Source organism: Chitinophaga sp. RAB17, from assembly GCF_052114225.1.
In the GTDB taxonomy this organism is placed as follows: domain Bacteria; phylum Bacteroidota; class Bacteroidia; order Chitinophagales; family Chitinophagaceae; genus Chitinophaga.
Genome location: NZ_JBFREI010000013.1, coordinates 1 through 57,671 on the forward strand (window position 1 = coordinate 1; position 57,671 = coordinate 57,671).

The following is a 57,671-nucleotide window of genomic DNA, read 5'->3' on the forward strand; positions in this document are numbered from 1 at the left end:
CCTGCCCGGGTACATCCAGCGAAACATTTGTTTCCTGGAAAGTGGTATCCGGATCTATCATTAGCGTGACCGTTTCGCTACCCGCCACCTGGCGTGATATAAAATCAATACGCGTTGCGATCACTTTTACTTCCAGGGCAGCAATACCTGTATACCCGTCGATGGTTTGTGCGGGAATATTTAATACTCCGTTACTCAAAAGCCGGGGAGCCACCGCAAAAAAACGATCTACGCCAGTATGCTGATTGAATCGGAAGCCTGTTATGGCGGCATGATGATCGCCGGCAGCAATGAGTAGCCTGTTGAGCCGATTGATGTGGCCGCCATCACAATGGATATCCAGGTGGGGGTAAAAAGCATGCCGTATAAAAGCGCCTTTTCTGCTGGCGATACCAAAGCGCCGGGATGCGCGGCGGCTAGCAGCCGTTTGCTGCACGCTTTGAGGCATGGAGCGCAGGAAGTAGTTGCCATTGCGCTTATACCCTATGAGAGGACCGAGTTTTCCCGTAAAGGGAATGACAGACATTTGTTTTGCCATGGGAGATTATTTTGATTACTATAAATATAACATAATTCGGGGAACGTATTTGCGGGATAGATGGAAGATTAACTAATGCTAGTGTATTGAGTATTAGATAATATTCAAAGCCAGTGTAGTGGGAATTTGAGAATGACAAACGTGGGTGTATTGGCATTTGGAGCATATTGAAAAAGATATTCCTCCCGTTTTCAACCTGATCCAAAAATAGCTTGTCTTGCTCAGGATTAGATGATTATCCTGATTCCTAATAAGTCATAAAAAAAATTGGCGAAGACAAAACAGATAAATCTGTTTCCATCTTCGCCAATTATATTAAAAAACCTGGGTAATCATCTTCATCAGTATCATCCTGAGTAAGACCGATTACGCTTATTTTACTTCTTCGAATTCAGCATCTGTTACACCATCGTTAGCAGCGTTAGGTTGACCCTGTTGCTGACCGCCGTTAGGCTGTTGAGCGCCTTCCGGTTGACCTTGAGAAGCTTTATACAGCTCTTCAGAAGCAGCAGTCCACGCAGCTTCCAGTTCAGCAGTAGCTGTATCCAGCTGTGCACCGTCCTGTGATTTGTGGGCTTCTTTCAACTTATTCAGTGCGTTTTCGATGGTTTCTTTCTTATCAGCGGGCAGTTTATCACCGTATTCCTTGATCTGTTTTTCAGTCTGGAATATCAGGCTATCCGCTTTATTCAGCTTTTCGATCTGCTCACGTTGTTCTTTATCTGCAGATTCGTTGGCTTTGGCTTCGGCTTTCATCTTTTCGATTTCTTCCTTGTTCAAGCCACTACCTGCTTCGATTTTGATGTTCTGTGTTTTGCCAGTGCCTTTATCTTTTGCAGTTACGTGCAGGATACCGTTAGCATCAATATCGAAAGTTACTTCGATCTGAGGAACGCCACGCGGAGCCGGAGGAATATCACCTAAGATAAAACGGCCCAGTGTTCTGTTCTGGCTGGCCATTGGTCTTTCACCCTGCAATACATGGATTTCCACGCTAGGCTGGCTATCTGCTGCGGTAGAGAAAGTTTCAGATTTCTTGGTAGGAATGGTGGTATTGGATTCGATCAGTTTGGTCATTACACCGCCCATTGTTTCGATACCCAGTGACAGTGGCGTAACGTCCAGTAACAGTACGTCTTTCACTTCACCTGTCAGTACACCACCCTGAATAGCAGCACCTACAGCTACTACTTCATCCGGGTTTACACCTTTATTAGGTTTTTTACCGAAGAATTTTTCAACTACTTCCTGGATTTTAGGAATACGGGTAGAACCACCTACCAATATTATTTCATCAATTTCAGAAGTATTCATACCGGCATCTTTCAGTGCTTTGCGGCAAGGCTCCAGTGTTCTTTCCACCAGGCTATCGCTCAGCTGCTCAAATTTAGCGCGGGTTAATTTTTTCACTAAGTGTTTAGGAACGCCATCCACTGCAGTGATATAAGGAAGATTGATTTCAGTTTCCTGAGAAGAAGACAATTCGATCTTTGCTTTCTCAGCAGCTTCTTTCAAACGCTGCCATGACATTGGATCTTTGTGCAAATCTACTGCTTCGTCTTTTTTAAATTCATCAGCCAGCCAGTCCATGATCACTTTATCGAAGTCATCACCACCCAGGTGGGTATCACCATTGGTAGATTTTACTTCAAATACGCCATCACCTAATTCCAGGATGGAGATATCAAAGGTACCACCACCAAGGTCAAATACAGCGATTTTGCTATCAATGTGCTTTTTATCCATACCATAAGCCAGTGCAGCGGCAGTAGGCTCATTGATAATACGACGAACCGTCAGACCGGCAATTTCACCGGCTTCTTTGGTCGCCTGACGCTGTGCATCATTAAAGTAAGCAGGCACGGTGATCACCGCTTCTGTTACTTCCTGACCCAAATAATCTTCAGCGGTTTTCTTCATTTTCTGCAGGATCATCGCTGAAATCTCCTGCGGCGTATATAATCTGCCGTCAATATCGATACGTGTGGTGTTGTTATCACCTTTTACCACTTTATATGTAACGTGACTCACTTCACTGGCAACTTCGTCAAAATGACGGCCCATAAAACGCTTCACTGACATAATAGTGTTTACGGGGTTGGTTATAGCCTGACGCTTTGCAGGGTCACCTACTTTCCTTTCTCCGTTCTTCAAAAAAGCCACTACAGATGGGGTTGTTCTCCTGCCCTCATCATTGGCAATCACTACCGGTTCGTTACCTTCCATTACGGCAACGCATGAATTGGTAGTTCCTAAGTCAATGCCTATTATTTTTCCCATAGTATTAAAGATTATCCTTTAGTTGTAAGTATGTTTTCGTGTTTGTCGTTGGTTTGTCAATGATTATGCCAAGCAAAAAAATATGAAATTATGTCAGTCAGGTACCCTATATTTGATGATAGTATTTAGTTATTAGCATGTCAGCTATTCCCGAAGACGTTAATTACTAAATAGCCCAAAACACAAAATTGTTCATAGCCTCGCCTTCCTTTAAGCTATTTCATTCCTGTCCTACCGGTTTTTATTAGTAAAAAAATTGTATAACCTAACCGTTATTCTTATGAACAAATCCATTCTATGGAGGGTTGCGTGCCTGTTGTTAGCAACCACCCCGATGATGAGCCATGCTCAGGATCACCCATCCGCCACTTCTGCCGTTAGTGCTACTCCATCTGTACGATTATTCCGTGGCCCCGGTGATTACAAAGTCTGGTCCATTGGCATCAATGGCGGCGTATTGGCACCTGTAGTTCCTACTGGTGGCAGTAATGACTTCACTAAATGGAAGGGATCTGCCGGTTATGGCGGTTATGTAAAATACCAGATACTTCACTTCCTGGCCCTAAGGGCTGATTATGTAGGTGGTAAGTTACAGGCCGACAATAGTAAAAACCTTGGGAATGGCGCCACTCCGGTAAGCCCCTACAAATCTTTTGAAACCAAACTCCCCTGGTCTGCCACGTTAAATGCTGTTTTTAATATTACTACTGTCAACTGGTTATTCAGGCAAAACTTCGTTTCGCTGTACGCTTCTGTGGGCGGCGGTTTAGCAGGATACAAGCCTACATTGGAAACCAATAGCGGGACAAAAAGAGACTATAATAATGACAAGGCCATCAAGGAGTTAATCATTCCGGTAGGCGCTGGCCTTAAATTTAAATTGTCTGAAGTTATCAACCTCGACCTGGGCTATACGATGTACTATACGGATGGAGATAACCTCGATGGCTACTACCATGGGCCCAACAAGGATAAATACTCCTATGGCTACGCCGGGCTGGAATTCGCACTGGGTAAGAAAGGAAAGAAACAACTGCAATGGCATAACCCTGCCAGCGCCATGTACGATGAGCTGGAGGCACAAAAAGCCACCCTCGCCGCCTCTCTGGACGCTGCGAATCAAAACAATGCCAGGTTGACGGCTGATGTGGATAAACTGACAAAAGACAGTGATGGTGATGGCGTTTCTGACTTCTTCGATAAATGCCCGGGCACTCCAGCCAATACCAAGGTAGATGGCTCCGGTTGCCCGCTGCCAGTACCGGTAATAGAAAAGAAAGAAGAAAAAATAGTGATTACTGAAGAAGATACCCGCATTGTAAAAGAAGCGATCCGCAACCTGGAATTCGATTTTGCCAAAGCCAGCATCAAGCCGCATTCCTATCCTGCTCTGGATAGAGTGGCGGACCTGCTGAAACGCAAAAACCTGAACCTGAAACTGAGCGGACATACCGACAATGTAGGTAGTAAAGACCGAAACCTTGCCCTGTCAAGAGAAAGAGCAGAATCCGTGAAAGCTTACATGGTAGAAAAAGGCGTCAATGCTTCTAAAATTGAAGCCGTAGGCTATGGCATGTCACAGCCTATTGCCAGCAATAAAACCGCTGCAGGCCGACAAAAGAACAGAAGAGTCGAGTTTACCATATTCTAGGAATAATTACGAATTAAGAATTACGAATTAAGAATTAAGAATTACGGATTACGGATTTGCGGGAGATAGCAGTGGATGCCCTCCACTATGCTCTTCCCACAAATCCGTAATTCGTAATTTGTAATTCGTAATTTCATTTTATGGAACCAATAACAATCAGAACGATAGTGGCATCAGACGATCCGGTGATGGCCAACATAGTAAAAACCACCCTGACAGAATTCGGTATGAACAAGGCTGGTACTGCGTTTTCAGATCCTACCACCGACCACTTATCTGTACTCTTCAGTATTCCCCGCGCCATTTATTACGTAGCAGAAATAGAAGGCCGCATTATTGGAGGCGCCGGTATTCATCCGCTGGATGGCGGAGAAGCACATGTATGTGAATTACAAAAAATGTATCTGCTTCCGGAATCCCGCGGTAAGGGCCTCGCAGGCAGGCTTATTACCTTGTGCCTCGACTATGCTAAACAAAATGGCTATACGCAGTGCTACCTCGAAACCAGCCCCGAATTAGCCCGTGCAAGAAAAGTTTATGAACAATTCGGTTTCAGGTACCTGACAGGACCAATGGGTAATACCGGCCATTTTGGCTGTGACAGTTGGATGTTGAAGGATTTGTAGTTTTCTACAGGGAGAGGTGTGGCTGCTACTGTATAAAAACGGCATACTTCTTGCAAACTGGGCCGTACATAAAAGAACATATCATGAAAAAACTTATTCTGTCTGGCGTACTAGCCATCGGAACTATGCTGGCAGTACAAGCGCAAAATGTAAAATTTGGTATTAAAGGGGGTTTGAATATTTCCAAACTTACTGCTTTTGATGAATCTAAAACCCTGGCAGGTTTTAATGCAGGGGGTTTCATCAACATTGGACTGAATAAAAGCTGGGCCATACAACCTGAGGTAGTATATTCTGCCCAGGGAACAAAACTGAATTCCAGTGTATTTTTTGGATTGGGTCATATCCCAAGCACTGTTAAGCTGAACTATGTGAATGTGCCAGTGATGGTTCAATACACGATTGCAGAAGCATTTTATGTAGAAGCGGGTCCGCAGCTGGGCATCCTGGCCAGTGCAAAGTACAGAGTCAACGACAACACCACAGATGTTAAAGACAACATGAAATCTATCGATTTCGGACTGGGTTTTGGTTGCGGTTATACATTTGATATGGGACTGGGTGTGAATGCCCGGTACAATTTTGGCCTGACCAATGTATATGATTCTGACAATTTCAATCACAAAAACTCAGTAGCACAGATCGGCCTGTCCTACAAATTCTAAGTATAAGGCATCAAGCGAAAAGCAAAAAGCTATTGTGTAGCAGATATCAGCAGATATTCTACACAATAGCTTTTTGCTTTATGCCTTATGCTTTCTGCTTATTTACTATCTTTGCCCCTCGCATTAATCATTTTCAGCATGAGTGTTGTACAAACCATCAGAACGGCCGCCGTGGCCGCCATTAAATCACTTTACGATCAGCCGTTAGTTGAAGCAGACATTTCAATCAATACGACCAAACCTGAATTCGAAGGTGAGTATACCATTGTAGTTTTCTCTTTCACAAAATTCAGCCGACAAAAACCGGAAGAAACAGCGCAACGCATCGGCGAATACCTGACGGCTCATAACCCGGAACTGGTTTCCCGCTTCAACGTGGTAAAGGGCTTTCTGAACCTGAGCATCAATGATGCCTACTGGACTAAATTTCTGCATACAAATTATAGTAACGCAAACATCGGAATACAGCCTGCCAATGGTAAAAAGATTATGGTGGAGTATTCATCTCCCAATACCAACAAACCTTTGCACCTGGGGCACCTGCGTAATAATTTCCTGGGCTTTTCCATTGCTGAAATTATGAAAGCAAATGGCTTTGAAGTGATCAAAGCCAACCTGGTAAATGACCGCGGTATTCACATCTGCAAATCCATGCTGGCATGGCAACTCTTTGCACACGGTGATACCCCTAAATCCAGCGGTATCAAGGGTGATCACCTGGTAGGCGACTACTACGTGAAATTTGAATCTGTGGTAAAAGAACAGGCCGAACCAATTATCGACCGGGTACTGGAAAACGACTTTGCCGATTTTGAAGGTGCCGAAGTGGAAAAACTGGAGAAACTCGTTACTGCACTGCACAAGCCGGAAGTAAAAGAAGATAAGGAAAAAACGGCCAAGATTATGGACGACATCAAAGAGATGTCGCGTAATAAGACGGAGATCATGCAGCAGGCCAAAATTATGCTGCAGCAATGGGAAGCCGGCAACCCGGAAGTAAGGGAACTGTGGGCCACCATGAACAGCTGGGTATATGAAGGCTTTGCAGAAACCTACAACCGGCTGGGCATTAATTTCGACAAGATGTACTATGAGAGTGAAACCTACCTGTTAGGTAAAAACCTCGTAGCAGAAGGACTGGAGAAAGGCGTTTTATTCAGAAAAGAAGACAATTCTGTATGGATAGATCTCACCGCCGATGGACTTGATCAGAAACTGCTGCTCCGTGGAGATGGCACCTCTGTATATATGACACAGGACCTGGGTACCGCCCGTTTGAAATACGAGGATTACCATATGGACCAGAGTGTGATTGTAGTAGCAGATGAACAGAACTACCATTTCAAAGTACTGCAACTGATCCTGGAAAAGCTGGGCGAGCCCTCTGCTCCGGGTCTCCTGCACCTCAGCTATGGCATGGTGGAATTACCACATGGTCGTATGAAAAGCAGGGAAGGTACCGTAGTGGATGCTGATGATATGATCAATGAAATGCTGCAGACAGCGGAAGAAGATGCCAAAAATCTGGGTAAAAAGCTGGAGACTTTTTCTGAAGAAGAACTACGTGAACTGTACGATACTGTAGGGACGGGTGGTCTAAAATTCTTCCTGCTACGCGTAGATCCTAAAAAGAAAATGATCTTTGATCCTAAAGAATCTATTGACCGGCATGGATTCACCGCCACGTTCATCCAATATGCACATGCGCGTATTAAATCCATTATCAGGGAAGCAGGTCCGGTAGCGGATCTGGCTACGTTCAATTACACCGGTGAATTGTTACCGCTGGAAAAAGCACTGATTATACTGAACGAACAATTCCCGGGCGTACTGGCAGAAGCTTATCGTGAGCTGAGTCCGTCTGTTATTGCCAATTATATTTTCTCCATTGCACAGTTATTCAATACTTTCTATGGCGAAAAAGTTGATGGGGTACCTACCTATTCTATTGTAAGAGCGGCGACAGAAGAAAAGAAAAAACTGCGTCTGCAAATTATCATGCTCACTGCCAACATCATTCAGCAGGGGATGAAATTAATGGGGATCCGGGTACCTGAACGGATGTAAAATGCATTTTTATATAATAGAAAAAGGAAGGCGATTTGCCTTCCTTTTCTTTTTTAAATAAACACTGTAAGCCTTACGAATCACAGCGTTAGCAGCTTGCGGCCGTTGTGACCGAAACTGCCGAAGAAAATACCACAGTAAGCAGCAACGAAAAAAGGAGCTTGCCTATCCTTTATGCGCTGTTTAAAATCCTTCTACACTGTGGCAAATAATTTTATCAGTAGTCATTTCTTTTTCTCCTATCAAGATAGCTTTATCACACAGGGCTTCCCCTTTCTCCTGCTCACCTGCACCCATATACGATTTTCCGAGCATAAACATAGCAAAAGCATTGTTAGGTTGCAAGTGCAACACTTTTTTCCATTGTACAATTGCCCGTTTAAAAAGCTGCTTGTTGTACAGGTTGTGCGCCTGCTGTTGATAACTGGCTGCTATTACCTGCGTATCCTTAACAACGTGTAGGCCTGGCAGATAGTTTACCGCTACCTGTTGTTTCTTATTAAAGTAACCGGCTGCCGGTTCACTATAGATGGCAGTAAATAGTATAATGGTACATATACTGATTATGAGCTGGCAGGGTTTCATGAATCACGGCACTTAAAGGGGTGCCGGGCAAATATAGAGTATATATAATTTATATGCAATAAATTGTATATACTATTTTCTACCCGTTAAGTTCATCGCCACTGAAAGACAGTGGTAACAGGTCATTTGCGCGGTTAATAACATATATTTTACCACTCAGGCCTCCCAGGATAAGCCGGATAGGGGCATCCTGTTTCGCTTCGTATTCAGATATCGCCTGCCGGCACATACCACAGGGTGAAATGGGATGCGAACTATCCCCATTGATATTATGATAGCTGATAGCAATGGTATCAATATCAATATTGGGATATACAGAAGCTGCAGAAGCCAGCGCTACTCTTTCCGCACATAAACCAATCGGGAAGGAGGCATTTTCCTGGTTGGAACCAGCGACTATTTCACCATTGGCCAGTCTGATGACGGCTCCCACCTGGAAATGTGAATAAGGTGCGTAGGCATATGCTGTTACTTCACGGGCTTCCTTGAGCAACCATGCATCCGCATCATCGAGACCAGTAATCTCATCGTAAACCAGGTATTCAATATGCAGCGATTGTTTTTCCATATCAGCGTTTTTGGGTAGTACTTACGGCCGTGGGCTTGTCGGGGGTAAGACAACTACGGACCGGCGATATGCCGGTCCGTAATTTACTTTAAATTATATTTAGGTGCAATTACTTACTTAATATTTCTGAAGATACGGCTCCAGCGGATACCACCTTCTCCATAACTCATCCAGATCAGCCACGCCTTACCTACTACGTGATCTTCCGGTACAAAGCCCCAGAAACGGGAATCCAGGGAGTTATTGCGATTATCACCCATCATCCAGTAATAGTTCATTTTGAAAGTATAGGAATCAGCAGGTTGACCATTGATGATGAATTTACCATCTTTTCTTTCCAGTGTATTGCCTTCGTATACACGTATAATACGATCGTATAAGGCAATATTGCTTTCTTCCAGTTTAACGGTAGCTCCTTTTTTGGGCACATACATAGGACCGAAGTTTTCATCTGTCCATTTGAAATGCGCAGTATCATGCGGGAAAACGCTGTTGTAATTAAAGTCCGCGAAATTAGATTCCTCGTAGATCGTCACGCTTTTAACGATCGGGAATTGTTTCAGCGCAGTAACGTTTGCCGGTGTGAGGTTATACAGAAATTTGTTGCCATCAATCTGGTAGAAGTCCGGCGGTGTGGTAGCAATGCCTAATTCTTCCAGCCTGCTGGAATTCAGCTGATCACCGGTGGTTTCTACAATGTATTTATGCTGACTACCTGCAGGAACAGGAGCTGCCTTACCATTGATATATACAGCGCTATGAATGATCTGTAAGGTATCGCCGGCTTGTGCCATACAACGCTTAATATAATTCTCGCGCTTATCCACCGGGCGTTGAATAATCTGGAATGAGTTCTGTACTGCCTGCCAGCCATTTGCCCTTACCATGTTATAATAACTGGGATCGGGTGAATCTATGGCCACGGTATCGCCTTCCGGGAAGTTAAACACCACTACATCATAGCGTTTAATGTCGGAAAAGCCGGGTAAACGTCTGTATTTCCATTTTACCGCTTCAGAATAAGCTTTGGCAGATTTAGTGAAGGGCAGTGTATGGTGCACAAAAGGCACTGCCAGGGGAGTCATGGGGATACGTGGTCCGTAACTGATCTTGCTTACAAACAGAAAATCGTTCACAAGTAAGGTCTTTTCCATAGAGGGGGTCGGGATCGTATAGGCCTCAAAAATAAAGGTGCGGATAAGCGTGGCTGCTATGATAGCGAAGATACCAGCGTCTAACCATTCTCTAACCGCAGATTTCTTTTTCTTTGGCTGACTGTCTTTGTTTTTTTTCCAAAATGCCAGGTTCATTCAGTTACGCTTATTAGATGCTTAAAAAGGCAAATATAATATTCTGTTGTTAGCCAGTAGCTATTACTTTACAAAAGTTTTCTTAAAAATACATTAAAAGATAGTTTATTATAATTTTCGCCCATATGGTGCCACGACAAATGAATTGCCTAAATTTGGCTTTTTACTATACCTGCGTTGAATACATTTACCATTAAGGATATTGAAAACTTTACCGGTATAAAGGCACACACGATAAGGATCTGGGAACAACGTTATCCGCTTTTTCAGGCCAGGAGAAAGGACACTAATCATAGAACATATGATAGCGAGGATCTGAAAACGTTATTGCGCATAGCCTATTTATACCATCACGGGATAAAGATCTCGCGCATAGCTGCTTTGTCGGTAACGGAACAAAACAAATTGTCACTTGAAATTGCGGTGGAAGGAAAATCCACCCTGCTACCTGTAAATGACCTGATTGCTGCCACTCTCGACTATGACCATCAACAGTTTGAGCGCATTTTTTATAACCAGGTATTACACCTGGGCTTTGAACAATGCATTACCCAGGTGGTGTATCCTTTTCTTGAAAGGATAGGCGTATTATGGTTAACAGGGAATGTAATACCCGCACAGGAACACTTTTCCTCCAACATTATCAGAACCAAAATAATGACAGCGATTGACGGGCTGCCCATGAATCCTGCTGCTACAGAGCATTTTCTCTTGTTTTTACCGGAAGGGGAATTTCATGAGATTCCGCTGTTATATGCACAATACCTGCTGAAAAAACAGGGTAAGCTAGTGACCAGCTTCGGCGCCAATGTGCCGCTGGACGATTTACATGCTTTCCTGGCTGTAAAGAAAGTAACGCATATTTATACCCATTTACTCACCAATCTCTCTTCCTCTACCATCAATGAGCTGACGACAAAGCTCAGTCAGCAATATCCGGATATAAAGTTGTTAGTGGCTGGTCCGCAGACGAAGTTGCTGACAGGCCCATTACCTGCGAATGTACTACTAGCGGAAAGCCTGGAAAAGTTGTTGTCTTTTAGTAATTAGTTATAGTACGCCTGCCAATATCTCATTGATTTCACGGGCGCGGTTCAGCACCATAAAGTGGCCGCCATCGGGGATCAGGTGGGTTGGTTTCAGGTATTTAACGGGGAAGGGCAGGTCTCTGGCTCCATGAATATGTACCAGTCCTTCGGGTATCTGTTCATTTTCCCAATGCAGGATAGCATTTACAGCCCAGCGCATATAGGTATAATCCCGCTTCGCGAGATATTCATTGACCAGTGTCCGCTCTGCTTCGGTTTCTATATTGAGAAATTTTCTGACGATGACATTCCTGCGCTGGTAAAGGATCTGATCGGGTAGTTTGTGCAGGCCGAGTCGTTTTACCCAGTTGTAATAAGGTGGTTTTTCCGAGCTGAGTTTAATGCTGGAAAGCAGGATATTCTTTTCTACGGGGATATGCCGGGCTATCTCCAGACTCATTATACCACCAAAGGATACGCCCATCAGCGAAACAGGCCCATCAACCGTAATGCCTTCTGCCATACGGGCGGCATACTGGCTGATGGGTTCATCCTGCAGGGGAGCGATCCACTGCAGGTGATGCACCTGGTAGTTACCGGGGAAACGCAGGTTATTAAAAATGCGTTCATCCGCCCCAAGTCCACTGATCAGATACAGGTGTTTTTGCATATAGCTGATTAAGAACTTACTTTTTTCTTATCGCGGGCAGGTACTACAAAATCATCCACATCATCTACAGTAATGGTTTTACCTGATAGGATGATCAACCTTTCCACCACGTTTCGGAGTTCGCGGATATTACCGGTCCAGTTGTGATTTTGCAGGGCTTTCATCGCTTCTTTATCTATTGCTTTACGGGAAATACCATATTCACTGCAAACGCTGTCCAGGAAACTATCTACCAGTAAAGGAATATCATCTTTCCGGTCGTTCAGGGACGGTACGTGAATCAGAATTACGCTTAAACGGTGATACAAATCCAGGCGAAAATTTTTGCCTTCCACTTCCTGCAGCAGGTCTTTATTGGTAGCTGCCACTACACGAACATCCACACTGATCTCTTTATCGCCACCTACCCGGGTGATTTTCCCTTCCTGTAAAGCGCGCAATACTTTTGCCTGAGCACTGAGACTCATATCCCCTATTTCATCGAGGAAAAGGGTACCGCCGCTGGCCTGTTCAAATTTGCCAATGCGTTGTTTCACCGCGGAAGTAAAGGAACCCTTTTCGTGACCAAATAATTCACTTTCTATTAATTCACTTGGGATAGCAGCACAGTTTACTTCTACCATAGGGCCGGCGGCGCGGTTGCTGCGTTCATGCAACCAACGGGCTACCAGCTCCTTACCTACCCCGTTTTCGCCGGTCACCAATACCCGGGCGTCTGTAGGTGCAACTTTTTCTATGGTTTCCCTGATCTTCAGGAGCGGGCTTGACTGGCCTATCATTTCCGGCACCTTATTTACCTTGCGGCGCAGGGTTTTGGTTTCGGTGACCAGGTTGGTTTTATCCATGGCATTACGCAAGGTAATGAGCAGCCGATTCAGATCCGGTGGCTTGGAAATATAGTCGTAGGCGCCTTTTTTCACGGCATCTACGGCAGTATCAATGTTGCCGTGACCAGAGACCATGATAATAGGAATGTCGCCGTTCACTTCCCGTGCTTTCTCGAGAAATTCCAGTCCATCCATTTTAGGCATTTTGATGTCGCACAAAACGGCATCATATGGCTTTGCCTGGAACATTTTAAATCCTTCCATGCCGTCTGCGGCCTCATCTACCTTATACCCTTCATAACTTAAAATTTCCGTGAGCGTTTTACGAATACTTTTTTCGTCGTCTATTATTAGAATGTTAGCCATAATCGAGTTTGATTTTGTATTACCAGCAATTAGCTGCCATTTATACAACGGGCAAAAATAAAGATTAATCAGTTAAAATTGCAGTATATCTAATATCATTTAACATGTCGGAAACAATTGAGATCGTGTCCTATAATTCCCTTTGGCCGGAAGAGTACCGGGAGATCGCCCTGCAGCTGAAAAATGCACTGGGGGAATATGCGCTGGCCATTGATCATATTGGTTCTACCAGTGTACCGGGTTTACCGGCGAAAGATGTGATTGATGTACAGGTAACCGTTGCCTCGCTGGACTTGCCATTGCAGCCGGCACTGGAACAACTTGGATATACGAGAAAAGCGCACCTGACAGATCACCGGCCACCAGGCAGGGATGATCTGGCAGACATAGAACTACAAAAAGATTATTATTTCAGGAATAACAGGAGCATCCATCTGCATGTGCGGGTTGCCGGCCGGTTTAATCAGCAGTATGCCTTGCTGTGCCGGGATTATCTGCGTACGCATCCACATGCTGCCCAGGCCTATGCGGTGGTGAAACAACAGCTCTCCAAATATTTTCCGCATAATGCAGAAGCGTATTACGATATCAAGGATCCGGTGTTTGATCTGATTATGGAAGGGGCCTATGAGTGGAGGAAGCTGTTAGCCATTAGCTGTTAGCTTTTAGTTTTTAGCGAATGGGGGTAGCGAATGGATGTAGCGAATGGGGGTAGCGGGTGGATGTGGCGGGTGAATTTTAGGGATTAATGTTGATAGATAGCGATATAGCTGTTAGTGTAATGCAGCGAAGTTGACTACCTTATGCTAACAGCTGGGAGCTAAAAGCTAAAAGCACTTGAAATTCAGCAAACAGTCTACTACCTTTACAGGATTTATGCGTAATTTCATCATATATAAAGTGCCAATACCTGTAATATCCATCCGCATATGAATGATTTTTTGGAAGAGTTGAAGCGGCGGCACCAACTGGCAGCGGCGAATGCCTATCCGGCTACCGGTGCAGTAGATGATTTCGTCAGCAATCTGGTCAACTGGCTTTTTCCGGAGCACACAGGTCAGGTAATGGCTGATCCGGTGGTACTGGAGCAATACAGCCATCAGCTGGAAGCACAGTTACAGCAGTTACTGCAATCTATGGTGCATCAGTTGCCCACAGATGCAGTGGCGTTGAGTAGGGCTTTTATGAGTAAAGTCCCGGTTATTTATGACGAACTGACCAAAGATGCAGGCGCCATTTACCAGGGTGACCCGGCTGCATCCTGTATATATGAAGTGATCCGGGCTTATCCGGGTTTTTATGCCATTGCTTTTTATCGCATTGCGCATGCCCTGTACAACCTGAAAATACCGGTGTTACCGCGTATGATTACGGAGCTGGCACATTCCCGCACCGGTGTGGATATTCATCCGGGAGCAGTGATTGCCCCCTGGTGTTGTATAGATCACGGAACCGGTATCGTTATCGGCGAAACAACTGTCATAGGGCCACATGTAAAGCTGTACCAGGGAGTTACCCTGGGAGCGCTGAGCATAGAAAAGAGCATGGCGCGCAGCAAAAGGCATCCTACTATTGAAGAACATGTAGTGATCTATGCCGGCGCCACTATACTGGGTGGAGATACTATAATAGGTCATCACAGCGTGATTGGTGGTAATGTGTGGCTCATTAAAAGTGTAGAACCATTTTCCAGGATCTATTATAAAGCAGAACACAAATTTTCAGACACAAATCAGGATTAATACAATACAATGGCTTCCATCATAGATCTCATCGGCAATACGCCGATGGTAGAATTAAAAAATATTTCGGTGAATCCGGCGGTAAAAATATTTGCCAAACTGGAAGGCAACAACCCCGCGGGCAGCGTGAAAGACAGGGCTGCTTATGGTATGATCAAAGGGGCACTGGACAGGGGTGATATTAAACCAGGTATGAAACTGATTGAAGCTACCAGTGGTAATACCGGTATTGCATTGGCCATGATTGCCAGCCTGTTTGGACTGGAGATTGAATTGGTAATGCCATCGGATGCCACCAGGGAACGTGTACTCACTATGGAAGTATACGGCGCCAAAGTAACACTTACGCCAAAGGAGTTATCGATGGAAGGCTCTATAGACTATGCCAACGACAAGGTAGCCCAGGGTGGTTATTTTATGCTGAACCAATTTGCCAATCCTGACAACTACGGTATGCACTACAAGACTACCGGACCTGAAATATGGAAGGATACGGCAGGAGCCATCACTCATTTCGTGAGCGCTATGGGTACTACCGGTACAATTATGGGCGTATCGCGTTATTTAAAGGAACAAAATCCGGAGATACAGATAGTAGGTTGCCAGCCTACAGATGGTTCCAAAATTCCTGGCATCCGCAAGTGGCCGGAGGCATATCTTCCTAAAATATTTGAAAGACCAAGAGTAGACCGCATCATGGATATTTCAGAAGAAGAAGCCAGGATCATGACCAAAAGACTGGCAAAAGAAGAAGCTGTTTTCTGTGGTATGAGCAGTGGAGGTGCTGTAGCAGCAGCAGTACGGGTATCTCAGGAACTGCGTAGTGGTGTTATCGTTAGTATCATCTGCGATCGCGGGGACCGATATCTATCAAGTGATTTGTTTGCTTAGCTGTTAGCCTTTAGCTGCCAGCTATTAGATTTTTGCGGTTAAATTATCAGCAGTTATCCATCATTACTATATAAAGAGAAAGGAGCGAAGATGACCTTCGCTCCTTTCTCTTTATAATCTTCGCTCTTATCTAAAAGCTAACTGCTAACAGCTAACAGCTATTTCTTCATATACATTACTTCTTTCACCAGTTTCACGGTACGCTCAACATCAGGCAGGTACTGTTTAACCAGGTTAGGCGCATAGTGCATAGGAGCATCCTGTGCAGTAATACGACGGATAGGTGCATCCAGGTAGTCGAAACCTTCTTTCTGGATACGGTAAGTGATTTCAGAAGAGATACTCGCAAAAGGCCATTGTTCTTCTACGATTACCAGGCGGTTGGTTTTCTTTACAGATTCCAGGATAGTGAACCAATCCAGCGGACGAATTGTACGCAAATCGATTACTTCTGCTTCGATACCTTCTTTTGCCAGTTCTTCTGCTGCACCCAGCGCTACTTTCATCATTTTGTTGAAAGAAACGATGGTTACATCTTTACCTGCACGTTTAATATCTGCTTTACCAATCGGGATGATGTATTCTTCTTCAGGAACTTCACCCATATCACCGTACATTAACTCACTTTCCATGAAAACAACCGGATCGTCATCGCGGATAGCCGCTTTAAGCAAACCTTTTGCATCATAAGGGTTAGAAACGGATATTACTTTCAGCCCCGGGATATTGGCATAGTAGCTTTCGAAAGCAGTAGAGTGCTGAGCGCCGAGCTGTCCTGCAGAACCGTTAGGTCCACGGAAAACGATCGGGCAGCCCACTTGTCCACCACTCATCGCGAGCATTTTGGAAGCGGTATTGAGGATCTGATCCAACGCCAGTACAGCGAAGTTCCAGGTCATGAATTCAAGAACCGGACGCAGGCCGTTCTGAGCAGCACCTACGCCAATGGCAGTAAATCCGAGTTCTGCGATCGGCGTGTCAATTACGCGTTTTGGACCAAATTCATCCAGCATTCCCTGGCTCACTTTATAAGCACCATTGTATTCGGCTACTTCCTCCCCCATAAGGAATACCCGTTCATCACGGCGAAATTCCTCCTGCAGGGCTTCTCTTAAGGCTTGTCTGAAAGCTATCTGACGCATGCTATTCTTAATTGAAAGTTTAATTGCCTTTATCGAAAGGCAGGGCAAAAATATTGTTTGTTAGCGAAAAAGCAAAGTAAACGCCCGATTAATAATTATTATGCCCCTGACATACACATTGTTGGTAGTTAATTAAAATAATTATATATATTTATATTTTATAACATTATTGAAGCCTGCCAACAATTGCCCACTGTCATGATTACCATCACTATCCTGACCTTATGCTTTTTAGCTGCCCTTTCCTGTAAAATCAAAAAGGCTCATTCTCCTGTCCTCCAGGTACTCTTATGGTATCTCCACCTGTTTTTTGGTTGCTTTGCCGGACTATGTCTGCTCCTGATGCTGAATAATTATGGTTTTAAAGGCACCCAGACGGAAAGAATTTTCTTCACCCTCTACGCGGGAACCGGCATGCTGCTATATGGTTTAACGAAACCAGACAATGATGCCAGGTACGCCTACCTGCTATGCTTCTTTGGTTTTCCTTTTGTGCTGCTACTCGGATTACTCATTCCTCCACTGCGTACCATTACCCTGGTAGCTGCCATTACCTTCCTTTCTGACAGTGAGTTTCAGCGCTACAATATTGATGATGATTATGCCCTGCAAACAAAAACCACCAACATCTTATCCACCTACCCGGCATACAGCCTGGTAGAAGACAAATATTTATTTTTTGAGAAGATTACACCTGATGTAGTGACGCCCAGGACGACCCTGCATTCCCTGAAGATGTTGAAACGCGGACAAGATAGTGTGTGGATCAGGTTGAACAACCGGGATACCGTGATTGCGCTTGGCAATTAGCCGTTAGCTGTTAGCCATTAGCTTTTAGCTGTTAGCAAAATGCAGCGGAGAACATAATATATGTTTACCTCCGCTGCATTTTGCTAACAGCTAAAAGCTAATGGCTAACAGCTAAAAAACTATACTTTTTCAATAATAATCGCACTTGCTCCACCGCCGCCATTGCAGATACCAGCTACGCCGTAACGGGCATTCTGCTGATGCAGGATGGAATTGAGAGTTACCACGATACGTGCACCGCTGCAACCAATAGGATGTCCCAAGGCTACTGCGCCGCCCCATACATTTACTTTATCCAGTGGCAGCCCCAGGTCTTTTGCATTGGCGATAGGCACGCAGGAAAACGCTTCATTTACTTCTGCATAATCCATATCTCCTATCTGCAAACCGGCTTTGGCCAGGGCATTGTTGATGGCTTTTACCGGCGTAGTCGTAAACCATTCCGGTGCCTGGGAAGCATCTGCAAAACTGATGATTTTAGCCAGTGGCTTCAATCCCAGTGCTTTCAGTTTTTCACCGCTTACCAGCACCACTGCTGCTGCACCATCATTGATATTGGAAGCATTTGCGGCAGTGATGGTACCATCTTTCTGAAAACTTGGCTTCAGGGTAGGCACTTTTTCAAAAATGACTTTTTTATAGTCCTCATCCTCTGCCACCGTAACTACCTGTTTACCAGGTACCTGCACCGGTACTACTTCTTCCTTAAAATAACCTTTTTCCCATGCAGCTGCTGAACGCTTGTAGCTTTCAATAGCGTAAGCGTCCTGGTCTTCCCGGGTAATGTGGTATTCCGTAGCACACAGTTCTGCTGCGTTGCCCATATGGAAATCCTTATAAGGATCCCAGAGACCATCACGGATAATACCGTCTATAATGTTTCCATGTCCCAGTTTATATCCTGTACGGGCTTTATCCAGGTAATAAGGAGCTGCGCTCATGTTTTCCATACCACCGGCTACCACTACTTCATTATCACCCAGCATAATGCTTTGCGCGGCCAGCATAATTGCTTTCATGCCGGAGGCACATACTTTGTTAACGGTGGTACAGGGTACACTATTGGGAACTCCCGCCGCCAGACTGGCCTGGTTCGCAGGAGCCTGACCCAGGTTGGCACTGAGTACATTGCCCATATACACTTCATTCACTTCCGTGGCTGCAATACCTGCTCTTTCCAATACTGCTTTGATAACGGTAGCGCCGAGCTGTGTAGCCGGAACGCCTGACAACGCACCATTGAATGAACCTATTGGTGTGCGGGCGGTAGCTACTATAAATACTTCTTTCATCTGATAAATAAGATTGATTTGGCTAATTGATAATCTACCAAATATAAGGAAAGATAGGTGAACAATAATGGCGCAGAAGCCCGGATCTTCTGCGCCATCAGTTGCACTTTTCCAGCCTTCACCAATTTCCCGTATGTTTGCAGTTGCGTGATATCACAAAACTCCATACAACAGATCCTCAGCCGCATAGACATTGTGGAAATAGTGGGCTCCTTCGTTAAACTTAAAAAAAGGGGCGCCAACTACCTGGGTTTGTGCCCGTTTCACAACGAAAAATCCCCGTCTTTCACCGTTTCTCCCGGCAAAGAGATTTATAAGTGTTTTGGTTGCGGCGCCAGTGGTAATTCCATCAGCTTTATCATGGAGCACGAAAAGTACTCCTATGTAGAAGCGCTAAGGTGGCTGGCACAACGTTACCAGGTAGAGCTGGAAGAAACAGAGGTAAGTCCTGAGCTGAAACAGCATCAGCTCATGGCGGATAGTTTGTTTATCATCAACAACTACGCCCGGGAGTATTTTACAGATGTCCTTTTCAACAAAGAAGAAGGGCAGAATGTTGGCCTCAGTTACTTCGAAGAACGAGGATTTACGGAAGAAACGATCAAAAAGTTCCAGCTGGGCTACTGTCTGAATACCTTTGACTCCTTTGCAAAATCAGCATTGGATAAGGGGTATAACCTGGAATACCTGCAAAAAACGGGACTGGTAGCCATCCGTAATGATCAGCCGGCAGATAATTACCGCGGGCGTGTGATTTTCCCTATTCACAACCAATCCGGTAAGATACTGGGATTTGGTGCACGTATCCTGGTGAAATCAGACCGGGCACCCAAGTACATCAACTCTCCCGAAAATGAGATCTATGTAAAAAGCAGGGTACTTTATGGTACCTACTTTGCGCGACATGCCATTGACAAGCTCAATGAATGTTTGCTGGTAGAGGGATATACAGATGTGGTTTCCCTGCACCAGGCTGGTGTGGAAAACGTGGTAGCATCCAGCGGTACTTCGCTTACGCAGGATCAGCTCCGGCTGATAAAGAAATATACCAATAACCTCACTATCCTCTATGACGGGGACAGTGCTGGTGTGAAGGCTGCACTTCGTGGGCTGGATATGGCCATAGAAGAAGGCCTGAACGTAAAGCTGGTATTGCTGCCTGACAAAGAAGATCCGGATAGTTATGTGCAGAAGATAGGTGCAGAAGCGTTCCGCGAATTTATCAAAGATAATAAGCAGGACTTCGTACTGTTTAAGCTGCAGCTGAGCATGCAGGAAGCAGGTACCGACAGCAATAAAAAATCACAGCTGGTAAATGAAATTGCCGAAACCATTTCCAAAATTGATAAGGCAGAAGATTTTACCCGGCAGCAGGATTATATCCGGCAATGCAGCCAGTTATTACATATTGATGAACAGGGGCTGATTCAGCTGGTCAATAAATTTATCCGTGACAGGCTTGTCAAACGTGAGCAGGCACACGCCCGTAATACCCCTGCTCCCGATGATGATGGACTCAGCGAAGAGGCCATTGCTGCTATGGAAGCTGCCGAAACAGGCATTTCTGTAGAATCGCTGATCAACGGACACGAAAAACAGGAGAAAGAGCTGGTAAAAATCTTACTCCGCTTTGGTGATAAACCATTTAGTGAAGAAGAAAATAGTACGGTGGCGGATTATGTCTTCCATCTCCCCTACGACTTTGAAGCACTGGCAGAAAGCGAAGTGGTAAAAAGAATCTTAAGAGAATATAAAGTGCTGTATGATACCGGTAATCTGCAGGATAAGAAATGGTTCCTGTATCACGAAGACCAGGTTTTGTCCAAACAAATTGCCAATATCCTGGAAGATAAAGAAGCGGATCTCAGCATGAACTGGAAAGACCGCTTTGAAATTGATACCGTGTATGGGGATAATGCTTATCTGAAAGATACGATCTCTACTACCAACTATCTTATTCTCCGTAAGATCAAAAAGCTGATCTACGAAAACCAGGAAGAAGCAAAGAAGGCCACGGACATGGATCAGATCATGAGTTGCCTGGAAATGCAGAAACACCTGAACTCCCTGGAAAAAGAGCTCACTAATGGTATGGGCACCGTTATTTTCAAATAACCGTTTAGGTTAGTATAAAAAATAACCCACGGCATAGATAGCGCCGTGGGTTATTCTTTTATACTGTTATTTTAGATCCGTTCCCATACCTGGAACGAAAATGCGTACTGATTTTTTTCATCTGCTTCATGACGCTCATCACTGACCAGTTCGAACTCTCCCCCATCTATCTGCGGGAAGAAAGCATCGCCGGGAACAACGGCGTATACGCGGGTAAGGTAAATACGTTCAATTAACGGCCATGCCTGTTCGAAGATCTGGGATCCGCCGGTAATAAACAGCTCCTCTCCTTCAAATGTTCTGGCTTTTGCAATACCCTCTTCAATAGAACTTACTACATAGGCTCCTTCCGGCTGATAATCCGGCTGCCGGGTAATCACAATATTGGGTCTGCCTGGCAGGGCTTTACCCAGGGATTCAAATGTTTTGCGTCCCATCACAATGGGTTTGCCCAATGTAGTGGCTTTAAAATATTTAAGATCCGTTGGTAAGCGCCAGGGCAGCATATTATTGATACCAATAACATTGTTATCCGAAGCAGCTACAATGATGGATATACGCATATAAAGAAGGTTATATAGCTACCGGAGCTTTAATGGCTGGATGGAACTGATAATTTACCAGTTCAAAATCTTCATACTTAAAAGAAAAAATATCTTTTACTTCCGGGTTGATCTTCATTGCCGGGAGCGGGAAAGGTTGTCTGCTTAATTGCAGGTTGGCCTGTTCCATGTGGTTGCTATAAAGATGCACATCACCAAAAGTATGTATAAAATCTCCGGCGTCCAGGTTGCAGACCTGTGCCATCATCATGGTTAACAGTGCATAGGAGGCGATGTTGAAAGGTACACCGAGGAATACATCAGCGCTGCGCTGATACAGCTGACAGCTCAGTTTACCGCGGGTTTCTCCTTTTGCCGGATCTGCCGGGGTAACATAAAACTGGAACAGGCAATGACAGGGGCTGAGTGCCATTTCTGACAGTTCACCTACATTCCATGCGTTCACGATGATGCGGCGGGAGTCCGGATTGTTTTTAATAGTGTTTACAGCCTCTGTAATCTGGTCGATTACTTTTCCACTACGGGTTTCCCAGCTACGCCATTGCTTGCCGTATACCGGTCCCAAATCGCCATTTTTATCGGCCCATTCGTCCCAGATACTGACACCATGTTCTTTCAGCCAACCGGTGTTGGTATCACCTTTCAGAAACCACAATAATTCGTATATAATAGATTTAAGATGCAGTTTTTTGGTGGTGACCACCGGAAATCCTTCCTGTAAATTAAAGCGCATCTGGTAGCCAAAGCAGCTGGTAGTACCGGTTCCGGTGCGATCTGTTTTAACGGCGCCTTCCCTGATAATATGTTGTAATAAAGATAGATACTGATCCATAAGGGCGCAATTTACGAAGTTTACAATCGAAAAAATATAACATAATTAAGTCAAACAAAAAAAACCGAAATACCTGTAAAATTTCGTAATCTGCTATAATAATTCAACATTACAACAAGATCGGCTTAATGAGAACTCCCTCCCCCGGAAGATGTACTGAAAAACCTGTGTTAGCCATTCCGGTAGGGTAATTACAGAGGAAAATAGTTTTAAATAATACAACCAAAATCAAGAACAGTTTTAGTCCTTTAATCATCAAAATTACTATCAAACTATATGATAAAATAACCTCTTTTACCACATCACCATTTATCTAAACCAAACAAGCTATGCTTCTACCAAAATCCAGCTTGCTGGTACTGCTATGCCTGTGCAGTACCCTGGCACTATTTGCGCAACAAAACATTTCCGGAAGAATAAAGGATGCCGTAAGTGGCAAACCTATTCCAGGGGTTACCGTTCGGGTACCCAACACCAATAAAGGCACCATCACAGACCCCGATGGCAAGTTTACTCTCGCCATTCCTGCCGGGACTACCAGTTTACTGGTAAGTTACACGGGCTACAAGAGTCAGACGGTGGCCCTGAAACCAGGAGAAACGATATTGAATATTTCTATAGAAGAGGATTTTGCCCGTCTGGAAGAAATTGTGGTAACGGGTTTGGCCACCAACGTAAAGCGAAGTAACCTTGCCAACGCGGTAGCTACTATTTCGGGCAAGGAATTAAATGGAGTAGCGCCTGCCCAGACCTTTGATGCCGCACTTAGTGGCAAAGTGCCGGGAGCATTGATCACCGCCAACTCCGGAGCCCCCGGTGGTGGTATTTCCGTAAAAATGAGAGGTATCACTTCCGTATTCGGAAACTCCCAGCCCCTGTATGTAGTAGACGGTATTTTCTTCAATAACAGCAGTATCCCGGCTGGATTGAATGATGTTACCGGCGCCGCTACAGCAGGCAATCCCAATAACCAGGATAACCCTTCCAGCCGTATTGCGGATCTGAACCCTGAAGACATTGAAAATATTGAAATCCTGAAAGGTGCTTCTGCGGCAGCCATGTATGGCGCCAAGGCAGCAGCCGGTGTAATTATTATCACCACTAAAAAAGGTAAGACCGGTCAAACGAAAGTGAGTGTAAACCAGGAAGTAGGTTTCACCCAGGTAAGACACCTGATGGGCGTACGTACCTTCACAGAAGATGCAGCCGCCGACCTGGCCGGTGCCGCCAGCAATCCGGATCCTGCTGTGCAGGCAAAACGGGCTGCTTACAAGGCACAGTTTAATGCAGCCAAAAATGCAGGCAAGATCTATGATTATGAAAAAGAAATGTTTGGGCAAACCGGACTGGTATTGAACACTGGCGTTTCTCTCAGCGGAGGCAGTGAAAAGACCACCTTCTATCTCTCCGGCAACAGGAGACAGGAAGATGGTATTGTGAAGAATACCGGCTATTTCAACAACTCCATTCGTCTGAACGTAGACCATAAAGTAAATGATCGTGTATTCCTTGGCGTTACTACCAATTATATAGGGTCTTCTGCCGACAGGGGGCTTACCAACAACGACAACAACGGTGTATCCTATGGTGTTGCATTGTCTTCCACACCTGATTTTGTGGAGCTGCATCCCAATGCACTGGGAGAATATCCACGCAACCAGTTTGCTTCTTCCAACCCATTGGAAACACGTGACCTGATGGCCAACAACGAAAAAACAAACCGCTTTGTAGGTGGAGGTAACCTGGAAATTAAACTACAGATGAGTGATCGTTCTACTACCCGCTTTATAGGTCGTGGTGGTATCGATTATTTTAACTTTAAAACTGCTGCACTGTTCCCCCGTAACCTGCAATTTGAAGAAAACAACCTGCAGGGACATTCAATACAGGGCAACACCAACAACACCAATACCAATATTGCGGGCTTCTTCATCAATTCATTTACACCTAATCCTAACCTCACGTTAAACAGTACGGTAGGTGCTACCCTGGAAAATGGTTTCATGGATAACATTGTTACCAATGCTACCAACCTCGTATCCGGACAAAGTAACCTGGATGCCAGTGCCAATACCAATACCCGTCAGTTCCGGCAGAAATTCCGGGATAATGGTATTTTCATACAGGAAGACCTTTCTCTTATGGATGCCATCACATTTAGTGCCGGTGTGCGTTTTGACCGGTCTACCAACAATGGTGACTATAAGAAGTACTATGTCTTCCCTAAAGGATCCTTTTCATGGAACCTGACCAAAATGAAATTCTGGAATATTCCCAGCATTGATAACCTGAAGATCCGTGCGGCTTACGGACAGTCTGGCAACGTACCTCCCTATGGCAGTAAATTTACCGCTATGCTGGGTAGTAATATTGGCGGGTTCCCCGGTGTACTTGTAGACAACCTCCAGGGAAATCCGGATATCAAACCAGAACGGCAGGCAGAATTTGAAACGGGTTTAGACATCAGTGTGCTGAATGGCCGTATCAGCCTGGAAGCCAGCTATTATAACAAAAACATTTATGACGTACTGCTGCGCCATGCATTGCCTGCCTCCACCGGTTATGCCAATGAGTGGAAAAACAGTGGTGACCTAAAGAACGAAGGTATTGAACTGGGACTGAACACCATTCCCGTGAATACTGCCCAGTTCAGGTGGAACAGTACTATTAACTTCTGGTTTAACCGCAGTAAAGTGACCAAACTGATTATTCCTCCATATGCCATTGGCGCTTTTGGTAACTCACTGGGAACTTTCTACCTGGAAGAAGGACAGCCGGCTACGCAGATCAAAGGTACTGTGGATGGTGCACTGAAACTGATCGGCAACTCAGAACCTAAATTCCAGATGAGCTTCTTCAATGAGGTGACCCTGTTCAAAAACTTCTCACTCCGGTTTCTTATTCACTGGAAAAAAGGTGGCGACAACATCAATCTTACCCAGCTGCTGACTGACCTTGGCGCTACTTCCCCTGACTTTGATGAAGTGAGCAATGGCACCAAGGCAGGGCTTTACCGTCCCGGCGCCGGTGATGCATCTATTTATGTACAGGATGCTTCGTATGTGCGTATCCGTGAGATAGGCTTATATTACAATGTGCCGCTGAAAAACAACAAAACAATCAGAGGTTTACGTCTCGGCATTTCCGCCAACAACTTCTTTACCTGGACTAAATATGTGGGCTATGATCCGGAAGTTTCCAACTTCGGCAGTAACACCATTACTACTTCGCAAAGCCGCGGCAGTATTGGGTTATCTACTGGTGTAGATGTGATGCCTTTTCCTGCATCTAAAAGAGCCAGTTTTCATGTTGGTATAGATTTCTGATCATTTTCTCTCTGCTAATAAAATCATTATATATGAAAAAGTATATCTCAACGATCGCTGTTGTTTTTTCGCTACTGCTCATCAATGCATGTCAGAAGGGAGAAATCAATAGTCTCAATACACCAGTTGTAGACGGTATTTCAAAAGATCCGTCCAGAAGTGATTTGTTTAACCTCGTAACCGGTGCCGAATCCGGGATGCGTAACAGTCTTGCTGCTTACCTGGATGGCGTAGGCGTTATCGGCCGTGAAATTTACCGTTTCTCTACTGCAGAACCGCGGTATACCACGGATTTATTAGGTGGTGGTACCAAGCTGCTGGATAACAACACCTTTTATCTCACCAATCCATGGGCCTCCCGTTACCAGGTAGCCAGGCAGTGTTTTATCCTGCAGGATGCCATCAGGAATACCCGTACAGAAATAGCTTCCGATGCACAAAAGAAAGCCTTCCTGGGTTATTCAAAAACGCTGATCGGTTACCAGCTGTTGCTGAATATTAACCTGACCTATACCAATGGTGCCCGTATCCCCGTAGCCAGTGGTGGCACCCTGGGACCAGTGATCACCAATCCCGACCAGGTACTGGATTCCGTGTTGAAATTTTTGGATGAAGGTAAAGCGGATCTCACCGGTTCTGAAGTGATCTTCCCGTTATCCGCTGGTTTCACCGGGTTTAAAGATGCTGCCGGCTTAATTAAATTTAATCGCGCGCTTGCGGCAAGGGTACATATTTACCGTAAAAACTGGGCAGCCGCGTTAACTGCGCTGAATGAATCTTTCTTCGACCTGAACGGTAATCTGAACGTCGGCATCTCTCACAGCTTTTCTACCAACGGCGGTGACCTGGCAAATACCATGTTCATTGCGCCTAATGGTAACGGAGAAATAAGGGTATCACATCCATCTTTCACCACTAATCTTGCTCCGGGGGATGACCGTCTGGACCTTAAAACAGCCATCCGTACTTCTTCTGCCAGTCAGGGTGGATTAACCGGCAACCGGGATGTGATCATATGGGCTTCTCCCAATTCATCTATCAGTATTATCCGTAATGAAGAACTGATCCTGATCTATGCAGAAGCAAAAATTCAACTCAACGCCCTGCCTGATGCCATTGTTGCTATCAACAGGATCCGGATAGCCCATAATCTTGCTCCTTATCCCGGTCCAACTACACAGGCAGCACTAATTACAGAACTACTGTATAACAGGCGTTATTCCCTGTTCATGGAAGGACATCGCTGGATTGATGTAAGAAGATATAACCTGTTGGGCACCTTGCCTAAAGACAGACCAGATGATGACGTGTGGGAGAAATATCCGTTGCCTCAGAGTGAGAGCAATATTTAGAAAGCTTTTAGCCATTAGCTTTTAGCTTTTAGCAAAAATGCAGCGAAGAGAAACATATATACTATGTTCTTCGCTGCATTTTTGCTAAAAGCTAATGGCTAATAGCTATTTAAATTCCCCTTCTCTTCATTTCCTTTCTGATCAGTGCCAGTTCACGTCCCATTTGTCCGGCGATGGAAGTGTTTTCCTGCGCCCTGCGAAGCAGGTAAGGCATTACTTCTTTTACCGGGCCATAAGGCAGGTATTTACTGACATTGTAGCCGGCATGTGCCAGGTTAAAGGTGATGTTATCGCTCATGCCCAGCAACTGGGAGAAGCTGACATGCGGATGATTGTGGGTAATCCCTTTTGCATCCAGCATACGGGCGGCCAGCATACAGCTGTTTTCATTATGTGTACCAATGAAAACTGCGAGTTTATCGAGGTGATCCAGACAGTATTTCACTGCCGCATCATAATCCCTGTCTGTGGCTTCTTTACCCGGTTGTATTGGTGTAGGATAATTATTTTCTGCAGCGCGCTTATTTTCTTTTTCCATGTATGCACCACGTACCAACTTCGCTCCCAGCAGATACCCTTCTTTTTCTGCTTTCTGCAGCGATACCTGCAGGAAGTTGTAACGGTCGTGGCAGTACATCTGGAAAGTATTATATACTACTACTTTTCCTTTGTTGAATAAAGACATCATCTCATCGGTGAGATCGTCAACCGGATCCTGAATCCAGGATTCTTCTGCATCCACCAGCACTGCTACGTTATGCCTGGAGGCTGCTTCCGCAATCGCATAAATGCGATTACGTACACGGATATATTCTTCCTGTTCTGAGGCGGACAAGGTTTCTTTACGATGCACTTTTTCCAGCAGGTCAAACCTGGCAAAACCGGTTATTTTAATTGCTATAAAAGGGATGTCGGGTCTGCTGCCTGCGTATTGGATAGCCCGGATAAATTCCGGTACAGCTGCATCATAACTGTGTTCACCTTCCATGGCTTCCACCCCGTAATCCAACGCAACCCCTACATGATAGTTGCCCAACTGCAATGCAGTGGTAGCCGCTTCTTCCAGGCTTTCGCCGCCACAAAACTGTGAGAAAATAGTTTTTTTGATAATCCCTTTGATGGGTAATCTCAGTTTAAATGCGATGGGTGTCATCACTGAACCGAATTTTACCAACCAGGGTTTCCCTATATTACTAAAGAGAAAGTTGGCTTTTTTCAGTGCTTTGTCGGTCTTTGCCTCAAATGCAATAGCCGTATTATCAAATGATAAAGGTAGCTGCTTTTCCATGGGCCGCAAAGTTAGGGTGCGTCCACCTTTTAAACAAAAATCATTATAATATCAGCATATCTTTTTAACAGCGTTATCAGATATTGTCTATTGCTTCTCATAAATTGTTTAAGCATACCTGTTTACCGCTGTTTATTTTATTACTTTTAGGTCTTTTCTATTACATACAAAATTCCCGGAATATGCTATTTAAAACTGATACTATCTCCCAAACAGCCACCTGGCAAAAGACATTTATCCTGTTTCTACTGGGGGGAATAGTATTCACCGGTTGCCAGCCCAAAGCGCCGGAAGCCACTACAGTGAACCTGAAAACACCGGGCGTTAAGTATACTTCCTATAAGGGCACCACCGGCCAAAGGACACCGGTAACTCTCCCGGACAGCTCCCGGGTAATTCTCAATTCTGCTTCTGTGCTGGAAGTACCGGAGAACTATCTGCAAGGCAACCGTGCTGTCATACTGGATGGGGATGCTTTTTTCAATGTCACCCCTGCAACCGATACTTTTACGGTGACCAGTGATAAGTTGAGAGCAACCGTTTTAGGTACTTCTTTCAAAATGCGCTCTTTTGCCAGTCAACACGGCGCTACCGTATACCTGCTTACCGGGAAAATCCGCGTAGGAAAGTCCTATCATTCCACTACCGATAATCAACCGGAAATTCTGGAACGCGGACAAATGATCCTGGCCAATAATGAAATAGACCTGATGGAAAAAGAAACCTATCATCCGGAAGAACTGGAAACCTGGTTGTCAGATACACTTCATGTTCAAAATGCCAATCCAATGACGCTGAGCCGGGTACTGGAAGAATGGTTTGGCGTAGAAATAGAAATGAAGGGAGATGCCTCCAAATCTCCGGTGATCACAGACGCCCGCTTTTTTAATGCCACCCTGGAAGATGTATTGCGTAGCCTGGGCGAGCAACAACATTTCAAATATAAAATCACCAACAATAAAGCAGTGATTACGTTTTAGTATATTCGTTAACGTTAGTTATATATTTTTCCGGAAAAGATAAGCGGCTCTCTCAAAAGCATCGGGAGACTGCTTGTCTTTTTTGCTTTTATCTAGTTGTTTTGAAAAATAATAACGCCGTTAAATTCTTCTATCTTCTGTATTATAAAAAGGCTATCATTAAAATAGTCCATGTCATAATCTTCCTCTCCCCAGATCTCAAAACGACTGGTACTTCGTGCCAGCGCCGCTTTATCAAAGGCGGCCTCGTTCCAGTCCAATGCCTGCTCTTCAGCCAGTTCACGGGCTTCTACATTAACATGCGCATCATTTGAAAACGCAATATGGAAAGTGTAGTCGTCCTCAAAACGTACCGTAATTTCGTTCTCATTCATGCTGACTGTTGGCTGATTTTCGATCTCCGGCCCTGAATAAAAGTCGGTTAAAGCGTTTTTCAGCGTGTCGATGTTTGCGTTAGCGTCTGGCAGTATAAATGCCAGATAGGAATAAAAAGAATTTGCCATTCTATTTAAATTTACAGACGATCAATATGCAGATTGTAATATACAGTTGATTTTACAAATCTGCGCGGATTAAATTAATATTAGTATATACGTTTCTGTTAGTTTCTTATTTTTCTGTTGAAAGAAAAAATATCGGCATCGGGATTCTTCTTTCCCTGTATAAGATCTGTAATAATATTGGCGGCGATCTGGCTGAAAGTAATGCCGTTGCCACCAAAGCCCAGTGCAAAGTATGTATGCGGCATTGGCGCAAAAGTACCGATAAATGGCAACCCATCTTCTGTAGACCCAAAAGTACCAGCCCACTTGAACTCAGGCTGAAAGCGGAGTTCCGTAAACTTCCTACGCAGATCTTTTTCCAGGGCGGCAGCTTTGCGGTGAATCAGTTTATCCCGCCTGGCAGGGTTATAGAAAGGTTCGTCTCTCCCTCCTATCAGAACCCTGTGGTCGCTGGTAACGCGCATATACAGATACGGAGATTTTGTTTCCCAGATCAGGCAGTCCTGATACCATTGCTCCACTGCATGATTAGGTTCACTAACCACGGCATAGGTAGCATTCAGCTTCAGCAGGGGGAGCTTTATATATTGCAATACTTCGTAGCCGGTAGCAATTACCAGGTAACGGGCAGTGATCTGTTGCCCATGCGCGGTTTTCAGTACCACACTCCGTGGACGGAATTCCATATCCACCACCGCAGTGCGGTCATATACCGCCCCACCATGGTGGATATTATGCTGATGCAGCGCATGCGACAACAGGTAGGCATCCGTTTGTGCAGCCGTATGAGAATAGATGGCCGCCGGCGCAGTAAAGCCCATCTTATCTGTTACCATGCTTTCGTCCCACCAGTCCATTTTCAGTCCCAGGGTTTTACGGGCCTGGTATTCTTTCGTTAACCCCGCCACGTCTTTGCGATAAGAGGCCAGGTAAAGACTATGCTTCTTTTCAAAATGAGGAAACCGCAGCGTTTTACAAATACTTTCCAGTTCCCCGATAGATGCTGCACATAGTTCATATGCCCTGTTGGCGGCGGCAATACCTACCTTTTCCTGCAGCTTATGTAAAGGTGTATCAATTTCATACTGCAACAGCGAAGTGCTCGCGGCCGTGCTACCCAGTCCGATTGTACGGGCATCCACCACTACGGTGGGTATACCTGCGCGTGTTAAAGCATAGGCGGCTAAAGCACCTGAAATACCACCGCCTATTACTGCCACGTCTGTACGAATATCGGCTTCCAGCCATGGGTAATTGAATGGAAGACCATTACGGATGAGTGAATAAGGGTAACCTGACTGAAGATCCATATCATTGATTTTACAAAACCTACACCAAAGAAATTCGTAACTTCTACTCACCAAAAATAACTGTTATGAAAAAACTGTCCTTCGTAACCACATTACTATTTATGGCCGTGAGTGCTTTTGCACAAACAGCCCCCTGCTGTCATACAGACGCGGTAACTGAATTTGCCACCCTCGCCAACCGGGAAGATTTCCGCATGGCACATAAAGATCCGTTACCCTATACGTACCAGGGCACTACTGGTACCAATATCACGTTCAACACCGCTGACGGCACACCTGCACATGGCTTCCTGTTTAAAGCCAAAACAGCTACCGATCAATACCTGCTGGTATACCAGGAATGGTATGGGTTGAACGACTACATCAAAAAGCAATCTGAAAAATTATACAATGACCTGGGAGGAAAAGTAAATGTGTTGGCGGTAGACATGTATGATCAGAAGGTAGCTACTAACCGTGAGGATGCAGCCAAATTAATGCAGGGAGCCTCCAGGGAGCGGTTAGGCGCCATTATGAGAGGCGCTATCGCCTACGCCGGCAAACCAGCCAAAATAGCGGCTATTGGCTGGTGTTTTGGTGGGGGTATTGCGCTACAGTCGGGATTACTGGCAGGCGCACAAAATATTGGTGTGGTGATGTATTATGGCATGCCGGAAAAAGACGTGAATGAATTGCGCACTTTACAGGGTCCGGTGTTGGGCATCTTCGGTAATAAAGATAAAGGCATCCCCCCTCAGGTAGTAGACGAATTTGAAAAAAATATGCAAACCGCAGGGAAAACGTTGACGGTTAAACGTTATGATGCAGATCATGGCTTTGCCAATCCCAGTAATCCTATTTTCAACAGCGTTGCCACAGCAGATGCTTACACACATGCGTTGGCGTTCCTTAAGAAAGCGTTTGGGGGATTTTAGCTATTAGCCATTAGCTTTTAGCTTTTAGCAAAATGCAGCGAAGAACATAGTATATATGTTTCTCTTCGCTGCATTTTGCTAAAAGCTAAAAGCTAATGGCTAATAGCTGAATAACCATCTCTACATCGCCCCGCCTACTCTCAGCAACAGCTCTTTGGTTTTCTTAATCCCTTCTTCTTCAGATAATCTTTCACCTTCGTATTCAATGCCCATAAAGCCATTGAAACCGGCATCCTTTACAATCTTAAGAATGCGTGTATAGTCGATGGTCTTTTCATTACCGGCATCATCGAAGTCGTAGGTTTTAGCGCTCACGCCTTTTGCAAAAGGCATCAGCTCTGTCACGCCTTCGTAGCGATCGTATTCTTCCAGGCAGGTAGTTTTAGCCCAGGCTTCCGGTGTATTACTTTCCGGCTTGCTTCTTTTGATGCAGAAGTTACCAAGATCCGGTAATGTGCCGCAGTTAGGCATGTTCACCGTTTTCATGATGCCACTCAGCCATTTGCCGTTGGAAGACATCCCGCCGTGGTTTTCCACGATAACACCGATGTTATGTTCCTTACCAAACGTGGCCAGTTTGGTTAATGATTCGGCTGCTGCTTTGGCCACTTCTTCCGGCGCTCCTTCTCCGGCAGCATTTACACGGATGGAATGACAACCCAGGAAGGCCGCAGCTTCTACCCATTTGTAATGATTTTCAACTGCCTGCAATCTTTTCTTCACCTCAAGATCTCCCATTTCTCCTTCCCCATCGCACATGATCAGCACACTACGTACACCCAGGTCATCCGCACGTTTTTTCATTTCAGCGAGGTATGACTGATCCTTTGCCTTGTCTTTGAAAAACTGGTTTACATATTCGATGCCCTGGATACCGAATTCATTCTTCGCGCGGGAAGCGAAGTCGAGGTGATTCATTTTACCGGCAAACAATGCTTTGTGGAAAGACCATTCCGCCAATGATATTTTAAAGAAAAGTTCTTTGGCAGCAGCCTCGCCTGTTCCGGGAGCAGCGGAGCTGTCTTTCGTCCCTTCCCGGGTGGATTTCCCGTTATTACAGGCAGCCAGTACAGCGGGTAACATACCGATTCCCATCGTGTATAATCCCATTTGACGCAGGAATTGTCTGCGGTTGTTTACATTACTCATATCCGTGGGTTTTAAAATTTGCTCTCCTAAAATATTGTTTTACAAGGGGGAAAGCAAGTTTAAACAGATAAAATTTTGAAAGCCTTATACAAAAGGGATCTGAGCGGGTAATGCGTAACGGGTGGCTTCTGCCGCTGCAGCTGCCTGTAGGGCGCTGTTGTAGGCTGCCGGCACACTGTTGTTATGAGTAAACAGTCGTTGATAATTAGTGAGGTGCTGCGGATAATATTGCGCTACAGCCTGTAATACAAGTTGTTTACTATCGGCCTCGCCTTCGCCCCATAGCGTGATGGAAGCGGGAAAAACATATCGGGCGCCGTGTTGCTGAAAAGCAGCGTACATGCGTGCCAGTTGTTCCGGCACATCTGTGATAAAAGGAAGCAGAGGCATTAAGCTCACGCCCGTCATAAACCCTGCATCAGCGCATGCCTGCATAGCCAATAATCGTTTTGCCGGATCAGGTGCTCCTGGTTCAAACTGTTTACCTATTACCGGATCAATGGTGCTGAAAGAGAAAGTAATAAAAACCTTATGTTGATATTGGGCCATATCAGGGGGTAAAATGGCACTTTCGTTGATGCGCCGGAGTAAGTCCAGGTCGCGCAGTACGAGGGGAGATTTGGTGATAATATGCACGGGAAACCGGTATTCCAGCAGGAGCTCCAGGACGCCCCTGGTCAGTTGCTCTTTTTCTTCTATGGGCAGATACGCATCCGTAACGGAAGATAATACAACAAAACCCTGTTGCTGTTTGCGGGCCCTGGCTGCCAGTTGCCGGCGAAGGATGGCTAAAGCATTTTCCTTCACCGACAACTTCTCTGCCATGTTAATACCGTATTTGCTGCCGCGTATATAACAGTACAAGCAGTTGAATGCACAACCACTGTACGGATTAATAGTATAATCGTCCAGAAACCACGGATCTCTTTTCTTTGTTTTATTCAGCAGTGACGTCACTGTAATATACCTGGGCATACTTAACGCAATGTCACCGAAGATCCGTATTTTATTTCATCTCTTTTATCTCATCCAGTTCTTTTTGTGCTATCTTCTGGATTTTGGAGGTTTCCAGTAATGACAGCTGATAGGCTGCTTCTGCCGCTTCAAGCGCTTCCGGCTTATTACCCAGTTCCTGGCATATTTTAGCCAGGGTACCCTGGTTACTGTACTCCCGTGGAGCTATCACTGCGGCTCGTTTTGCCAGTTTGTAAGCCTGCTGCAGGAATTGTTTGTCGCCGGCAGCCTGGTACTGACAACGACGAGCCAGGAAGCTCAGGCCGGCATCATCCTGTTGCATCACGCCAGCTAATCCTTTGTCTGTTACCTTTACAAAGTTTTTCACATCGGATGTAGTGAGGTAAAATTCTGCTTCCATCATCAGGGCCTTCTTTTGTAAGCCGGCATCTGTGGTATTTAACCAGGGAGACAAACGGGCATAAAAAGCGGTGCTATCCTTTTTACGGATCAGGCCATATAGTGTAGTGCTCAGTAAACGCTCCTGCATTTTATTAACTGCTGCTGCATCATACTTCTTCGTATAGTCCTTTACGTGAGCTGTGAAATATTTACCCAGCTTTTCATTTTCATCCCAGCAAAAAGCCTGTATGGTTTGCCATCCCAGGGGCGTTTGCAGATCAGCATCTGTTAGTTGTGCGATCAGCATTTTACTTACCGTATCTGCTTTATTACGATCTGTTTTTTGTAACGCCAACGCATATGCCAGCAAATTTTCCTTGCTGCGGCGACCGCTATTAAAAGCCTTTTCCATGGAAGCCAGGGAACGTGCAGGGTCCAGGGCTTTCTTTCCTTCGTCTATAAACTCAGGTAATTCCATCCGGGAGGTAGCTTTATGCACCAGTTCACCTTTGCTGTTGATAAACAGGTAGGTAGGAAACACCTGTACGTTGTAACGTTCCCGTAGTGCAGGGCCCTCTCCTTTTTCCATATCAATTTTGTAATTGATAAACGTAGCATTGTAGTAGGTGGCAGCCGTATCATTTACGAATACATTCTTCTCCATCCACTTGCAGGGAGCACACCAGCTGGTATAGCAGTCAATGAACACCAGCTTGCCGGTACGGGCGCTTTCTTTTAATACATCCGCAAAAGCATCTTTACGAAATACAATACCCACTTCATTTTGCTGGGCCTGCGTGGTAGTGCACCAGCCGAGCGATAAACTCACTGATAGCGTGCTTAACAAAAATATCTTCTTCATACATTCATTTATTAATATCCCTGATTCTGTACCACCACTTTACCGGATGCCTGAATAGATTTCAATGGAATAGGCAGGATATATCGTTGCTTACCCATAAAATCCGGTTTAAATGTTTTAATATCCAGTTCACCTTTATTGGCATATCTCACCAGATCATACCACTCTTCTCCGCTCTCTGCGCCGAGCTCATGGATCTTCTCTTCACGGATTGCATTCAGCAAACCTGCTTTATCATTGATCGTTACATCCGGCATCAATGCACGTTTACGCACTTTGTTCAACGCAGCCCTGGCTTCATCCAGCGAACCACCGCTTCTCACAATTGCCTCTGCCTGTACCAGGTATAGTTCTGCCAACCGGATAAAATATTCTGTATCGGAGTTGGAAGGAGCACCATCCACCTGGCCGGCCATAAATTTACCGTTCCTCACGCGGGTACCTGTGACCCTGATAGCCATGGAATCCCGCTGATCGCCTTTCATAAATGCGATGTAATAAGCGGAAGGAACAAACCAGGTATTAAATGCATAGCACTTGTTATTGATATTGGTGCCGGCATCATAGGGGGTTTGGAAAATCACCTCTTTTGTATCTCTTATTTTTTTGGAGAAGATGGTCTTAAAAGTATCTTCCAGGTTACGCTGGCTGCTCGTGGTTACCAGTTTGGCCATAGCAGCGGCTTCCGCGTATCGTTGCTGATAGAGCAATACTTTGGATTTCAGCGCCCGTGCTGCTATTTTAGAAGCATAAAAAGTACTTGAAAACTCATTGGTTTCAAGTATTGCCTCATCCAGGTCTTTATTGATCTGGTCATAGGTGGCACGCACACCGGAGCGGGGAAGGGCTTCTGCATCCTTTACCGGATCCACACGTAACACCAATCCGTATGCAGAGGTAGTATCGTAAAACTCTCCGAACAAACGCAACAGGTAGAAGTTGCTCATGGCACGCAGGAACTTCGCTTCTCCGATGATCCTCTTTTTACGTGGATCACTGCCGCTGAGCGCTGTGGTTTTGGTAATAATATGATTGCTCATATTAATCATCTTGTAACCACCGGTGTACATACTTTCCAGCCAGTAATTACTGGTATGAACATTATTTTCTGCAAAATCAAAACCATCCTGTGCAGGGTCCATGGTGAGTCCCATCAGACTGGCAGCCGCAGGCATGTAGTAGTTGAAAGCTAAACCGGTGCCGTTCAGGATACCATAAGTCCCGTATAATGCGCTTTGTGCTTTTTCTACGGAAGTAATGGCGTTGGCATCTTCCAGCTGGTTAACCGGTGATACATCGGTTACATTTACCAGCTTGCAGGAAGCAAATAAAAAAGAGGTGACTATCGTAGCAATAATATATTGTTTCATGATCTTTTCGTTTACAGATTAACGTTAATACCTGCGGTAAATGAACGGGTCAGCGGATAGATATTGGAATCATAGCCTTGCGCAAAATTACCGGCACCGGCAGGATTCACTTCCGGATCCAGTCCTTTATACGGCGTTAAAGTAAGCAGGTTACTACCGGTCAGGAATACACGAATATTATTGATCCGAACGCGGTTCAGCACAGGTGTATTAAAGAGGTAGGCGATCTGTAAATTTTTCAGTTTAAAGAAGCCGGCTTTTTCAATGAAGAAATCAGAGTCACGTCCGTTCTGATTGGGATCACCCGCGACCAGGCGAGGTAAATTTGCCCCCTTGTTGGATTCAGACCAGGAGTCCGTTAAAATTTCCCTTGCATAGTTACTGGTATTGCTGGCAAATAACACCATGTCTTTACGACCTTTATTATACAGGGAATTACCAATGCTGAAATTGAAGAAAGCCGTGATTTCCCATTTGCCGATCCGCACAATGTTATTCCATCCGCCGTAGAAATCAGGCTCTGATTTTCCGATGATACCACGATCCTCATCTGTGATGCGGCCATCACCGTTTACATCCACAAATTTAAGATCGCCGGGAGCGGTTTTGGATGCCTGGTAAAAACCGTCCGGGGCGGTTTTGTTGAGGGCATCAATTTCTGCCTGTGACTGGAAGATACCGGCTGTTTTAAATCCTTCCATATACCCCATGCTCCGTCCTTCTACCAGTACACCGTTGAGGTCGAAGCCACCATTCAATTTTTCTACGCGGCTACGTATACGCGTGATGTTTACATCGGTGATGTAGCTGAAATTTTTATGGCGGATTACATCACTTCCGATCTGTACTTCCACGCCACGGTTGGAGAAGTCTCCTACGTTGTAATATTGTTGTGCCGCACCTGTTTCCATGGTAATACTGCGATAGAGAATCATATCACGGGTATACTTTCTAAAGTACCCGATGGTACCTCTTAGTTTTGCTTTAAACATGGAGAAGTCAACAGCGGCATCCAGCTGATTGGTAGACTCCCAGCGGATATCAGGATTGGGAACGTCATTAACGATCATCCCATTTTTCCTGTTGTAGAAACTGCCGGAAGTAAACAAAGTAGTATACTGGAAATCCGAGAAGTTGGCACTACCGGTTTTACCTATGGATACGCGCAGTTTCATGTCTTCCAGCCAGGAAGCAGATTTCATAAAACCAGCTTCCGTTAAACGATAGGCCAGTGCTGCAGATGGGAAGAATGCCCAGCGGTTGCCCGGAGAAAATTTAGTGGATTCATCTGCACGACCAGTAAAGGTGAAATAATATTTACCTGCAAAATTATAATTGGCACGCAGGAAATAAGATTGCAATCCGCTGATCGTACCACCACTGCTCCAGGTATTGAGGATGCTGGCGCCACCTAAGTGGTTCAGTGATTCATCATCGGAAAAGTTATTGGATTTGATAGTGGCAAAATCACTTTTGCTTTGCTGAAATGACATCCCGGCTACCGTATTCAGGTTATGCTGGCCAAAGCTCTTCAGGTAAGAGAGGGTGTTATCAAAAATGCGGGAAGTGCTGTTGTTGGAATAATCTTCCCTGGAGCCGGTCCGGTTGTTCCTGATTTCAAACACATCAGAAGAAGGGGTATAGTTCAGCATATCTCCCTTTACAATATTATAGGAGAGATCTGAGCGCCATCTTAGTCCTTTCACGATTTCAATTTCACCAAAAAATGACATCATCATATTCTGGCTTCTGTTACGGTTTGTGCGGGCTAATTGTGCCAGTGGATTGGCCTGGGAACTATCCGGTGTTGCGCCATATCTACCCAGACTATCATAGGCCGGAATATCAGGGCGGTAACGGATAATAGTATAATACCCGGTACCGGTAGTGCTTTCCATCATGGAATAGTTCATGTTGGTACCGAGGCGTAAACGATCAAACAGGGTCGTTTCCAGGCGGCTTCTCAGGTTATAGCGTTTAAAGCCACTGTTTTTGATGACACCAGCCTGGTCGGTTACGCTACCGGAAACAGAGTACAGTGTATTACCATTGTTGGAACCTCCGTTGATGTTCAGGTATACATTATTGGTCATTGCGGTACGGGTAACCAGTCGCTGCCAGTCGGTGCTGGTGCCGGGATACAATACGGAATCTTTGGGGGTAGGTTTACCACCATTTTTATAGGCAGTTTGTACTGTTTCCAGGTAGTCCGCACCATTCAGCATATGATACCTTTTAGCAAAATTATCGGCAGAAGCGGTGTAGCCAACGGAGATATCTGCTTTGGGACCGGAGCGTCCACGTTTGGTGGTAATGATCACTACACCGTTTGCTGCGCGGGAGCCATAGATGGCCGCAGCAGAGGCATCTTTCAGGATGTCCATGCTTTCAATATCTTCCGGGTTGATGCTGGCCAGTGGTGATATTTGTCTGTATACATTATCAGCATATTGCTTATTACCCTGGCCATTGCCTACTTCCACAGGCACACCGTCAATCACATACAGGGGTTCATTGTTACCATAGGCAGAAGTACCTCCACGGATGCGGATATTGGCTACTGCACCGGGTGCACCGGTAGACTTCACCGCATTCACACCAGCGGTGCGTCCGGCCAGTGCCGCATCGAAAGAGGTGGTGTTCATTTTTTTCATATCATCCGTCTTGATGGATGATACGGAACCAGTGAGGTCTTTTTTATTCACCTGTCCGTAGCCTACCACTACTACGCTACCAAGTGTTCTGGCATCTTCTGCCAGTTGTACGTCCATCGTTTCGCCGGTGATCACCAGTTCGCGGGACAGCATACCCACGGCGGAGAATACCAGTATATTTTTGTCGGCGGGTACCTTAATAGTGAACGCTCCTTTTTCATTGGTGGCGGTACCACGGGAAGTACCTTTTACCAGCACAGAAGCGCCGGGTACAGGGCCTTTTTCCTTGACACTGTTAACCGTACCCGAAATGGTGCGCATGGCCGCATGTGCTGTATTTTCCGCTTTCAGGAAAATAACAATGCCGTCGTTCATGCTGCGGTATTGCAGGTCGGTATTTTTCAGCAGCTGATCCAGGATCTCTGTGATGCCTGCGTTTTTGAAGTCAAGTGTATTAACAGAATACTTTTTTACATCGCTTTCATTATAAGAGATGTTGATAGCGCTTTTCGTCTGCAGTTTCTTCAGGCAGGAAGCAATTGTTTCGTAGCTGAAAGCAATGGTTGTTTGCTTTTGCAGGTACGACTGTGCATAGGTACGCAGCTGTGTGGCCGAGCATAACAGCCCGCAGAGCAGCATTACTTTCACCCATTTTTTTTGATAGATGTTGGTTGGTAAAAATCCATTGTTCATAAATAGTTGGTATTTAGTATGAATGGTAAGGCGCTATTATCAGCACGGCTTGCCGCTGATAATTATTTTCCCGTTGTTGATGGTATAGGTGATCTTATCTATTATTTTTAAAAGATCCAGTACTTTAGTCACAGGTTCTTTATCGTTAAAATGCAGGCTGTTGATACATTGCTTCATTTTATTATTCGTGAATACCACTTCATAGCCGTAGATATTTTCCAGTTTTACCGCCAGTTCTTCCAGGCTTACGTTAGTGAGATAGATATCGCCGTTGCGCCAGCTGTTGGAGCGGGCGGCATTCACCAGCTGGGTAGAGAAAGAAGCTTTACTGCTGTTATATACTATTTCCTGACCGGCGCCCAGGATTACATTACACTGATGCTCATCCAGCACCTGTACATTACCGGAAGCCACGGTTACTTTTTCCTGTGTCAGTTTCGTATAGGCGGCTACATTAAAAGAGGTGCCCAATACTTTTACGGCCAGGCTTTTTGTTTTAACAATAAAAGGGTGTGCAGCATCTTTGGCCACTTCAAAAAACACTTCTCCGTTGCGGACATTGAATTGGCGTTGTTGTACAAAATCGGGGTTGTACTGCAGACTGGAGCCGCTGTTGAGCCATACTACCGAACTATCCGGCAGCACCATTTTGAGTCGTTTTCCGGGCGGGCATTGGAGTGATACCCAGGCAACCGGTTTGGGTGCAGGCTGTTCAGGAGACAGGAATTTTAATCCTATTAATAATAGCACCGCTGCGGCAGCCGGCCATGCGAAGCGCTGCCAGCGCGGGATATGCTTTATGATAGCTGCCGGTGGTGGAGTAGCTGATTGTCCGTATATAGCTGACAGTTGCTGCCAGGAATGTTGCTTCAAAACGGCCTGTTCTTCCGTTGACGGCATTTCCGCCGGCATGGTTTCCAGGCTCTGGTACCATTGCTGTAAAAACAATTCCTCTTCCTCGCTGAGGCCCTCCTGCAGCTGCTTTTGCAATAAAAAACGGATATACCGGTAGTTGAGCATAGTGGGTGGTTGATGAATTAAGTACAGGGAGTAACCTCCATCGTACCAGTGCTGGTAAAAAAATATTTTTCGGTAGAAAGTAAAATGCCGCGGGGTTTCCCCCACGGCATTTTAAAACAGGATGCAAAAACAACCTTATTCGTTTAATAACGGGTTGTTCGCGACGGCATCCATAGGAATACGTATCGTATAGCGGGGATCGCCGGCTTTCAGGGTATATGTTTTCCCTTTGAGCGTATGAACGATTTCCGGTTGTTTAGTTCTGCGGAGGTCAAACCAGCGGTGTCCTTCGAAGGACAGCTCACGGAATCTTTCATCGTATATTTCCTGCAGGAGTGCATTGCCGGATAGCGTAGCCAGGCGGATCTGCTCTGTTGCATGAAATACCGGTGTATGACGACGCTGTGTTAACTGATTGATGTAGTTACGGGCAACATCCGGCTGATTCAGCTGTGCTGCTGCTTCAGCGGCGATGAGGTACATTTCCGCGGTGCGGAAAGATTGCCTGTAGCTGTTACTGTTAACGACTTTAGCAACGGTATTTTTTCCTTTACTATCTTTTCCGTAAAATATTTTCGGGCGTAAATCGCCGGTAGTATTGTATAAGGAAAAGAGTTTATCTGATACGTAGGCGGTTTGTATTGTTATCACATTAAAATTTTGCTCGTACGCCTGTATCGTTTCAATGGAATTGTACAAAGTAGGCAATGCATTGCTGTTGTTGAAGTCTACCAGTGTGCTCTTTTTTTCCAGCGCGGCTTTGGCAGCATTGAGCGCTTTGTCCCACTGATGCGTATATAAATATACACGTGCCGCCATGGCCCAGGCAGCTGTTTTGCTAAACCTGTAAGATTGTGACACCTCAAAATCATCCACATTTACCAGCGCCAATCCTTGTTCCAGATCTGCCAATATCTGTGTATATACTTCCTTTACCGTATTACGACGGGCTACTTTCTCCATGTCTACTTCCGTAATCAATGGAACTGCTTTATCAGTAGCAGCGGTAGTTTCATTATACGCATTACCAAACAGATTTACCAGGTTAAAATAGGTATAAGCACGCATCAGATGAGCTTCTCCGATCAGCTGATCTTTCTGTGCCTGGCTACCTCCTGTGGCAGCAGGTGCTGCTTCAATGATATGGTTGGCGTAGAAAATCTTCTGGTACTTAGTTTGCCAATTGTAAGTCTGACCTTTAGTGGGACCATTTTCATCCCACAAAAAGTTGTTACTGATAACATCCACATCCCGGCTGCGGGTTTCATTGACGGTGATTTCATCACCGCGGTAGGAAGATAATCCTTTATCCAGCTCAGCTAACAGGTAGGCTGCATCCAGCTCTTTTTTAAAGTCCGCCACTGTTGTGGGGATCACCGAACCTACAGGTACAATATCCAGGTACTTTTTACAGGATGACATTGCAGCCATCGTTAATACCAGCCCGGTGGCATATATTATTTTACGCATCTTGCTTCCGTATTTTAGAATGAGGCATTAAGGCCGATAGTGAATGTTTTAGGAATAGGTTGTGCATAGATATTCCCCATAGTTTCCGGATCCAGGTAGCCATCGTAGTTTTTAGCAAACACGAATGGGTTCCGGGCTTCCGCAGTAATCTTCAGTCCTTTCATCCGGATTTTGTTGCCTACTGCTTCCGGCAGGCGATAGCCCAGCGTGATATTACGCACCCTTACATAGCCACCATCTCTGATCCATAAACCGAGGGCATTGTATTGGTACATCTTGTCTTCCAGCCAATGTCCCAGCAACTTCAGCTCAGGATCAGTGGCGGCCGTGTTGCCAAATAACGCCGGGTATTTACCATTTGGATTTGCTACGGTCCAGCGGTCCAGGATAGCAGTACTGCTGTTGGTGCCACGGTTATAGGTACTTGGACTATAAGGAGCCGGCACCTTTACTTTCTGTCCGAGGTTAAACATTAACCCGATGGACAGGTCAAATCTTTTATATGTAAAGTTGTTATTCAAACCACCTGTGTACAGTGGTTCGCTGGTACCCATATTGGTGAATAAATTGCGGATCTGATCGTTGGTAAGATTGCTGTAAGGGAATAAACCTCCCAGCTCCGGATCACCTGCAAAATCGTCCTGTAACTGCATCAGTTCCGACAGTGATTCTGTTTTACCCTTATAGTTCACCATGATCATACCATGCTCATTCAATCCTGCATATGGGAGTCCCCAGATAGTACCAACAGCACTACCTTCCCTGGAAGGGTAATCGGAGTTGTCCGGGAGCGATTCACGCAGAATAGTATTCTTGTTATAGGAGAAATTGAAATCGGTAGACCAACGGAAGTCCTTGCGGGTAATATTACGGGTGCTGATACTTGCTTCTATTCCACTGTTGCGCATTTCTGCCCAGTTTACATTCATGGTCATGAAGCCCGTTTCCTGTGGTAATGCCCGCGCATTGATCAGGTCTTTACCATGACGATCATAATAATCTACTGTTACATTTACCCTGTTCTTCAGCACCGCAAAATCAATCCCAATATTTTTGTTAACGGTTTTCTCCCATCTCAGCTTGGCATTGGGTGGATTCTGCACCTGGATGATCTGCAATGGATCACCGGGGAGAATCGGTACATTGATATATTTACCCACTACAAACGGAGATGTGTTTTTGTCGATATTTCCCTGCAAACCATAGGAAGCGCGAACATTCAACATATCGAGGAAACGTACATTCTTCATAAATGGTTCTTCCATCACACGCCATAATCCACTTACAGACCATAACGGGAGATATTTGTATTTTGGATCAACCCCAAACAGGTCGGAGCCATCAAAGCGGATACTACCGCCCAGGATATAACGGTTGTTGTACGTATAACTACCAGTACCAAAGAATGATACGAAGGCATTTTCCACATACAGATTCTTGTCTCTGTACAGGATACTAACTTCATTATCATTCATGTATTTTGGCGGTAACGTAGTCAATGTTTGTGGATCATAACCATAACCCACTTTGCTAACCATTTTATCTTTTATCCTTCTCACTTCATTACCACCCATCACATTGAATTCATGCTTTTTATTCACTGTAAAACTATACTCAGCGAGTGTTTTCAGCGTATACTGCTGCATGCTTTGCTGTCCGTTATTGATGATACCTCCTTTGGGTAAGAAGGTTGATTTTTTACCGGTTGCCGGATCAAAGCGTACTGCCTGATCCGCTTGTTGTCTTACAAAATAGGTATTCTCCAGTGCTATCTGTTCCGTAGCAGTATTCTCTGTCTGTATACCCAGCTGGGAGCTGATATGCAGGCGGGGAATCACTTCGTAATCCAGCTTAAAATTGGTATTGATGGCCTGGGTTTTCACGTTATTGGAAGTATTTGCGCGTTCTTCCAGTACATTAAAATCAAGGATATTATCATCTCCCACAATATTTTTGTCGTACACATAATTTCCATCTTTATCGGTCACCTGTGTGTATGGATTGGCCAGCCTGGAATAATTCACTGGGTTGGTGTTACCGGAACGGTTGGTCAGATAGGAATTTTGTGAGCGCTGATTTGCGAAGATGCCTGCAGAGAACTTTAATTTATCTGTCAGGTCGTAATCTGTTTTCAGCGTGATGTTATAACGTTGTGCACCTGTACCAATGGTTACGCCTTTTTCATCGTAATAACCACCACTGAAATAGTAGGAAGCTCTTTCGCCACCACCGGAAGCACCTACACTGTGTTCCTGTGTGAAAGCACTACGAAATATCTGGTCTTTCCAATTGGTATTAATTCCTCTCAGTGCATTTATTTCATTGCGGGCATTCGCATTAATGCCATCAAATCCCTTAGCAGTGAGATCTTCCGGTGTTACACCATATTTGCTTAAAATACGGGATACCTCACCATTGTCTGGCCGGTACGTAAAATCGGAGGTAAAAAGGTCCAGTTCCAGGTTTACCTTCTGGTCGCTGTTCATCAGGTTCAGACGATCCAGATCCGGCTTTTGCGTGAAGGTAAAATTGTTACGGTAGTTTACAGATACGCGTTCATTTCTCTTACCTGATTTAGTAGTAATCACGATCACGCCATTTGCGGCACGGGCGCCGTAAATAGCAGTAGCTGCTGCATCTTTCAGCACGGTGATGCTCTCAATATCCCCCGGGCTGTAACCTGCAATAGAAGAGGTATACAGCTGATCGATGGCTTTGGCATCTTCCAGTTTAGGTAAATTAGTTCCCTCTACCGGTAACCCGTCAATCACCCACAATGGGTCCTGGGTACCTTGTAATGAAGAAGTACCACGGATACGAATCTTAGCAGCCTGCCCGGGAGCACCGGAAAGGCTGGTGATAGCCACACCGGACAACTGTCCCTGCAGCATTTGCTCTACGCTCATCACACCACCGATCTCTATTTTATCCATGCTGATTTTATCAACCGCACCGGTAGACCTGTTTTTCCGGATATTCTGATAACCGGTAAAAACAAATTCATTCAGATTTTTACCGGAAGTAGCTAACGTAATATGGTAGTTATTACTGCCGGTAATGGATACCAACCGTGTTTCATACCCCATATAATTCACCGTCAGTTGTTTCACTTTCAGGGAATCCGGGAGGTTTAGGGAAAACTCCCCTTTCTCGTTGGTAATAGCACCAATGCTGATATTTTCTATGATGTTATCGGTACCGGTAGTAGTACCAATAGTTTTGTTGCTGGCATAAATGGAAACGCCTATGAGGGCTTCTCCGGAAACAGCATCCACTACTTTACCCTTAATAATACGCGGGCTGTTTTGCGCCTGCGCCCACCATGGGGAAAGACAGACTGCCAGAAACAGGCATAGTGTCTTTAGTAAAATTGAACCTTTTTTCATGTAGCGATAGGTGATTATTTATTATTTAAAGCCTGGTTGATACGAATAATAAGATCATTGTAATGATCAGCGGTGGCCCTGTCTGCGTTATTCTTTTTGCTATTGAGCAATTGCAGCAGGCGGCTCAGTTCTCCGCGTTTTGCACTTACCGCATCGGATACACGATTAACGGCGAAGTACATCATATTACGGGAGGCACGTTCTTCCTTCAGCGGTGGCTGAGAGGAGAAGGTGCAGAAATTTTCCATTGCTGCCGGCAGATCCTCCGCTTGTAATTTCTTCACGTCAGTGCGAACCACAGATTTGTCGATGCTTACAATCAGCGCATCCACAAAGCCTTTCTGGCTGTTACGTTCGTAGATGTCGAGTGCTTGTCCGCGTAAAGTTTTGGCGAAGATACCCTGGTGCATATCGCTCATCAGGTCTGACACGGTATAAGCTGTTTTACCGTTGGCCGCTTCATTTTCGAGCATGCGGGATAAGCGTTCATCACGGAGCAGATCATAATACACATATGACTGCAGGCTCTTGGCATATACCAGTGCGCCATATTCTATGTTACCAATAGGACTTTCCTTAATAGGATAGCTTTTGGTATAGATATCATTTCTGAATAACCATGCGGGTGTGTTAAAGACTTCTGCTACCAGGTAATGCACGGCAGCCTGTTGCTTTTTCTTTTCCACATGTTCGTAGGTATTTTGCTGCTGACCATATACAGTAGGTGTAATGTAGATACCGCCTACATTAGCCAGTACGTGATAGGCGTATTGATTCCACTGGCCGATAGCGCTGTTCAGCATTTTGCCGGCTTCATCGTAGTTGTCTCCTTCTTCACGGGTCCAGCTTAAAATCTGAGGTACAATGCGTTTCAGGTTCTGCAGGCCGTATTGGCTTGCTTTCACCGCATCGTTGCCAAGGTCTTCTATCTGTGAGCGCGGATCGATGGCGTCGCGGATGTCCTGTTGTTCGCCGAATGCGTACATGCGGTCATTTTCGTGTGCCCGTAACTGCTTGTTGAGTGCTGCTAATTCTTCGTGCGGCGTTTTGCTGCCGGTATACTGATAGGCCCAGCCGATAGCGAATTTATCGTATACGCCAATGGCCGGTGTGATTTGCGTAACGTTATCGCCGGGTTGTGCTACGTAGTTAAAGCGGGCATAATCCATGATAGAGGGTGCGGTACCACCCATGCGTGCGGTGAATGCAGGAGAGCGCAGGGAGTCTACCTCAAAAGCGTAGGAGCTGCCCATGTTATGTTGCAGGCCGAGGGTATGTCCTACCTCATGGCTGGAAACGAATCGGATGGCGTGTCCCATCAGCGAATCGCTGAAGTGGTTGCTGCGGGCGCGGGGATCGATGGCGCCGGTTTGGATACGCACCCAGGAATGCAGGGTGCTCATTACGTTGTGCCACCAGATGATGTCTGCTTCCAGGATTTCACCGGAGCGGGGATCTATCACTGAGGGGCCCATGGCATTGGCTTTGGCAGAAGCGGCATATGTTACCACAGAATAGCGGGCATCGTCTGCATCAAAGTCCGGATCATTTACAGGTGCATCTTTGGCGATGATGGCATTTTTGAAACCGGCGGCCTCAAAAGCTTTCTGCCAGTCTTCAATCCCTGCTTTGATGTAGGGGCGCCATTTTGCCGGTGTGCTGGCATCTATGTAATAGATAATGGGCTTCAGGGGTTCTACCAGTTCACCGTTCCGATAGCGTTGTAAGTCTTCCGGTTTAGGTTCCAGGCGCCAACGGGTGATCAGTTCCCGTTCTTCCAGTTTATGTTGTTCATCACTGAAATACCAGCGGGGCGTAGTAAAGAGCCCTACTCTCCTGTCTGCGAAGCGGGGCGTCATAGGATGCTCGCTTAACAGTACCAGGTTGGTAGTGGTTTCTATGGATACTTCTACACCGGTAATTTTTGCCGTGAGTTCTGATTTGGCAACGATGTTATCTTCAAATGTTTTGATGGCACGGATGCGGGAAAGGTCTTTGATAGGAGAACTACCCATTCCGATGGCGTCAAACACGTTGTTGATGCTATTATTAGAGCCATCAAATATTTTCGACACATTTACCACAAAGGCGGTGGTATCTGCATTATAGGTTTCTATTTTAAAGTATTCTATCACCGAAGGGATAAAGTTATCCGCCACAGATTGTGCAATCGCGTTGTTGGCAGGAACTTCCAGGAAAGGGTTTTGTTTACGCAGGAAGATTTTATTGAGCATGGTATCTCTCTCAAAGGAGATGACCATGTTGGCATAGTTCATTCCTTTGTTAACGCCGGCATCATTGAGTTGTTCCGGTACTTTGGAGAGTTTATTTACGACGAGGATTTGTCTGCCTAACAGTTTCAGGGGAATTTCGAAGAAGTACTCGTTTTTTACGCGGTGTACTTTAAACAGTCCATCTTTAGAAACGGCATCGGCGGTAATCACCTCTTTGTAAGGTTTCAGACCTTTGGTATCGGGTTTCTTTTTAGTGGCAGTATCTGCTGCTGCCACGGGTGCTTTTTTACCAAACAGCCAGCTGCCTTTTTTCTTTGACTGGGCCGAAGCTTCCAGAGAAAAAAGACATTGTGCCGAAAGGGCTACACATGGGAGTAACCATAACAGTTTCCTGTAACTTGCGTGCATAGTTGGAGCGTTATTGTGATGTATACTAAATACTACATACGGGGCAACAATTAACCGGACACGTTGCTGGTATAAAAGAGGGCATCCGTTTGCGGGAAGTAACCGCATAGGAATCCTACAGGGGAATGACCCCAACAGTTAAGCCCAGCAAGGGCCGGGCTACAAAGGACAATGTGTGCTATCTAAGAGATCGTGCAGGTTTAAATAAATACAGACACAGGCAAAATCTTCACAAGCAATTTTGTTTCCGCGTGTTTAACATTTTTTTAACCACGGGATGCAAAGCTATTGAAAACTATTTACAGAAAAATATGTAATAAGGCTTTTTTAAATAAAAGTGATAGACGGTAACATCCCAAGAGGCCACTGACCGATATTTCAGGTAATAATATTTTTTGAACCAGGTATAACGGCAACGCATATACTTTATGATAGTTTTAATTCGCAGCCCATACTTTCCTTTATTTATGACAAAAAATTTACTTACCAGTGAGAATTGAAATGATGATCACCAGCAGTGTAGGATCTACTTTACGGCGAAGGTGTTCGCGCATTTTTTCCGTAGCGCGGTGTAGCTGATTTTTCACGGTTTGTACAGACAGGGAAAGGTGTTCGGCTATTTCGGCCGGCGATAATTGTTCTTCTCTGTTTAGCAGAAATATTTCCTGCATACGTGGTGGTAACTGTGCGATGGCGTCATTGACAATGTATTGCAGTTCCTTGAGGGTCAGTTGCTGTGCCGCATTATTGTGGGCGAAAGTGGCCTGCCATTGTGTTTCCACAATGTATCGCAGTTTTACTTCGTTGCGGGCATATAAGTTAAAGATGCGGTTGCGGAGTATTACCTGCAGGTAGGGCAACAAGGATTCCCGTGGCTGTAACTGCGTACGCTGATCCCACACGGTTACAAACACCTCCTGTACTATATCACGGGCTTCCTCAGCATCCTGCAGTCTTTTAAAGGCGATATTAAAGAGCGGATCCCAATACCTCTGGTATATGAGCCGGAACGCCTCTAAAGGTTGCGAATGCACCAGAACAACCAGTTCTTTGTCTGTCATACCATGCATATCACCAGCGAATTAACGGGAAGCGTGCAAGATATGATAAACCGGCCGGATTTTTAATTTTATTTATCTTGTGCTAGGCCGCCAGGAAGGTGAGTATCCCTGCCAGCACTGCCTCATGGCGCATAATCCGGAAGTGACCATCGCCGGTGATCCGGAGCGACTGTATGGCCGGATACAGCTGCAGATAATCATCTATCTCTGTGGATTTAGCGAGGGTATCGGTGGTATCATAAGCAATCCATATGCTGCCGGCTTTGATGCCATTGATATAGCGGTGCAGGTCCATTTCGGAGAGATCTTCCCGCAGGCGCTGACGGATCAGCGTCATCAGTTTAGGCATCACCACCGGGTGAATGCGGAACAGCCGCAACGCTTCATCGAAAAATACGGGAGCACTCAATGCAGCACCCAGGAGTACCAGTTTAGGTACACTTACGTCTTTGCGGGAAAGCGTGAGTGCGGCATTCAATGCACCAAAGGAATGACCTACAATGGCGTGCAGCTCCCCTTCCTGTTTCATCACCTGTTCCAGTACGTGCATCCACTGCACCAGGTTGGTACGTTTGCCACCGGAGTGACCGTGTGCCGGTGCATCGTAGGTGACTACCTGGTAGCCATTGGCCAGCAATGCCGTGATGAGTTGTTTAAAATGGAAAGGACTACCTCCCCAGCCATGCAGCAATAGTACTTTGGGACCGGTATTTCCCCAGCGATAGGTGGTGATTTGCAAAGGGGTGTCGTCAAAAGGATAGCTGCTGACCCGCAGTGGCTGACGTATGGCCTCATCCCGCAGCTGTTCATGGGTAGCCCGTAGTTTTCCTGCCGGTGGCGTGCAGTATAAACGGTAAAATAACCTGGCAGTTACGCCCGGAAAAGGACGGCTCATCATGGAGAGCATGGTACCTGCCATCCGCAGTGATAATGGTAAAACCTGGTGTTGCATATTTTAGACCGATTGGTTTATTTTTAACAATAAAAAAATCAAAGCATATGTTGTTTCATTTCTTCCCTTAAAGCGTCCAGTATTACCAGCATTTGTTTATTATGCCCCAGCACACTACTCACCAGGATAGCTCCTTCCAGCATCGTAAACATGCGGACGGCGAACTGCTTTTCGTCCCAGTCCGGTTTAAACTCTCCGTTATCCTTCCCGTACTGCACCATTTTTGCAATACGCGACTCATAGTATAAAATGAGTTCACTCACTTTCTTTTTCAGACCGGGATTGGTATCATCTGCTTCCACACCGAAATTGAGCATAGGACAGCCGCCTGCCACCCGCTGGTTTTTCGGGAACGTGGCATAGTACTCGAAGAGGGCTTCAAATTTTCCAACCGATGTGCTGGCGGTGGCGGTAATTTTCATTAGTTGCTGCCGTTCCGCTTCCGCGATGTAGTCAAATACTTCCATCACAATTTCCTCTTTAGAGGTAAAATTGCCATACACGCCGCCTTTAGCCAGCCTGGTTGCTTTCAGAATATCACTGATAGAAGTACCCGCCACCCCTTTTCTATTGAAAATAGGCGCTGCTTGTTCAATGATAAATTGTCTCGTTCTTTCTGCTTTTCCCATGGCATTACCAAATTAGACCAATTGGTCCAATCCAGCAAAAAAAAGTTGGTTTTACAGGTTCAGGATACGTTCGATTGCCGGCGCATAGGCAGCACCAATAGGAATAGGAATGTTTTTGATGTAGAGAGAATTCCGGTCGGCCCGCTCAATTTTATTATTGGCCACAATATAGGAGCGATGCACCCGTGTAAAAGAAGCAATGGGTAACAGGTCAACAGCTTCCTGCATAGATAAACGGGAAATCAGTTTGCGGTCGGTAAGAATAAAATTGACATAATTACCGGCACTTTCCAGGTAAAGGATATCATCCAGTACAATACGGAATTGTTCATACCCGCTTTTCACAAAAATATAATCCGGCTGGTCTTTGTTTACCGGCGTACCGTTTTGTTGTTTCAGCTGCAACAGGTTATTGGCTTTATTGCAGGCCTTCATAAAACGTATGAGGGAAAAGGGTTTCAGCAGGTAGTCGATCGCATCCAGCTCAAAACTTTTCACCGCATGTTCCGAATAGGCGGTGGTAAAAACGGTCATTGGTGGATAGGGCAGACTGGACAAAAAGTCCAGTCCTGAAATATCCGGCATTTTGATATCGAGAAAAAGCAGGTCTACTTTTTCTTTGCTCAAAAAATCGATGGCATCAAAAGCATTGGTAAAAAAACCTTTCATTTCCAGAAAGGGCACCATGGCGGCATGATTTTTAATAACAGCCAGCGCCACCGGTTCATCATCTATAGCAATAGCAGTCAGCTTCATATGGCTATTTTACGTATTAGCAAGATAGGGATTTACATAATTTTCCCGAGTAACAATTTTTTAGCCTGTTGCCAGAGATGCTGGTACTGGCTATGTTCCCGGTTACGCCATTCTTTTACCAGGGCTTCGGCCTGTTCTTTCCGGATGTCCCGGGTCGCTTCAAACAGGTGATCTACCGTTTCCTTATCGGCCTGCAGTGCAGCAGCCTGATAGTGTTCCTGTAGTTCCTTCCCGGCTTCCGTTTCCAGTTGCGCGGACGCCACTCCCTGCGCAGTAACGGCAGCCAGCTTCTCATCATATTCTCCTTTGGGCATCAGGATTTTGCTGAGCAGGGGCATTATTTCAATGAGGGTGATGATAAATACGATTAACCGGTAACGTTGTTTTACCGGCGGATGTGTTTCTGTCAGTTCATGCAGCGCTTCAATCTGCGCCAGGAACCCATTGGTCAGTGTACTCAGATAAACCGTTTCTTTAAGGCTATCCACACTGTGCATCTTCGCTATCTGCGCCTGCAGTTGTTGCTGTTGCGGCTCCCAGGCCCGCTGCAATGTTTGCAGTTCTTCTTCTGATTTGAGGTAGGCCGACTTCTTCACCCGGGCAATATCCGACTCTCCTATTCTGCCGGAGCCGCCGGTGCCATCTGTTTCTTTGATATAGCCGTCTTTGTATACTTTCAGTTCTGCGGCTTTCTGTGCCAATTGTGCCTTGCCCTGGTCGATGGATTGCTGCAAAGTAGCCAGCTGTCCGGCGTTGAGCTTCACCAGTTGTTCCCGGTAAGCATCGAGCTTGGTTTGTTTACTCAGTTCCAGCTGTGCATCAATGTCTTTCTTAAATAACATTAATACAACAGGTTGTGATATAAACAAACCTATAGTAACGGCAAGGACTAAACGAAAAATAACCGGCATTACTTTAATGCTGCCATTGGTGCGCGACATGGCAGCAATAAGCGTACGGTCAATGGACAAAATAGCGAAGCCGAAAAACAGGGCCAGCCCGGCTACTACCATGTCATCATTCACGATAGTAGAAAAGAAATACCCCCAGGCCAGGGTAGCAAACATCCAGGTAACGAGTACTGATATTCCAATGATACGATATCTTTCTTTTTCCGTTCTGCAATCCTTTAATATATCCGCATCCGCAGCGGCCAGCCACCATAAAAAGCGGGTCATGCCATCCGGCGCGGGTGCGGTGATTTCTTCTTCTTTCTTCATCTTCTTATTTATTAACATCGATGGTAAGGTGGATAAAAAATTCCGTAGCGGTTTGACGGATACTTAATTCATGTAGTTGTGGATATAATAACGCTAATCTTTCTTTTACATTGTTCAAACCTATTCCCATTCCTTCACGTTCCGGATCATTTTCCGGACGGGGGTGCACACTATTATACACATCAAAGAAAATTTGTTCTGCGGTACAGCTCAGGGAAATCACGATACGGGAGCGGTGCCTTAAACTAATCCCGTGTTTAAACGCATTTTCCACAAAGGGGATCAGCAACATCGGCGCTATTTCATGCTGGCACTGACTTTCATCTATATTTACTTCTATTAAAATATCAGGAGATGATAATACGCGCAGCCGTTGCAAAGCAATATAGTTCTGTAAATAGGCGACTTCCTTATCCAGTGGTATCTTTTCCTGGTGATTGTCATGCAGCATAAAGCGCATCATATCGCCCAGTTTCTGAATACCTTCGCTGGTACGGGCAGCCTCTTCCTGCAATGCAGTACCATACAGCGTATTGAGGGCATTGAATAAAAAGTGCGGATTGATCTGGGAGCGTAAAAAGTCCAGGTCAGCAGCAGAACGGCCCAGGGCCTTTTTGAGGGTAACCACTGTTTGCTGGTGCTTTTTGCGGGACCGGGACAAAAACCAGCAAAGCGGCGTTACCAGCATCACCGATATCCACACACCAATTAACCCAATGGCTGCAAACCATTGTCCATCCCGGTGACCCAGCGCCCTGGTTATTAAAGCCATCAGCACGTTACAACCGATAATGGCAATGGCAATATCCCTTATCAGCAGCGTTTTGTTATGGTGCATTTCCATAAAAGCGGGAAACACGCGGTAACGCAAAATGAAAAAGACCGCAATCTGGGAGGGACCAAAGAAGAGTATCATCAGTGCCATATCCCTGGAATCGCCGAAAGACAGGCAGAACAGTACCACAAATAAGCTGCTGGCCCAGAAGATCTCCGTCATCATCTGCCGGAAGGCCATATCCGTATTGAACCGGGTATACAGCATCTCATAAAATGCCTTTTTGAGAAAATAGTATACCACATACGTGAGTGAAGAAAAAACCGTGGTAATAAAGGCTGACTTCACAAAATGCATATGCGCCCCCCTTACGGTATCATATACCCCAAACAGGTAACCATTGTAATAAGAGTTACACACGATGGCGATTAGGAAATACAATACCACCAAAGGCAATAGCAGCAACACCCCTCCTATCCAGCGCTCCTTCTCCAGAAATTCCGGGACGATGACAAAATTCACCAGCAGAAAAGACACATAGGTCATAGCCATCTGCCCCATTATAGGCAACAAAAAATGGATGTAGTAGTCGAACACCTGGTGATACCTGACGAACTTCGTTCCATAGATATCCTGCAGCTCAAAAACGTTGTATATCAGGCTGGGGTACAACACTGAAAACAAGAGCAACAAAAAAATACCGGTGACGATACCGAATTCAATTTTCCGAAATTGATTCATAAGGGAGCAATATTTACAGCAATATTAGGAATTGCAGCTTTGCACCTGCGCAAAATGGGATGAAAGTACCTGAATACGGTATGAAAGCTATAATAAATCACAGATCTTTATTATTTTCAACGCCTCAACAGGCCAATTATGAGCACTTCAAACAGACGTACATTTTTAGGAACCGCAGCAGCGCTGGCCGCAGGTACGGCAGCTGCAGCAGCAATACCCGCTACAAATATGGAAAAAAAATACCCGATCGTACATCACGTATTCTTCTGGCTGAAGAACCCGGACTCTATTGAAGACCGTGATAAGCTGATAGCCGGTGTAAAAACCCTGGTCAAAATCGAAACCGTGCGTGACCTGCGTGTAGGCGTGGTAGCGAGTACTGAAAAACGTGAAGTAGTGGATACCAGCTGGGCTGTATCTGAACTTATCTTTTTCAGTGACCTCGCCGGACAGGCTACCTACCAGGACCATCCTGTCCACCTGGAGTTTATCAAAAACTGCAGTCACCTGTGGGAGAAAGTAGTAGTATATGATGCAGTAGCAGTATAAACAATCACTATGGCCACTGAATACTGGATGAGCGGGCCGGTAGATAATATACCGGCATTACTCCAACCCGTAGCCCACGCATTGTTGCAGGCTAACCTGGAAGTGAATGATTTAATGCAGGATTTCCCGGAAGCGCGATTGTGGGAAAGACCAGCCGATGTAGCCTCTCCGGGCTTTCACCTGCAACATATCAGCGGTGTACTCGATCGGTTGCTGACTTACGCCCGCGCGGAATCGCTCTCACAGGAGCAGCTGACTTACCTCAGCGAGGAAGGGAAGCCTGGTAAACGTTTACAGGAATTACTGGATCTTTTCAATACGCAAACACACAAAGCGCTGATGCAATTATCTGTTACACCCGAAGATACCCTCACTGATTTCCGGGGTGTAGGCAGAAAACAACTGCCGAGTACCGTACTCGGCTTATTATTTCATGCAGCAGAGCATACGATGCGACATACCGGACAGCTGCTGGTGACGGTGAAAATAATGCTTTAAATTAGCCCAATGAAACGCTTACTTTTTCTCGCACTGGTTTCCGGTATTTTCTCCGGGATACAGGCCCAGCAAACACAGAAACCGCCTTTGCATGGTAAAAACTGGATGGCCGTTACCGGCAAACCATTGGCTGCCACCGCCGGCGCCATGATCTTCCAGAAAAACGGTAACGCCGTTGATGCCGCCTGCGCAATGCTGGCTGCTACCTGCACTATGTGGGATGTATTAAGCTGGGGCGGTGAAACACAAGCCCTCATCTATAATCCTAAAACCGGGAAAGTTATTGCCATCAACGCCCTGGGCGTAGCGCCTACCGGCGCCACCCCTGCTTTTTATAAAGGCAAAGGCTATGATTTTCCACCTGAATACGGTCCACTCGCTGCTGTAACTCCCGGAACCGCCGGAGGACTTTGTTACATGCTGGCGGAATACGGTACCCTCAGTTTAAAGGAAGTGCTGGCACCCGCCATGGAAATGGCTGCCGGCTATCCGATAGAAGCACAAACCGCCAACAGTATAGAACGCGGTAAAAAATATATTAAAGAATGGCCTTACAGTAAAGCCGTTTTCCTCACCCATCCCGGTGAAAAAAGAGAAGCACCTGAAGCGGGTGAAATTTTTGTGCAAAAAGACCTGCTCGCCACGCTCACTAAAATGGTAGAAGCAGAACAGGCGGCACTACGCAATCACAAAAGCCGCAAAGAAGCCATCATGGCAGCCTATGACCGTTTCTACAAAGGTGATATTGCCAAAGAATTTGTACGCGGCTGCCAGGAACAGGGCGGCTTGATTACCATGGAAGACCTGGCAAAATGGAAACCGGTAGAAGAAGAACCTCTGCATGTAAACTATAAAGGCATAGAAGTATATAAACTCCAGGAATGGACACAGGGTCCGATGTTGCTRCAAAGCCTCAATATCCTGGAAAACTTTGACCTGAAAGCCATGGGATATAATTCTACCAGCTATATCCATACGCTTTATCAAACGATGAACCTCACCTTTGCTGATCGTGATTTTTATTATGGTGATCCGGCTTTTAACACGCATCCGGCCATTAAAGGATTGTTGAGTAAAGACTATGCAAAGGCGAGAGCCAAACAAATTAATCTTACGCAAAACGATGCTGCTGCGGGTCCTGGTGACCCTTATCCTTATATGGGTAAAACCAATCCCTACCTGCATTTCCTGCAGGAACGCCAGCAGCTCACTGATACAACCAGCGGACGTAAGCCAGGTGGTTTTGTACCTAAACATGACGCCACTACGTTTTTGCCAGCTGCTGATCTGAATCATTTATACGCTGATAACACTACCGACAGCGCTTATATGGACCGGCTCTGGAGAGGTACTACCAGCGTGGAAGCTGCCGACAAAGACGGATGGGTAGTATCTATTACACCCAGCGGTGGCTGGCTGCCCGCCTGCATTGCCGGTAAAACCGGTGTAGGGATGAGTCAGCGGGCACAAAGTTTTGTACTGGATTCCGCCATTTGCCCTTTCAATGTGATTGCGCCGGGTAAACGACCAAGGGTGACCCTCACACCTTCTATGGCATTAAAAGAAGGAAAACCTTTTCTTTGCTTTGGCGTGCAGGGTGGTGATACCCAGGATCAGAACCTGTTACAGTTTTTCCTGAACGTAGTA

At 45.5% G+C, this 57,671-nt stretch carries 46 protein-coding genes (1 of these 46 running past the window's edge); 17 read left to right on the forward strand and 29 right to left on the reverse strand.

Annotation, left to right across the window (positions count from 1 at the left end; genetic code table 11):
- A partial coding sequence (locus AB4Z08_RS30000; RefSeq protein ID WP_441577478.1) for a hypothetical protein occupies positions 1-538 on the reverse strand: 538 nt, incomplete at its 3' end.
- A gap of 372 nt (positions 539-910) precedes the next feature.
- Positions 911-2,818 (reverse strand): molecular chaperone DnaK, encoded by a 1,908-nt coding sequence (gene dnaK / locus AB4Z08_RS30005; protein WP_441577479.1) that lies wholly within the window; start codon positions 2,816-2,818, stop codon positions 911-913.
- Between the two features lie 280 nt (positions 2,819-3,098).
- Between dnaK and AB4Z08_RS30010 the strand changes: the two genes are divergently transcribed.
- The 4 genes from AB4Z08_RS30010 (at position 3,099) to AB4Z08_RS30025 (ending at position 7,827) form a co-directional block, all read left to right on the forward strand.
- Positions 3,099-4,469, forward strand: coding sequence for an OmpA family protein (locus AB4Z08_RS30010; RefSeq protein WP_441577480.1), 1,371 nt, complete (start codon positions 3,099-3,101; stop codon positions 4,467-4,469).
- A gap of 140 nt (positions 4,470-4,609) precedes the next feature.
- Entirely contained in the window at positions 4,610-5,095 is a 486-nt protein-coding gene (locus AB4Z08_RS30015; RefSeq protein WP_441577481.1) for a GNAT family N-acetyltransferase, read from the forward strand.
- Positions 5,096-5,178: 83 nt separating this feature from the next.
- On the forward strand, positions 5,179-5,760 hold the full coding sequence (locus tag AB4Z08_RS30020; RefSeq protein ID WP_441577482.1) for a porin family protein: 582 nt from the start codon (positions 5,179-5,181) through the stop codon (positions 5,758-5,760).
- Between the two features lie 138 nt (positions 5,761-5,898).
- Complete coding sequence (locus AB4Z08_RS30025) at positions 5,899-7,827, forward strand: arginine--tRNA ligase (RefSeq protein WP_441577483.1); 1,929 nt, start codon at positions 5,899-5,901, stop codon at positions 7,825-7,827.
- 183 nt (positions 7,828-8,010) lie between these two features.
- Here AB4Z08_RS30025 and AB4Z08_RS30030 read toward each other — a convergent pair whose 3' ends face one another.
- From AB4Z08_RS30030 to lepB, 3 genes are all read right to left on the reverse strand, one after another.
- Complete coding sequence (locus AB4Z08_RS30030; RefSeq protein WP_441577484.1) at positions 8,011-8,412, reverse strand: tetratricopeptide repeat protein; 402 nt, start codon at positions 8,410-8,412, stop codon at positions 8,011-8,013.
- 79 nt (positions 8,413-8,491) lie between these two features.
- Positions 8,492-8,980: a cytidine deaminase gene (locus AB4Z08_RS30035; RefSeq protein WP_441577485.1), complete on the reverse strand. Its 489-nt coding sequence runs from the start codon at positions 8,978-8,980 to the stop codon at positions 8,492-8,494.
- Between the two features lie 113 nt (positions 8,981-9,093).
- The gene (gene lepB / locus AB4Z08_RS30040) at positions 9,094-10,290 is read right to left on the reverse strand and encodes a signal peptidase I (protein ID WP_441577486.1); all 1,197 of its coding nucleotides are present in this window, start codon (positions 10,288-10,290) and stop codon (positions 9,094-9,096) included.
- A gap of 177 nt (positions 10,291-10,467) precedes the next feature.
- On the opposite strand from lepB, the gene AB4Z08_RS30045 reads away from it, so the two are divergent.
- The gene (locus AB4Z08_RS30045) at positions 10,468-11,340 is read left to right on the forward strand and encodes a MerR family transcriptional regulator (RefSeq protein ID WP_441577487.1); all 873 of its coding nucleotides are present in this window, start codon (positions 10,468-10,470) and stop codon (positions 11,338-11,340) included.
- Here AB4Z08_RS30045 and AB4Z08_RS30050 read toward each other — a convergent pair whose 3' ends face one another.
- Both AB4Z08_RS30050 and AB4Z08_RS30055 read right to left on the reverse strand, forming a co-directional pair.
- Positions 11,341-11,988: an alpha/beta fold hydrolase gene (locus AB4Z08_RS30050; RefSeq protein ID WP_441577488.1), complete on the reverse strand. Its 648-nt coding sequence runs from the start codon at positions 11,986-11,988 to the stop codon at positions 11,341-11,343.
- An 8-nt stretch (positions 11,989-11,996) separates the two neighbouring features.
- Positions 11,997-13,181: a sigma-54-dependent transcriptional regulator gene (locus tag AB4Z08_RS30055; RefSeq protein ID WP_441577489.1), complete on the reverse strand. Its 1,185-nt coding sequence runs from the start codon at positions 13,179-13,181 to the stop codon at positions 11,997-11,999.
- Positions 13,182-13,285: 104 nt separating this feature from the next.
- Between AB4Z08_RS30055 and AB4Z08_RS30060 the strand changes: the two genes are divergently transcribed.
- The 3 genes from AB4Z08_RS30060 to cysM all read left to right on the forward strand — a co-directional run bounded on the left by AB4Z08_RS30060 (position 13,286) and on the right by cysM (position 15,814).
- On the forward strand, positions 13,286-13,843 hold the full coding sequence (locus tag AB4Z08_RS30060) for a GrpB family protein (protein WP_441577490.1): 558 nt from the start codon (positions 13,286-13,288) through the stop codon (positions 13,841-13,843).
- Positions 13,844-14,110: 267 nt separating this feature from the next.
- Positions 14,111-14,923, forward strand: coding sequence for a serine O-acetyltransferase (locus AB4Z08_RS30065; RefSeq protein WP_441577491.1), 813 nt, complete (start codon positions 14,111-14,113; stop codon positions 14,921-14,923).
- Between the two features lie 9 nt (positions 14,924-14,932).
- Positions 14,933-15,814 carry a cysteine synthase CysM gene (cysM, locus tag AB4Z08_RS30070; protein ID WP_441577492.1) on the forward strand — a complete coding sequence of 294 codons (882 nt, stop codon included), beginning with the start codon at positions 14,933-14,935 and terminating at the stop codon, positions 15,812-15,814.
- A gap of 158 nt (positions 15,815-15,972) precedes the next feature.
- Here cysM and AB4Z08_RS30075 read toward each other — a convergent pair whose 3' ends face one another.
- Positions 15,973-17,004 (reverse strand): pyruvate dehydrogenase complex E1 component subunit beta, encoded by a 1,032-nt coding sequence (locus AB4Z08_RS30075; RefSeq protein WP_331969309.1) that lies wholly within the window; start codon positions 17,002-17,004, stop codon positions 15,973-15,975.
- A 150-nt stretch (positions 17,005-17,154) separates the two neighbouring features.
- Here AB4Z08_RS30075 and AB4Z08_RS30080 point away from each other — a divergent pair, with 150 nt between their 5' ends.
- Entirely contained in the window at positions 17,155-17,766 is a 612-nt protein-coding gene (locus AB4Z08_RS30080) for a hypothetical protein (protein ID WP_441577493.1), read from the forward strand.
- Positions 17,767-17,885: 119 nt separating this feature from the next.
- Here the strand turns inward: AB4Z08_RS30080 and AB4Z08_RS30085 are convergent, their stop codons facing one another.
- Positions 17,886-19,058, reverse strand: coding sequence for an acetyl-CoA C-acyltransferase (locus tag AB4Z08_RS30085; protein ID WP_441577494.1), 1,173 nt, complete (start codon positions 19,056-19,058; stop codon positions 17,886-17,888).
- Between the two features lie 57 nt (positions 19,059-19,115).
- Here AB4Z08_RS30085 and dnaG point away from each other — a divergent pair, with 57 nt between their 5' ends.
- On the forward strand, positions 19,116-21,173 hold the full coding sequence (gene dnaG, locus AB4Z08_RS30090) for a DNA primase (protein WP_441577495.1): 2,058 nt from the start codon (positions 19,116-19,118) through the stop codon (positions 21,171-21,173).
- Positions 21,174-21,244: 71 nt separating this feature from the next.
- Here dnaG and AB4Z08_RS30095 read toward each other — a convergent pair whose 3' ends face one another.
- Together AB4Z08_RS30095 and AB4Z08_RS30100 are read right to left on the reverse strand one after the other, a co-directional pair.
- A complete protein-coding gene (locus AB4Z08_RS30095; protein WP_441577496.1) occupies positions 21,245-21,736 on the reverse strand; it encodes a dihydrofolate reductase in 492 nt (163 codons plus the stop codon).
- 10 nt (positions 21,737-21,746) lie between these two features.
- Positions 21,747-22,568, reverse strand: coding sequence for a thymidylate synthase (locus AB4Z08_RS30100; RefSeq protein WP_441577497.1), 822 nt, complete (start codon positions 22,566-22,568; stop codon positions 21,747-21,749).
- Between the two features lie 329 nt (positions 22,569-22,897).
- Between AB4Z08_RS30100 and AB4Z08_RS30105 the strand changes: the two genes are divergently transcribed.
- Together AB4Z08_RS30105 and AB4Z08_RS30110 are read left to right on the forward strand one after the other, a co-directional pair.
- Positions 22,898-25,894, forward strand: a complete 2,997-nt coding sequence (locus AB4Z08_RS30105; RefSeq protein ID WP_441577498.1) for a SusC/RagA family TonB-linked outer membrane protein — start codon at positions 22,898-22,900, stop codon at positions 25,892-25,894.
- Between the two features lie 32 nt (positions 25,895-25,926).
- Positions 25,927-27,246 carry a RagB/SusD family nutrient uptake outer membrane protein gene (locus AB4Z08_RS30110; RefSeq protein ID WP_441577499.1) on the forward strand — a complete coding sequence of 440 codons (1,320 nt, stop codon included), beginning with the start codon at positions 25,927-25,929 and terminating at the stop codon, positions 27,244-27,246.
- 109 nt (positions 27,247-27,355) lie between these two features.
- Here the strand turns inward: AB4Z08_RS30110 and AB4Z08_RS30115 are convergent, their stop codons facing one another.
- Positions 27,356-28,534, reverse strand: coding sequence for a proline dehydrogenase family protein (locus tag AB4Z08_RS30115; protein WP_441577500.1), 1,179 nt, complete (start codon positions 28,532-28,534; stop codon positions 27,356-27,358).
- 182 nt (positions 28,535-28,716) lie between these two features.
- Here AB4Z08_RS30115 and AB4Z08_RS30120 point away from each other — a divergent pair, with 182 nt between their 5' ends.
- Positions 28,717-29,514 carry a FecR family protein gene (locus AB4Z08_RS30120; protein WP_441577501.1) on the forward strand — a complete coding sequence of 266 codons (798 nt, stop codon included), beginning with the start codon at positions 28,717-28,719 and terminating at the stop codon, positions 29,512-29,514.
- A gap of 92 nt (positions 29,515-29,606) precedes the next feature.
- Here the strand turns inward: AB4Z08_RS30120 and AB4Z08_RS30125 are convergent, their stop codons facing one another.
- Together AB4Z08_RS30125 and AB4Z08_RS30130 are read right to left on the reverse strand one after the other, a co-directional pair.
- On the reverse strand, positions 29,607-30,017 hold the full coding sequence (locus AB4Z08_RS30125; RefSeq protein ID WP_441577502.1) for a hypothetical protein: 411 nt from the start codon (positions 30,015-30,017) through the stop codon (positions 29,607-29,609).
- A 98-nt stretch (positions 30,018-30,115) separates the two neighbouring features.
- The gene (locus AB4Z08_RS30130; protein ID WP_441577503.1) at positions 30,116-31,327 is read right to left on the reverse strand and encodes an NAD(P)/FAD-dependent oxidoreductase; all 1,212 of its coding nucleotides are present in this window, start codon (positions 31,325-31,327) and stop codon (positions 30,116-30,118) included.
- A gap of 65 nt (positions 31,328-31,392) precedes the next feature.
- On the opposite strand from AB4Z08_RS30130, the gene AB4Z08_RS30135 reads away from it, so the two are divergent.
- Positions 31,393-32,241: a dienelactone hydrolase family protein gene (locus AB4Z08_RS30135; RefSeq protein WP_441577504.1), complete on the forward strand. Its 849-nt coding sequence runs from the start codon at positions 31,393-31,395 to the stop codon at positions 32,239-32,241.
- A 120-nt stretch (positions 32,242-32,361) separates the two neighbouring features.
- Here the strand turns inward: AB4Z08_RS30135 and AB4Z08_RS30140 are convergent, their stop codons facing one another.
- From AB4Z08_RS30140 to AB4Z08_RS30210, 15 genes are all read right to left on the reverse strand, one after another.
- Positions 32,362-33,390, reverse strand: a complete 1,029-nt coding sequence (locus tag AB4Z08_RS30140; protein ID WP_441577505.1) for a sugar phosphate isomerase/epimerase family protein — start codon at positions 33,388-33,390, stop codon at positions 32,362-32,364.
- 84 nt (positions 33,391-33,474) lie between these two features.
- A complete protein-coding gene (locus tag AB4Z08_RS30145; RefSeq protein ID WP_441577506.1) occupies positions 33,475-34,365 on the reverse strand; it encodes an SPL family radical SAM protein in 891 nt (296 codons plus the stop codon).
- 31 nt (positions 34,366-34,396) lie between these two features.
- Positions 34,397-35,608: a thioredoxin family protein gene (locus AB4Z08_RS30150; RefSeq protein ID WP_441577507.1), complete on the reverse strand. Its 1,212-nt coding sequence runs from the start codon at positions 35,606-35,608 to the stop codon at positions 34,397-34,399.
- A gap of 11 nt (positions 35,609-35,619) precedes the next feature.
- Positions 35,620-36,978 (reverse strand): RagB/SusD family nutrient uptake outer membrane protein, encoded by a 1,359-nt coding sequence (locus AB4Z08_RS30155; protein WP_441577508.1) that lies wholly within the window; start codon positions 36,976-36,978, stop codon positions 35,620-35,622.
- 11 nt (positions 36,979-36,989) lie between these two features.
- Positions 36,990-40,325 (reverse strand): TonB-dependent receptor, encoded by a 3,336-nt coding sequence (locus AB4Z08_RS30160; protein WP_441577509.1) that lies wholly within the window; start codon positions 40,323-40,325, stop codon positions 36,990-36,992.
- A 39-nt stretch (positions 40,326-40,364) separates the two neighbouring features.
- Positions 40,365-41,345, reverse strand: a complete 981-nt coding sequence (locus AB4Z08_RS30165) for a FecR family protein (RefSeq protein ID WP_441577510.1) — start codon at positions 41,343-41,345, stop codon at positions 40,365-40,367.
- Positions 41,346-41,480: 135 nt separating this feature from the next.
- A complete protein-coding gene (locus AB4Z08_RS30170) occupies positions 41,481-42,815 on the reverse strand; it encodes a RagB/SusD family nutrient uptake outer membrane protein (RefSeq protein WP_441577511.1) in 1,335 nt (444 codons plus the stop codon).
- A gap of 14 nt (positions 42,816-42,829) precedes the next feature.
- Positions 42,830-46,201, reverse strand: coding sequence for a SusC/RagA family TonB-linked outer membrane protein (locus AB4Z08_RS30175; RefSeq protein ID WP_441577512.1), 3,372 nt, complete (start codon positions 46,199-46,201; stop codon positions 42,830-42,832).
- 14 nt (positions 46,202-46,215) lie between these two features.
- The gene (locus tag AB4Z08_RS30180; protein ID WP_441577513.1) at positions 46,216-48,843 is read right to left on the reverse strand and encodes a zinc-dependent metalloprotease; all 2,628 of its coding nucleotides are present in this window, start codon (positions 48,841-48,843) and stop codon (positions 46,216-46,218) included.
- A gap of 479 nt (positions 48,844-49,322) precedes the next feature.
- Entirely contained in the window at positions 49,323-49,913 is a 591-nt protein-coding gene (locus AB4Z08_RS30185) for an RNA polymerase sigma factor (RefSeq protein WP_441577514.1), read from the reverse strand.
- 73 nt (positions 49,914-49,986) lie between these two features.
- Entirely contained in the window at positions 49,987-50,856 is an 870-nt protein-coding gene (locus tag AB4Z08_RS30190; protein ID WP_441577515.1) for an alpha/beta fold hydrolase, read from the reverse strand.
- Between the two features lie 38 nt (positions 50,857-50,894).
- On the reverse strand, positions 50,895-51,485 hold the full coding sequence (locus AB4Z08_RS30195) for a TetR/AcrR family transcriptional regulator (RefSeq protein ID WP_441577516.1): 591 nt from the start codon (positions 51,483-51,485) through the stop codon (positions 50,895-50,897).
- Between the two features lie 51 nt (positions 51,486-51,536).
- The gene (locus tag AB4Z08_RS30200) at positions 51,537-52,241 is read right to left on the reverse strand and encodes a LytR/AlgR family response regulator transcription factor (protein WP_441577517.1); all 705 of its coding nucleotides are present in this window, start codon (positions 52,239-52,241) and stop codon (positions 51,537-51,539) included.
- Between the two features lie 32 nt (positions 52,242-52,273).
- Complete coding sequence (locus AB4Z08_RS30205; RefSeq protein WP_441577518.1) at positions 52,274-53,461, reverse strand: DUF4407 domain-containing protein; 1,188 nt, start codon at positions 53,459-53,461, stop codon at positions 52,274-52,276.
- 4 nt (positions 53,462-53,465) lie between these two features.
- Positions 53,466-54,977, reverse strand: coding sequence for a sensor histidine kinase (locus AB4Z08_RS30210; RefSeq protein ID WP_441577519.1), 1,512 nt, complete (start codon positions 54,975-54,977; stop codon positions 53,466-53,468).
- 138 nt (positions 54,978-55,115) lie between these two features.
- Between AB4Z08_RS30210 and AB4Z08_RS30215 the strand changes: the two genes are divergently transcribed.
- The 3 genes in view from AB4Z08_RS30215 to AB4Z08_RS30225 are tightly spaced (at most 9 nt apart) and all read left to right on the forward strand, a layout consistent with a single transcriptional unit that may run on beyond the window.
- Complete coding sequence (locus tag AB4Z08_RS30215; RefSeq protein WP_441577520.1) at positions 55,116-55,526, forward strand: Dabb family protein; 411 nt, start codon at positions 55,116-55,118, stop codon at positions 55,524-55,526.
- Between the two features lie 9 nt (positions 55,527-55,535).
- On the forward strand, positions 55,536-56,024 hold the full coding sequence (locus AB4Z08_RS30220) for a DinB family protein (RefSeq protein WP_441577521.1): 489 nt from the start codon (positions 55,536-55,538) through the stop codon (positions 56,022-56,024).
- A gap of 9 nt (positions 56,025-56,033) precedes the next feature.
- On the forward strand, positions 56,034-57,671 hold the 5' portion of the coding sequence (locus tag AB4Z08_RS30225; protein WP_441577522.1) for a gamma-glutamyltransferase family protein. Its footprint extends 294 nt past the window's final position; the window shows 1,638 of its 1,932 coding nt (coding positions 1-1,638); the start codon lies at positions 56,034-56,036; its stop codon lies beyond the right edge, outside the window.

Coding starts and splice junctions, on each gene's coding strand:
- dnaK (WP_441577479.1), bottom strand. CDS start 2,818: ATGGGAAAAATAATAGGCATTGACTTAGGAACTACCAATTCATGCGTT.
- AB4Z08_RS30010 (WP_441577480.1), top strand. CDS start 3,099: ATGAACAAATCCATTCTATGGAGGGTTGCGTGCCTGTTGTTAGCAACC.
- AB4Z08_RS30015 (WP_441577481.1), top strand. CDS start 4,610: ATGGAACCAATAACAATCAGAACGATAGTGGCATCAGACGATCCGGTG.
- AB4Z08_RS30020 (WP_441577482.1), top strand. CDS start 5,179: ATGAAAAAACTTATTCTGTCTGGCGTACTAGCCATCGGAACTATGCTG.
- AB4Z08_RS30025 (WP_441577483.1), top strand. CDS start 5,899: ATGAGTGTTGTACAAACCATCAGAACGGCCGCCGTGGCCGCCATTAAA.
- AB4Z08_RS30030 (WP_441577484.1), bottom strand. CDS start 8,412: ATGAAACCCTGCCAGCTCATAATCAGTATATGTACCATTATACTATTT.
- AB4Z08_RS30035 (WP_441577485.1), bottom strand. CDS start 8,980: ATGGAAAAACAATCGCTGCATATTGAATACCTGGTTTACGATGAGATT.
- lepB (WP_441577486.1), bottom strand. CDS start 10,290: ATGAACCTGGCATTTTGGAAAAAAAACAAAGACAGTCAGCCAAAGAAA.
- AB4Z08_RS30050 (WP_441577488.1), bottom strand. CDS start 11,988: ATGCAAAAACACCTGTATCTGATCAGTGGACTTGGGGCGGATGAACGC.
- AB4Z08_RS30055 (WP_441577489.1), bottom strand. CDS start 13,181: ATGGCTAACATTCTAATAATAGACGACGAAAAAAGTATTCGTAAAACG.
- AB4Z08_RS30060 (WP_441577490.1), top strand. CDS start 13,286: ATGTCGGAAACAATTGAGATCGTGTCCTATAATTCCCTTTGGCCGGAA.
- AB4Z08_RS30065 (WP_441577491.1), top strand. CDS start 14,111: ATGAATGATTTTTTGGAAGAGTTGAAGCGGCGGCACCAACTGGCAGCG.
- cysM (WP_441577492.1), top strand. CDS start 14,933: ATGGCTTCCATCATAGATCTCATCGGCAATACGCCGATGGTAGAATTA.
- AB4Z08_RS30080 (WP_441577493.1), top strand. CDS start 17,155: ATGATTACCATCACTATCCTGACCTTATGCTTTTTAGCTGCCCTTTCC.
- AB4Z08_RS30085 (WP_441577494.1), bottom strand. CDS start 19,058: ATGAAAGAAGTATTTATAGTAGCTACCGCCCGCACACCAATAGGTTCA.
- AB4Z08_RS30095 (WP_441577496.1), bottom strand. CDS start 21,736: ATGCGTATATCCATCATTGTAGCTGCTTCGGATAACAATGTTATTGGT.
- AB4Z08_RS30100 (WP_441577497.1), bottom strand. CDS start 22,568: ATGGATCAGTATCTATCTTTATTACAACATATTATCAGGGAAGGCGCC.
- AB4Z08_RS30105 (WP_441577498.1), top strand. CDS start 22,898: ATGCTTCTACCAAAATCCAGCTTGCTGGTACTGCTATGCCTGTGCAGT.
- AB4Z08_RS30110 (WP_441577499.1), top strand. CDS start 25,927: ATGAAAAAGTATATCTCAACGATCGCTGTTGTTTTTTCGCTACTGCTC.
- AB4Z08_RS30115 (WP_441577500.1), bottom strand. CDS start 28,534: ATGGAAAAGCAGCTACCTTTATCATTTGATAATACGGCTATTGCATTT.
- AB4Z08_RS30120 (WP_441577501.1), top strand. CDS start 28,717: ATGCTATTTAAAACTGATACTATCTCCCAAACAGCCACCTGGCAAAAG.
- AB4Z08_RS30125 (WP_441577502.1), bottom strand. CDS start 30,017: ATGGCAAATTCTTTTTATTCCTATCTGGCATTTATACTGCCAGACGCT.
- AB4Z08_RS30130 (WP_441577503.1), bottom strand. CDS start 31,327: ATGGATCTTCAGTCAGGTTACCCTTATTCACTCATCCGTAATGGTCTT.
- AB4Z08_RS30135 (WP_441577504.1), top strand. CDS start 31,393: ATGAAAAAACTGTCCTTCGTAACCACATTACTATTTATGGCCGTGAGT.
- AB4Z08_RS30140 (WP_441577505.1), bottom strand. CDS start 33,390: ATGAGTAATGTAAACAACCGCAGACAATTCCTGCGTCAAATGGGATTA.
- AB4Z08_RS30145 (WP_441577506.1), bottom strand. CDS start 34,365: ATGCCCAGGTATATTACAGTGACGTCACTGCTGAATAAAACAAAGAAA.
- AB4Z08_RS30150 (WP_441577507.1), bottom strand. CDS start 35,608: ATGAAGAAGATATTTTTGTTAAGCACGCTATCAGTGAGTTTATCGCTC.
- AB4Z08_RS30155 (WP_441577508.1), bottom strand. CDS start 36,978: ATGAAACAATATATTATTGCTACGATAGTCACCTCTTTTTTATTTGCT.
- AB4Z08_RS30160 (WP_441577509.1), bottom strand. CDS start 40,325: ATGAACAATGGATTTTTACCAACCAACATCTATCAAAAAAAATGGGTG.
- AB4Z08_RS30165 (WP_441577510.1), bottom strand. CDS start 41,345: ATGCTCAACTACCGGTATATCCGTTTTTTATTGCAAAAGCAGCTGCAG.
- AB4Z08_RS30170 (WP_441577511.1), bottom strand. CDS start 42,815: ATGCGTAAAATAATATATGCCACCGGGCTGGTATTAACGATGGCTGCA.
- AB4Z08_RS30175 (WP_441577512.1), bottom strand. CDS start 46,201: ATGAAAAAAGGTTCAATTTTACTAAAGACACTATGCCTGTTTCTGGCA.
- AB4Z08_RS30180 (WP_441577513.1), bottom strand. CDS start 48,843: ATGCACGCAAGTTACAGGAAACTGTTATGGTTACTCCCATGTGTAGCC.
- AB4Z08_RS30185 (WP_441577514.1), bottom strand. CDS start 49,913: ATGCATGGTATGACAGACAAAGAACTGGTTGTTCTGGTGCATTCGCAA.
- AB4Z08_RS30190 (WP_441577515.1), bottom strand. CDS start 50,856: ATGCAACACCAGGTTTTACCATTATCACTGCGGATGGCAGGTACCATG.
- AB4Z08_RS30195 (WP_441577516.1), bottom strand. CDS start 51,485: ATGGGAAAAGCAGAAAGAACGAGACAATTTATCATTGAACAAGCAGCG.
- AB4Z08_RS30200 (WP_441577517.1), bottom strand. CDS start 52,241: ATGAAGCTGACTGCTATTGCTATAGATGATGAACCGGTGGCGCTGGCT.
- AB4Z08_RS30205 (WP_441577518.1), bottom strand. CDS start 53,461: ATGAAGAAAGAAGAAGAAATCACCGCACCCGCGCCGGATGGCATGACC.
- AB4Z08_RS30210 (WP_441577519.1), bottom strand. CDS start 54,977: ATGAATCAATTTCGGAAAATTGAATTCGGTATCGTCACCGGTATTTTT.
- AB4Z08_RS30215 (WP_441577520.1), top strand. CDS start 55,116: ATGAGCACTTCAAACAGACGTACATTTTTAGGAACCGCAGCAGCGCTG.
- AB4Z08_RS30220 (WP_441577521.1), top strand. CDS start 55,536: ATGGCCACTGAATACTGGATGAGCGGGCCGGTAGATAATATACCGGCA.